This is a genomic window from Streptococcus sp. HMSC072C09, from assembly GCF_001813105.1.
Classification (GTDB): domain Bacteria; phylum Bacillota; class Bacilli; order Lactobacillales; family Streptococcaceae; genus Streptococcus.
On the sequence record NZ_KV811500.1, the window covers coordinates 72,265 to 129,396 of the forward strand.

The 57,132-nt window shown below is 42.9% G+C and carries 55 protein-coding genes, 1 tRNA gene, 1 other RNA gene and 1 pseudogene (1 of these 58 only partly in view); 47 read left to right on the forward strand and 11 right to left on the reverse strand.

Going from position 1 to position 57,132, the window contains the following annotated elements:
* The first annotated feature begins 134 nt into the window (after nt 1-134).
* Both HMPREF2893_RS04800 and HMPREF2893_RS04805 read left to right on the forward strand, forming a co-directional pair.
* On the forward strand, nt 135-815 hold the full coding sequence (locus tag HMPREF2893_RS04800; protein WP_070674680.1) for an ABC transporter ATP-binding protein: 681 nt from the start codon (nt 135-137) through the stop codon (nt 813-815).
* Nucleotides 812-1,519: a hypothetical protein gene (locus tag HMPREF2893_RS04805; protein ID WP_049498090.1), complete on the forward strand. Its 708-nt coding sequence runs from the start codon at nt 812-814 to the stop codon at nt 1,517-1,519. The genes HMPREF2893_RS04800 and HMPREF2893_RS04805 overlap by 4 nt, the downstream gene beginning before the upstream one ends.
* Nucleotides 1,520-1,654: 135 nt before the next feature.
* Here HMPREF2893_RS04805 and HMPREF2893_RS04810 read toward each other — a convergent pair whose 3' ends face one another.
* On the reverse strand, nt 1,655-2,188 hold the full coding sequence (locus HMPREF2893_RS04810; RefSeq protein ID WP_070586327.1) for a hypothetical protein: 534 nt from the start codon (nt 2,186-2,188) through the stop codon (nt 1,655-1,657).
* Nucleotides 2,189-2,404: 216 nt separating this feature from the next.
* Here HMPREF2893_RS04810 and HMPREF2893_RS04815 point away from each other — a divergent pair, with 216 nt between their 5' ends.
* The 3 genes from HMPREF2893_RS04815 (at nt 2,405) to HMPREF2893_RS04825 (ending at nt 4,537) form a co-directional block, all read left to right on the forward strand.
* Complete coding sequence (locus HMPREF2893_RS04815) at nt 2,405-2,926, forward strand: hypothetical protein (protein WP_070586328.1); 522 nt, start codon at nt 2,405-2,407, stop codon at nt 2,924-2,926.
* Nucleotides 2,927-3,135: 209 nt separating this feature from the next.
* Nucleotides 3,136-3,723, forward strand: a complete 588-nt coding sequence (locus HMPREF2893_RS04820; RefSeq protein ID WP_003004721.1) for a type IV toxin-antitoxin system AbiEi family antitoxin domain-containing protein — start codon at nt 3,136-3,138, stop codon at nt 3,721-3,723.
* A complete protein-coding gene (locus tag HMPREF2893_RS04825; RefSeq protein WP_003004480.1) occupies nt 3,716-4,537 on the forward strand; it encodes a nucleotidyl transferase AbiEii/AbiGii toxin family protein in 822 nt (273 codons plus the stop codon). Before HMPREF2893_RS04820 ends, HMPREF2893_RS04825 begins: the two co-directional genes overlap by 8 nt.
* A gap of 183 nt (nt 4,538-4,720) precedes the next feature.
* Here HMPREF2893_RS04825 and HMPREF2893_RS04830 read toward each other — a convergent pair.
* The 3 genes from HMPREF2893_RS04830 to HMPREF2893_RS04840 all read right to left on the reverse strand — a co-directional run bounded on the left by HMPREF2893_RS04830 (nt 4,721) and on the right by HMPREF2893_RS04840 (nt 6,329).
* Nucleotides 4,721-4,793 (reverse strand) — tRNA-Lys (locus HMPREF2893_RS04830).
* 5 nt (nt 4,794-4,798) lie between these two features.
* A non-coding RNA gene (ssrS, locus tag HMPREF2893_RS04835) (6S RNA) lies at nt 4,799-4,991 on the reverse strand.
* Nucleotides 4,992-5,057: 66 nt separating this feature from the next.
* Nucleotides 5,058-6,329: a replication-associated recombination protein A gene (locus HMPREF2893_RS04840; RefSeq protein WP_049473120.1), complete on the reverse strand. Its 1,272-nt coding sequence runs from the start codon at nt 6,327-6,329 to the stop codon at nt 5,058-5,060.
* Between the two features lie 114 nt (nt 6,330-6,443).
* Between HMPREF2893_RS04840 and HMPREF2893_RS04845 the strand changes: the two genes are divergently transcribed.
* From HMPREF2893_RS04845 to dtd, 8 genes are all read left to right on the forward strand, one after another.
* Nucleotides 6,444-6,914 carry a DUF3013 family protein gene (locus HMPREF2893_RS04845; RefSeq protein ID WP_070674683.1) on the forward strand — a complete coding sequence of 157 codons (471 nt, stop codon included), beginning with the start codon at nt 6,444-6,446 and terminating at the stop codon, nt 6,912-6,914.
* A gap of 53 nt (nt 6,915-6,967) precedes the next feature.
* On the forward strand, nt 6,968-7,510 hold the full coding sequence (locus tag HMPREF2893_RS04850; RefSeq protein WP_070674686.1) for a hypothetical protein: 543 nt from the start codon (nt 6,968-6,970) through the stop codon (nt 7,508-7,510).
* A gap of 45 nt (nt 7,511-7,555) precedes the next feature.
* Nucleotides 7,556-7,990, forward strand: coding sequence for an NUDIX hydrolase (locus HMPREF2893_RS04855; protein ID WP_070674689.1), 435 nt, complete (start codon nt 7,556-7,558; stop codon nt 7,988-7,990).
* Nucleotides 7,987-8,460 (forward strand): GNAT family N-acetyltransferase, encoded by a 474-nt coding sequence (locus HMPREF2893_RS04860; protein ID WP_070674693.1) that lies wholly within the window; start codon nt 7,987-7,989, stop codon nt 8,458-8,460. The genes HMPREF2893_RS04855 and HMPREF2893_RS04860 overlap by 4 nt, the downstream gene beginning before the upstream one ends.
* Nucleotides 8,461-8,597: 137 nt before the next feature.
* Complete coding sequence (gene prmA, locus HMPREF2893_RS04865) at nt 8,598-9,548, forward strand: 50S ribosomal protein L11 methyltransferase (RefSeq protein ID WP_148131922.1); 951 nt, start codon at nt 8,598-8,600, stop codon at nt 9,546-9,548.
* Between the two features lies 1 nt (nt 9,549).
* Nucleotides 9,550-10,293: a 16S rRNA (uracil(1498)-N(3))-methyltransferase gene (locus HMPREF2893_RS04870; protein ID WP_070674699.1), complete on the forward strand. Its 744-nt coding sequence runs from the start codon at nt 9,550-9,552 to the stop codon at nt 10,291-10,293.
* A 174-nt stretch (nt 10,294-10,467) separates the two neighbouring features.
* The gene (locus HMPREF2893_RS04875) at nt 10,468-12,687 is read left to right on the forward strand and encodes a RelA/SpoT family protein (RefSeq protein WP_003013723.1); all 2,220 of its coding nucleotides are present in this window, start codon (nt 10,468-10,470) and stop codon (nt 12,685-12,687) included.
* Nucleotides 12,688-12,902: 215 nt separating this feature from the next.
* On the forward strand, nt 12,903-13,346 hold the full coding sequence (gene dtd / locus HMPREF2893_RS04880; RefSeq protein WP_049491048.1) for a D-aminoacyl-tRNA deacylase: 444 nt from the start codon (nt 12,903-12,905) through the stop codon (nt 13,344-13,346).
* A gap of 21 nt (nt 13,347-13,367) precedes the next feature.
* Here dtd and HMPREF2893_RS04885 read toward each other — a convergent pair whose 3' ends face one another.
* Entirely contained in the window at nt 13,368-14,021 is a 654-nt protein-coding gene (locus tag HMPREF2893_RS04885) for a metal-dependent transcriptional regulator (RefSeq protein WP_070674702.1), read from the reverse strand.
* 124 nt (nt 14,022-14,145) lie between these two features.
* Here HMPREF2893_RS04885 and HMPREF2893_RS04890 point away from each other — a divergent pair, with 124 nt between their 5' ends.
* Nucleotides 14,146-15,171: a DUF3114 domain-containing protein gene (locus HMPREF2893_RS04890; RefSeq protein ID WP_049491047.1), complete on the forward strand. Its 1,026-nt coding sequence runs from the start codon at nt 14,146-14,148 to the stop codon at nt 15,169-15,171.
* 34 nt (nt 15,172-15,205) lie between these two features.
* On the opposite strand, the gene tpx is transcribed toward HMPREF2893_RS04890, so the two are convergent.
* The 4 genes from tpx to HMPREF2893_RS04910 form a co-directional block, all read right to left on the reverse strand.
* Nucleotides 15,206-15,700 (reverse strand): thiol peroxidase, encoded by a 495-nt coding sequence (gene tpx / locus HMPREF2893_RS04895; protein WP_049491046.1) that lies wholly within the window; start codon nt 15,698-15,700, stop codon nt 15,206-15,208.
* Between the two features lie 78 nt (nt 15,701-15,778).
* Nucleotides 15,779-16,708 (reverse strand): metal ABC transporter substrate-binding lipoprotein/fibrin-binding adhesin FimA, encoded by a 930-nt coding sequence (gene fimA, locus HMPREF2893_RS04900; RefSeq protein WP_023919586.1) that lies wholly within the window; start codon nt 16,706-16,708, stop codon nt 15,779-15,781.
* A gap of 11 nt (nt 16,709-16,719) precedes the next feature.
* A complete protein-coding gene (locus HMPREF2893_RS04905) occupies nt 16,720-17,562 on the reverse strand; it encodes a metal ABC transporter permease (RefSeq protein ID WP_049491045.1) in 843 nt (280 codons plus the stop codon).
* The gene (locus tag HMPREF2893_RS04910; RefSeq protein ID WP_003009916.1) at nt 17,559-18,281 is read right to left on the reverse strand and encodes a metal ABC transporter ATP-binding protein; all 723 of its coding nucleotides are present in this window, start codon (nt 18,279-18,281) and stop codon (nt 17,559-17,561) included. Before HMPREF2893_RS04910 ends, HMPREF2893_RS04905 begins: the two co-directional genes overlap by 4 nt.
* 148 nt (nt 18,282-18,429) lie before the next feature.
* Here HMPREF2893_RS04910 and HMPREF2893_RS04915 point away from each other — a divergent pair.
* Together HMPREF2893_RS04915 and HMPREF2893_RS04920 are read left to right on the forward strand one after the other, a co-directional pair.
* Nucleotides 18,430-20,325 (forward strand): annotated as a pseudogene (locus tag HMPREF2893_RS04915) (M13 family metallopeptidase).
* A gap of 404 nt (nt 20,326-20,729) precedes the next feature.
* Complete coding sequence (locus HMPREF2893_RS04920) at nt 20,730-21,821, forward strand: glycerol dehydrogenase (RefSeq protein ID WP_070674705.1); 1,092 nt, start codon at nt 20,730-20,732, stop codon at nt 21,819-21,821.
* A gap of 58 nt (nt 21,822-21,879) precedes the next feature.
* On the opposite strand, the gene HMPREF2893_RS04925 is transcribed toward HMPREF2893_RS04920, so the two are convergent.
* Nucleotides 21,880-23,202, reverse strand: a complete 1,323-nt coding sequence (locus HMPREF2893_RS04925; protein ID WP_070674708.1) for a DUF1958 domain-containing protein — start codon at nt 23,200-23,202, stop codon at nt 21,880-21,882.
* Between the two features lie 165 nt (nt 23,203-23,367).
* Between HMPREF2893_RS04925 and HMPREF2893_RS04930 the strand changes: the two genes are divergently transcribed.
* From HMPREF2893_RS04930 to glmS, 12 genes are all read left to right on the forward strand, one after another.
* Complete coding sequence (locus HMPREF2893_RS04930) at nt 23,368-25,347, forward strand: peptide ABC transporter substrate-binding protein (RefSeq protein WP_070674711.1); 1,980 nt, start codon at nt 23,368-23,370, stop codon at nt 25,345-25,347.
* A 123-nt stretch (nt 25,348-25,470) separates the two neighbouring features.
* Nucleotides 25,471-27,972 carry a leucine--tRNA ligase gene (leuS, locus tag HMPREF2893_RS04935; protein ID WP_070674714.1) on the forward strand — a complete coding sequence of 834 codons (2,502 nt, stop codon included), beginning with the start codon at nt 25,471-25,473 and terminating at the stop codon, nt 27,970-27,972.
* Between the two features lie 96 nt (nt 27,973-28,068).
* Entirely contained in the window at nt 28,069-28,524 is a 456-nt protein-coding gene (locus HMPREF2893_RS04940; RefSeq protein ID WP_070674717.1) for a MarR family winged helix-turn-helix transcriptional regulator, read from the forward strand.
* Between the two features lie 56 nt (nt 28,525-28,580).
* Nucleotides 28,581-29,813 (forward strand): acyl-CoA thioesterase/BAAT N-terminal domain-containing protein, encoded by a 1,233-nt coding sequence (locus tag HMPREF2893_RS11080; RefSeq protein WP_070674719.1) that lies wholly within the window; start codon nt 28,581-28,583, stop codon nt 29,811-29,813.
* 141 nt (nt 29,814-29,954) lie between these two features.
* Nucleotides 29,955-30,368 carry a YjdF family protein gene (locus tag HMPREF2893_RS04950; protein WP_070674722.1) on the forward strand — a complete coding sequence of 138 codons (414 nt, stop codon included), beginning with the start codon at nt 29,955-29,957 and terminating at the stop codon, nt 30,366-30,368.
* Between the two features lie 306 nt (nt 30,369-30,674).
* Nucleotides 30,675-31,124 (forward strand): MarR family winged helix-turn-helix transcriptional regulator, encoded by a 450-nt coding sequence (locus HMPREF2893_RS04955; RefSeq protein ID WP_070674725.1) that lies wholly within the window; start codon nt 30,675-30,677, stop codon nt 31,122-31,124.
* Nucleotides 31,125-31,142: 18 nt separating this feature from the next.
* Nucleotides 31,143-31,997 (forward strand): SDR family oxidoreductase, encoded by an 855-nt coding sequence (locus tag HMPREF2893_RS04960; RefSeq protein WP_070674728.1) that lies wholly within the window; start codon nt 31,143-31,145, stop codon nt 31,995-31,997.
* Nucleotides 31,990-32,718 carry an ABC transporter ATP-binding protein gene (locus HMPREF2893_RS04965; RefSeq protein WP_070674731.1) on the forward strand — a complete coding sequence of 243 codons (729 nt, stop codon included), beginning with the start codon at nt 31,990-31,992 and terminating at the stop codon, nt 32,716-32,718. The genes HMPREF2893_RS04960 and HMPREF2893_RS04965 overlap by 8 nt, the downstream gene beginning before the upstream one ends.
* Entirely contained in the window at nt 32,711-34,231 is a 1,521-nt protein-coding gene (locus HMPREF2893_RS04970; RefSeq protein ID WP_070674734.1) for an ABC transporter permease/substrate-binding protein, read from the forward strand. Before HMPREF2893_RS04965 ends, HMPREF2893_RS04970 begins: the two co-directional genes overlap by 8 nt.
* A 177-nt stretch (nt 34,232-34,408) precedes the next feature.
* A complete protein-coding gene (locus tag HMPREF2893_RS04975) occupies nt 34,409-35,104 on the forward strand; it encodes a gamma-glutamyl-gamma-aminobutyrate hydrolase family protein (RefSeq protein WP_070674737.1) in 696 nt (231 codons plus the stop codon).
* Between the two features lie 134 nt (nt 35,105-35,238).
* Complete coding sequence (locus HMPREF2893_RS04980; protein ID WP_070674740.1) at nt 35,239-36,624, forward strand: glycoside hydrolase family 1 protein; 1,386 nt, start codon at nt 35,239-35,241, stop codon at nt 36,622-36,624.
* 347 nt (nt 36,625-36,971) lie between these two features.
* The gene (gene glmS / locus HMPREF2893_RS04985; RefSeq protein ID WP_070674743.1) at nt 36,972-38,780 is read left to right on the forward strand and encodes a glutamine--fructose-6-phosphate transaminase (isomerizing); all 1,809 of its coding nucleotides are present in this window, start codon (nt 36,972-36,974) and stop codon (nt 38,778-38,780) included.
* 57 nt (nt 38,781-38,837) lie between these two features.
* Here glmS and HMPREF2893_RS04990 read toward each other — a convergent pair whose 3' ends face one another.
* Complete coding sequence (locus HMPREF2893_RS04990) at nt 38,838-39,695, reverse strand: 5'-nucleotidase, lipoprotein e(P4) family (RefSeq protein ID WP_070674746.1); 858 nt, start codon at nt 39,693-39,695, stop codon at nt 38,838-38,840.
* A 435-nt stretch (nt 39,696-40,130) separates the two neighbouring features.
* Here HMPREF2893_RS04990 and HMPREF2893_RS04995 point away from each other — a divergent pair, with 435 nt between their 5' ends.
* From HMPREF2893_RS04995 to HMPREF2893_RS05085, 19 genes are all read left to right on the forward strand, one after another.
* Nucleotides 40,131-41,132, forward strand: a complete 1,002-nt coding sequence (locus HMPREF2893_RS04995) for a uroporphyrinogen decarboxylase family protein (RefSeq protein ID WP_049482361.1) — start codon at nt 40,131-40,133, stop codon at nt 41,130-41,132.
* A gap of 17 nt (nt 41,133-41,149) precedes the next feature.
* A complete protein-coding gene (locus HMPREF2893_RS05000) occupies nt 41,150-41,350 on the forward strand; it encodes a hypothetical protein (RefSeq protein ID WP_070674749.1) in 201 nt (66 codons plus the stop codon).
* Nucleotides 41,351-41,448: 98 nt separating this feature from the next.
* Entirely contained in the window at nt 41,449-42,450 is a 1,002-nt protein-coding gene (locus tag HMPREF2893_RS05005; protein WP_070674752.1) for a uroporphyrinogen decarboxylase family protein, read from the forward strand.
* Nucleotides 42,451-42,477: 27 nt separating this feature from the next.
* Nucleotides 42,478-43,356 carry a transporter substrate-binding domain-containing protein gene (locus tag HMPREF2893_RS05010; protein ID WP_003004175.1) on the forward strand — a complete coding sequence of 293 codons (879 nt, stop codon included), beginning with the start codon at nt 42,478-42,480 and terminating at the stop codon, nt 43,354-43,356.
* 66 nt (nt 43,357-43,422) lie between these two features.
* On the forward strand, nt 43,423-44,115 hold the full coding sequence (locus HMPREF2893_RS05015) for an amino acid ABC transporter permease (RefSeq protein ID WP_003004525.1): 693 nt from the start codon (nt 43,423-43,425) through the stop codon (nt 44,113-44,115).
* A 3-nt stretch (nt 44,116-44,118) separates the two neighbouring features.
* The gene (locus HMPREF2893_RS05020; RefSeq protein WP_013904552.1) at nt 44,119-44,805 is read left to right on the forward strand and encodes an amino acid ABC transporter permease; all 687 of its coding nucleotides are present in this window, start codon (nt 44,119-44,121) and stop codon (nt 44,803-44,805) included.
* A gap of 19 nt (nt 44,806-44,824) precedes the next feature.
* Nucleotides 44,825-45,589, forward strand: coding sequence for an amino acid ABC transporter ATP-binding protein (locus HMPREF2893_RS05025; protein WP_003016067.1), 765 nt, complete (start codon nt 44,825-44,827; stop codon nt 45,587-45,589).
* A 107-nt stretch (nt 45,590-45,696) separates the two neighbouring features.
* Entirely contained in the window at nt 45,697-46,095 is a 399-nt protein-coding gene (locus HMPREF2893_RS05030; protein ID WP_070594767.1) for a DUF1310 family protein, read from the forward strand.
* A gap of 186 nt (nt 46,096-46,281) precedes the next feature.
* A complete protein-coding gene (locus HMPREF2893_RS05035; protein ID WP_070594768.1) occupies nt 46,282-46,668 on the forward strand; it encodes a DUF1310 family protein in 387 nt (128 codons plus the stop codon).
* A 2-nt stretch (nt 46,669-46,670) separates the two neighbouring features.
* Entirely contained in the window at nt 46,671-48,272 is a 1,602-nt protein-coding gene (locus HMPREF2893_RS05040; protein ID WP_070674755.1) for a lipase family protein, read from the forward strand.
* The gene (locus HMPREF2893_RS05045) at nt 48,251-48,631 is read left to right on the forward strand and encodes a type III secretion protein (RefSeq protein WP_070674758.1); all 381 of its coding nucleotides are present in this window, start codon (nt 48,251-48,253) and stop codon (nt 48,629-48,631) included. Before HMPREF2893_RS05040 ends, HMPREF2893_RS05045 begins: the two co-directional genes overlap by 22 nt.
* An 18-nt stretch (nt 48,632-48,649) precedes the next feature.
* The gene (locus HMPREF2893_RS05050; RefSeq protein ID WP_049523162.1) at nt 48,650-48,949 is read left to right on the forward strand and encodes a hypothetical protein; all 300 of its coding nucleotides are present in this window, start codon (nt 48,650-48,652) and stop codon (nt 48,947-48,949) included.
* A gap of 355 nt (nt 48,950-49,304) precedes the next feature.
* Nucleotides 49,305-51,434 (forward strand): AAA family ATPase, encoded by a 2,130-nt coding sequence (locus tag HMPREF2893_RS05055; protein ID WP_070674761.1) that lies wholly within the window; start codon nt 49,305-49,307, stop codon nt 51,432-51,434.
* Nucleotides 51,435-51,659: 225 nt separating this feature from the next.
* Nucleotides 51,660-51,905 carry a hypothetical protein gene (locus HMPREF2893_RS05060; protein ID WP_003009969.1) on the forward strand — a complete coding sequence of 82 codons (246 nt, stop codon included), beginning with the start codon at nt 51,660-51,662 and terminating at the stop codon, nt 51,903-51,905.
* Nucleotides 51,906-52,060: 155 nt separating this feature from the next.
* A complete protein-coding gene (yajC, locus tag HMPREF2893_RS05065) occupies nt 52,061-52,387 on the forward strand; it encodes a preprotein translocase subunit YajC (RefSeq protein ID WP_003004444.1) in 327 nt (108 codons plus the stop codon).
* A 154-nt stretch (nt 52,388-52,541) separates the two neighbouring features.
* On the forward strand, nt 52,542-53,291 hold the full coding sequence (locus HMPREF2893_RS05070; RefSeq protein WP_070674764.1) for an isoprenyl transferase: 750 nt from the start codon (nt 52,542-52,544) through the stop codon (nt 53,289-53,291).
* A gap of 9 nt (nt 53,292-53,300) precedes the next feature.
* The gene (locus tag HMPREF2893_RS05075; RefSeq protein ID WP_023919527.1) at nt 53,301-54,104 is read left to right on the forward strand and encodes a phosphatidate cytidylyltransferase; all 804 of its coding nucleotides are present in this window, start codon (nt 53,301-53,303) and stop codon (nt 54,102-54,104) included.
* A 36-nt stretch (nt 54,105-54,140) separates the two neighbouring features.
* Nucleotides 54,141-55,400 carry an RIP metalloprotease RseP gene (gene rseP, locus HMPREF2893_RS05080; RefSeq protein ID WP_021154371.1) on the forward strand — a complete coding sequence of 420 codons (1,260 nt, stop codon included), beginning with the start codon at nt 54,141-54,143 and terminating at the stop codon, nt 55,398-55,400.
* A 15-nt stretch (nt 55,401-55,415) separates the two neighbouring features.
* A protein-coding gene (locus tag HMPREF2893_RS05085; RefSeq protein ID WP_003009975.1) for a proline--tRNA ligase crosses the window boundary here: on the forward strand, nt 55,416-57,132 show its 5' portion. Its footprint extends 134 nt past the window's final position; 1,717 of the gene's 1,851 nt are visible here — the first part of the coding sequence; its start codon is at nt 55,416-55,418; its stop codon lies off the right edge, out of view.

Below are 57,132 nucleotides of genomic sequence, written 5' to 3' on the forward strand. Positions count from 1 at the left end.
AGAGGCTAGGACTTTTGTCCCAGCCTCTTTTTTGACCATTCGCGACGATTTTTTGACCGATTCTGACAGAGAGCCACAAAGCCTGTCCCTTTGAAGTATACTGTACACAAGATCAATAAGAAAAGAGGGATCGTATGTTTCAGGTAGCATCTATTACAAAATCATTTAAGGAGAAAGCTGTATTAAAGGGAGTGTCTTTTTCGATAGAAGAAGGAGACAAAATTGCCTTGCTGGGAAATAATGGAGCAGGAAAAAGCACCCTGTTCAACATTATCGCTGGGCAGCTCCAGGCTGATTCGGGGACGATAAAGACTTCGCTTGATTTTCAAAGAGAAATTGGGATGATGCCTCAGGGGGATCTGCTCATCGAGGATCTAACCGTCGCTGAATTCGTCGAATTAAAAAGCCGGATGAATCAGCTGAAGCAGGCTGATATCAATGGACTCTTAGAGATGGTCGAATTGAGAGAATCAAGAGAGCAGATGGTGGGCAGTCTTTCCGGTGGTCAAAAGAGACGCTTGTCCTTGTTGTTAACCATTTTGAATCATCCAAAGTTGATTTTTTTAGATGAGCCGACGACTGGCATGGACTTGGAAGCAGTGGATAACTTTTGGAAATTACTGGAGCAGCAAGAGTTTACATCTGTTGTGGTGACCCATGATTTTAACCAAATTGATGCCTTTTTTACAAAAGTCTTGATTTTAAAAGAGGGTCGAATTGCTGCCGCAAAAGCTGTTGAGGACATTCACCAGGCTGGTCAAACCATTGAGCAGTATTTCCGGGAAGAGATGAATAAAGGAGGGGAACAAGCATGAAAAAGATTCAATTAAAACAAGTTTTACGAAATAAGCGCTTTGTATTATTCACCATTATTTTACCCATAGGCTGGTATATCTTCTTTTATCAGCTTCAAAAAGGAGTTTCGCCAAGTATTTTATTAGGCATTGCCGTCTTTATCGGCGTCATTGGCAATAGCCTTGCAACTTTTAGTAAGCGTATCGCCTCAGATATCGGGTTTTATTCTTTTGAATCCCGCTTTACAAGCTATAGTGTCAAGAACTATTTATGGGATCAAAGCATCGTACAACTGATTCTGAACAGCTTGATCTTTTTAGCGGTGCTAGTAGTTGCTGTCCTAGGTTTTCACTTTCCAGTGACGACTAGCCTGTTGGTACAATTTTTCCTCTTATCCTTGATGGGGATCTACTTTAGTGTGATTGGCTTTGTACTTGGGGTGAGGGTAGATGCCAAGACGATTGATACCATTGGCTTTCCAGTTATTATTTTAGCAGCCATGACCATTATTCCCTTTGATACGCTTGGCGCAAGTGGAGGATTTATGGACTTAGTTGGCAAGCTACAACGGGCTTTCCCAGGCTATTATTATACAAAGCTAATCCAAGATTTGACTGAGAAACAAACGATTGATGTCACCCAATTAGCGCTCTTTGTTGCCGTATTTGGATTGAATTTGCTATTTTTCTATCTGCTCGTACCCAAAGGGGAAATGGGGAACTAAGAGCAGTTAAAAAAGCCTTGAGAACAACTCAAGGCTTTTTCTTTGCTATAAAATGGTTCTTCTGTACTCTTCCTTCAAGTGCTTGGAAAGATCTTGCTATTCTAAAGTTCTAATGGAGGGCTTTTTTATTACATGCTAATAGAAAAAATCAATGCCGTAGTTTTCTTTTAGATAGGTCGCTAACTCGGCTTTTTCTTCCTCTCTAAATCGACAGAGGCTAAGGGCGAGACGCAATTTCAAGGTGCTTGTATTGATGATGATGTTTGACTTAGAAATATCTTCTAGCTGGGTGACTTCTCTGAGGTTAAAATCTAAATAGCAAGCTTTGCTGTTGACATGATCAGGGTCGCTGACGTCCACTTCAACATACGATGCTCGCAACAATTCTTCTTTGGGAATGAAGATTTCTTTTGAGAAGAAGAGTCCGGGATAGACCTCAATACCTTCAAAGGTGAATTCAAAGGAGACTCTGTGGCTAGTCAGTCTTTTGATGCCTGCAATTGTTGCGTAGATAGCAGCGAAAAAGAGGACGGTTGGAATCACAGTGAGAAGATTTAGTTGAGAAAAGTCGATCAATCCATGTAAGAGAAGAAAGAAAATTTGAATGAATATAGCCGATGCAAAGAGTAGATAGCCACCACCAACAAATTTTGAATAATAGATTTTCATTTTTGACTCCTTACATTTTAAATGCTACGAAAACTCGGAATTTCAAGTACCCTTATCATAGCGGATTCGGTGAAGAGCTGTCAAATGTTTGGTAGGGTTCTTGTGATTAGATCATTTCAAGTTATGGTATACTAGATGGAAAGTGTGGCTAGGAGTGAAATGAAAAGCTGCTGTAGAAATCATAACCGGGTCAATGCTGGTAAGAAAGGAAGACAAATGATAACACCCCTGATATTTATTATTTCTCTCGTCTTACTTTTACATCGTTTTAAAAGCAAACGTTCACGAAGAATCATTGGCTTCTTATATGCTTCATTTGCAGTCTGGTTTGTTTATTCGATCCTTGCTTATGGAAGCTATACCCTCCAGCCTGGTCAAAGTGTTCAATTGAGAGTTTATCCCAATACGGATCAGCTAGAGTATAGTTCGGAATTGATTTTAGAAAAGAAGGATGATCAAAAAATTAAATTATCTGGAATGACTGTTTGGTATGAACAATTTGGTGATGTGTTATTTGAAGTAGATGGACAAAAAGTCGTGAAGATCGGTGATACTGAAAATGGTTCTATGGAGATTCCTAACACTCAACAGGCTATTCAATTGGTAGAAGATGGGATTGTCGTCAACTACCTAGGTGAAAAAGTTTTTGATGTCACGAATAATAAGAAATTTACCATCACCATCACCAATGTAGACGATAAACCAGTCCACTTTAAAGCACAAGTGGTGGATCGGTGAACTGTGAATTGGACCTCCATCTACTCCAGCCGCTTCAGTCCAAAGAATTGGGACGATGTGACCGTCAAGTATATTTGGAGAGAGGATTTTGGAAAGTGATGTCGGAGCTATTTGTCCGGCATCTTTTTATGAATAATCGTTATTGTTACTTTTGTGCGTGTGATATGATATAATAAAAGCACAGAAGTAACAAAAATAGGAATGCTGAAATGATTCAAAAACAAATACAGGAAATGCTAGATCATCAGTCTATTATTAGAACATCTGATGTAGTTAAAAAAGGGATCCCAAAGCCTTACCTAAATCGAATGGTGGAAAATGGTCAACTCATAAAGGTTGCCAGAGGGATTTATATCACCGATTGGTCTCAGTATGATGAGTATGCCATTTTCCAACTCCAACATCAAAAAGTGATTTATTCTTATCTATCAGCATTGTATCTCCATGGGCTGATAGATGTTATCCCTAAATACAAAGAAGTGACGGTCTATACAGGTTATAATCCTCATCGATTTCCTAAGGAGGTAAAAAGGCATTTCATCCAGAAAGAATTGTATGAAGTCGGTGTGACAAAGCTACAAACGTCCTTCGGAAATGAAGTAAGGGTATATGATTTGGAGAGATCGATATGCGATCTCATTCGCGAGCGACAAAAGATAGATGTGGAAATATTTTCGACTTCTTTAAAGAGATATATTCAATCTTCAAAAAAAGATCTACGAAAACTCTACAAATATGCGCGAGAGTTTCATGTGCTCGAAAACGTCCAATCATTGATGGAGGTCTTATATGAATAAAGATAGATTGATTGCTCTGTGCCATAAAATTTCAAACGAAAAACAGGTAGATTTCAATGTTGTGCTAACTTATTATTTTCTAGAAACGATACTTGCAAAGATAGCATCTAGTCCGTATAGTCATAACTTTGTATTCAAGGGAGGATTTCTTTTATCCAATATTATTGGTGTTGAAAGTCGAACAACTTCTGATATGGATTTTATTTTAGAACAATTTAAGATGGACAAATCTCTACTAGAAAGTACTTTAAAGGAAATCCTAACTGATGATTTGGTTCATTATGAAATTACTAAGATAAGTGAAATTAAAGATGAAGATCCTTATGGTGGTTATCGAATCCATATTTTATGTCGGCTTGATAATATACGTCAGACAATTCCTTTAGATATTGCGACTGGTGATCCTATTACTCCCAAATCCGTTTCCTATCGTTATCATAGTCTCTTTCAAGAGATTGACTATGAGATCGTGGCCTATAATTTGGAGACAATATTGGCTGAAAAATTGGAAACGATTTATCGAAGATCTTTCTTTAACACTCGAAGCAAGGATTTTTATGATGTGTATGTAATTTATAGTATGGAAAAAAGCCGATTGGATAGTAAAAAGCTTCGATCAGCTTGCGAGGCAACATTCTCCTATCGTCAGACAACGTTAGATGTAGTAGATTTTCAAAATATGATTGATGAGATGAAGGATGATATAACATTGGCGCGTCATTGGGAAAATTATCAGTCTCATTACCCTTATGCAACTTCTATTTCTTTCAGGGATGTTTTGGAAGTTGTTCAGCAGCTATTGTTAGAATTATGATACATAATATAGACTTTCATTAACAAACTACCTCCGAGGTGGTTTTGAGATTATAACGATGTGTTAGGTAAAAGCGAGCTTTGTCATGAAGCTCGCTTATTTGTATTCATAAAAAAGTGAGCTAAGTACTCTTAAGAAAAGTAAAAAAGCCTTGGTTTTCAAGGCTTTTTGTGCATAAAAAAATGCCCCCTACAGGGCTCGAACCTGTGACCCATAGATTAAGAGTCTACTGCTCTACCAACTGAGCTAAGGAGGCAAATATAAAAAGCTGTATTGGTGCCGAAACTTCACGATTTGTATTGAACCCGCGCAATTAAGCAGGTGGGCAACTCGCTCTGACTTAGCTGCTTCCGCGTGAAACGGCCTGCATACTGCCAGAAGTCTTTTGTTTCCCTAATAATACAAAAAATAGTCGGTCAACACTTAAGTGTGAGTTCGTACACCACAGCGTTTCTATATGTATATGATACCACATTTTGGAAATATTTCAAGAAAAAATCTCATTTTTTTGAAACCGATGTCACTTTTTCTTAAATTGATCAATCTTCTCCTTGGTGGCTCCGAGAGCACGCTCGTACTTGCCATTTTCATTGGGAATAAAGTAGGAAGCGTGTTTGAGCTTTTCTGGCAGGTAGTCTTGCTTGACCCAGTTGCCAGGGTAGTTGTGGGGATATTTATAGTTTTGCGCATTTCCCAGTTCCTTGCTTCCGGAATAATGACCATCGCGGAGGTGGCGAGGAATGGGAAGGTTGCCAGAACTTCTAAGATCAGCTAGCGCCTTGTCCATGGCAACGTAGGCTGAGTTGGACTTAGGCGAAAGGGCTAGATCGATGACGATGTTGGCGATGAGAATGCGGGCCTCAGGAAAGCCGATGCGCTCCGCTGCCTGAAGGGCTGTTACGGTATGGATCTGCGCATCTGGATTGGCCAGGCCGATATCCTCATAGGCGATGACGGTCAAGCGACGAGCTAGGCTGGGTAGATCTCCAGCTTCGATCAAACGAGCGGCGTAGTGAAGACTGGCATCGACATCCGAACCACGGATAGACTTTTGCAGGGCAGAGAGCACATCGTAGTGGCCGTCTCCATCTTTATCCATGGTGATGTAACTGCGCTGGAGGCTGTTTTCCATGATCTCTAGCGTAATATGGCGAATCCCTTCTGCATTTTCAGAAGTTGATAGCACAGCTAGATCGAGAGAATTAAAGGCAGAGCGAAGATCTCCATTGGTTGAGGTAGCGATGAAATCCAAAGCGTCCTCATCAAGCACGACTGGAAAGTCAAAGCCACGCTCGGGATCATCCAGCGCCGTTTTTAGAGCTTGCTTGACCTCCTCCGTCGTCAACGGTTCCAGCTCAAAGATTTGTACGCGGCTACGAATAGCGGGTGTGACAGAGAAAAAGGGATTTTCAGTCGTTGCACCGATCATGATGACCAGACCACTTTCGAGCAAAGGCAGGAGAAAATCTTGCTTGGTTTTATCGAGGCGATGGATTTCGTCCAAAAGAAGGACCAAGCCACCAGAAAATTTGGCTTCCTCTGCGATTTCTTGTAGGCGTTTTTTACTGTCAACCGTTGCATTAAAAGTCCGAAAGGCATACTTAGTCGTTCCTGCGATCGCAGAAGCAATACTGGTCTTTCCGATCCCCGGAGGTCCATAGAGAATCATAGAGGACAGACGATTGGCCTCGACCATGCGACGAATGATTTTGCCTTCTCCGACCAGGTGCTGTTGACCGATGACTTGATCGATCGTTCGTGGTCGCATACGGAGTGCGAGATTGTCGGGCATTTCCTTCTCCTTTCTAGCTTTGTCTCCTTTCAAAGAGGCGGTTTTTATGGTAAGATTGTAGTAACTATTGTATCATATTCCGCTCTAAGAGTGGGAAATTAGAAAGAGGACGCTATGTCTAAATACGGATTTTTGGATGTTTTAGAAGAGGAGATGGACAAGGTTTTTCCTTTTGATTTTGAGATCAATTGGGATAAGAAAAACCATGCGGTAGAAGTGGCTTTTCTCTTGGAAGCACAGAATACGGGAGGGGTTGCACTGGTTGATGAAGCTGGCGAAGAATCTGATGAGGATATATTCTTTGAAGAAGCTGTTATCTTCTACAATCCAGCCAAGTCTCATGTGGAAGAAGATGCCTATTTAACAGCGATTCCTTATGAGCCTAAAAAAGGCTTGTCTCGTGAGTTTCTAGCCTATTTTGCGACTTTCCTTCGAGATACAGCCGAGCTGGCCTTGGATGAGCTCATGGATTTCTTATCAGACGAAGAAGCAGAGAGCTTTGAGATCGTCTGGAACCAAGAAGTTTTTGAAGAAGGCAAAGTTGGCCTAGAAGAAAGCACCTTTTATCCTTATCCGAGATATTAGAAAAGATTCTAAGTGTTTTTTTGAATACTGGATTCAAGGAGAAGGGGAAAACTATGCTAGAAAAAGTCAAACAGTTTTTCAGGAGAAGGTCAGATAAATCTGAGCAATCAGTTTGCCTTCTGCCCCGCAATCGCTTTGCGAATTTAGATTTTGAGCGAGTATTGAAGTCAGGAACTCGTTGTTGTGTTGATGAAGATGGGCACTATGTTGAGGATGGTAAAATCACATTATTTGAATTTTCTATAGACTTTGCAGAATTTGAGTTCATAGGTGATTTCAAAATTGAGGAGGAAGATCAGTTTAAGCAACTATTAGCTCGTTTGAATAGTTTTGACAATGCCATTCAGTCCCATTTGGAAAGCGAGTTGCAACAACCTATCCCTCAGTTTGCTAAGAATCTCGGCTATACTCAGAAGAGGTGGGAGAAAACCTTTTACTTCCACCCTTGGATATTAAGTTTTGATGAAAATCCTCCTAATCTTCGCTATGTTGCCGATTATGTAAATGATGAGTTTACGGTTTATTTTGCTAAAAAACATGGTAGATGGCGGGCTTATTGGGATTCAGAGTGCCAAAAGGAAATCGAAGAAAGCTAGCTCGTATTTTCATAGAGCGCAGTTGTTATGGTAAAAAGAGTCATCATGGAATTATTGGATAGCAGAATAGATTTTACGGGTTGTAAGATTGCCTTGATTTGTGATGGGCAAATTTTGACCATCTTGCGTGATGATAAAGAGACTATTCCCTGGCCTAATCTGTGGGAGTTACCGGGCGGTGGCCGTGAAGAGGATGAGACCCCCTTTGAGTGCGTAGCGCGTGAAGTCTATGAAGAATTAAATATCCAACTGTCGAAAGATGACGTAATCTGGTCTCGGGTCTACCCCAGTATGCTAGATGAGAACAAGAAATCTGTCTTTTTAGTTGGGAAGTTGACGCAGGAACAGTTCGAAAGTATCATCTTTGGAGACGAGGGCCAGGGCTATAAGTTAGTGAGCTTTGAAGAGTTTTTAACTTCGGATCGGGTAGTTCCCCAATTGCAAGAACGAGTGAGAGATTATGTGGAGAAAAGTTTATGATAACACTTGAGAAAGCAGGAGCAGAGGATTTAGAAACCATTATTGCCATTCAAAGAGCCAGTTTTAAGGCAGTCTATGAGAAATACCAAGACGAATACGATCCTTATCTGGAGGACCGTGAACGAATTAAGTGGAAACTAGTCGAGCGTCCCAATAGCTATTACTACTTTGTAAAAAAAGATGAAGAAAACATCGGATTTTTACGAGTTCAGACCAATGAAGAGTTAACGAAAGCTTGGTTGGGGACCGCAGCGATTTTGCCCCAGTATCAAGGAAAAGGGTATGGTTCTGAAGGATTGCGCTTGCTAGAAGAGGAATTTTCCACCGTTTCACAATGGGATTTGTGTACGGTATTACAGGATGCAGGCATGGTTGCTTTTTACGAGAAAAACGGCTATCGTCAAACCCATATCGAGCCTGAAAAAGAAGGCATGGATATGGTCTACATGAAAAAATTGATAGAGAAATAGAAAGGATGGTTCGGTTAAATTTCTAAACTGAACCCGCCCTAAACACTGTGCCCAAAAGATAAACTTCTCTTAGACACAAGCGTCTTCAGAGAATTTCCTATTTTGGCTTTGTGTTTTACGGGCTTGGTATCTTAATGATGGAAACATGGCAAGAGTTAAAAGTTACAGTGAAGCGTGAAGGCGAGGAGCTAGTCTCCAACCTCTTGATTGAGCTAGGAGCGCAGGGTGTTGCGATTGAAGACAGCATGGACTATGTGGGGAATGTGGATCGTTTTGGTGAAATTTTCCCAGAGGTTGAGCAACAGGAAGATATCGTGGTGACGGCCTACTACCCGGAAACGGTTGATGTAGCAACGGTTGAAGCGGATTTGCAGGCTCGTCTGGCAGAATTGACCGACTTTATGGATCTAGGAGAGGTCAAGATGGGCACGACTGCCTTGGCTGAGGAAGATTGGGCGGACAACTGGAAGAAATACTATGAACCAGCTCGCATCACTCATGACTTGACCATCGTGCCGTCATGGACAGACTATGAGGCAACGGCGGGAGAAAAGATTATCAAGCTGGATCCTGGTATGGCCTTTGGAACAGGAACCCATCCGACAACCAAGATGAGCCTCTTTGCCTTAGAGCAGGTTCTCCGTGGTGGCGAAACGGTGCTAGATGTAGGGACAGGTTCAGGTGTCCTTTCCATTGCTAGCTCCCTTCTCGGTGCTAAGGAAATCTTTGCCTATGACTTGGATGACGTAGCGGTTCGCGTCGCTCAGGAAAATATTGAGCTCAACCCGGACATGGAAAACATCCATGTAGCTCCAGGCGATTTGCTGAAAGGCGTGGAGATTGAGGCAGATGTTATCGTGGCCAACATCTTGGCGGATATCCTAATTCATTTGACAGACGATGCTTATCGTTTGGTCAAGGATGAAGGTTACCTGATCATGAGTGGCATTATCAAGGACAAGTGGGACATGGTGCGTGAGTCGGCTGAGTCAGCTGGATTTTTCCTTGAAACCCACATGATCCAAGGGGAATGGAATGCCTGCGTCTTCAAGAAGACCAAGGATGTCTCCGGTGTGATTGGAGGCTAGCATGCAGCAGTATTTTGTAAAAGGTTTGGCTAGCTCACCTATCACTATCGAGGACAAGGAAACCAGCAAGCACATGTTTCAGGTCATGCGCGTGAAAGAAGAGGATGAAGTGACCTTGGTCTTTGATGATGGGATTAAGCGATTGGCGCGCGTGGTCAATGTGGAAAGCCGTCAGTTAGAGTTAGTTGAGGAATTGGATGACAATGTGGAACTGCCAGTCCAAGTGACCATCGCATCAGGCTTTCCTAAGGGAGACAAGCTGGAGTTTATCACTCAGAAAGTAACAGAACTCGGTGCTAGCCATATCTGGGCCTTCCCCGCAGACTGGTCAGTCGCTAAGTGGGATGGCAAAAAATTAGGCAAGAAGGTCGAAAAGTTAGAAAAAATCGCCCTTGGAGCAGCCGAGCAAAGCAAGCGGAATCTGGTACCAAGCATCAGTCTCTTTGAGAAAAAGGCAGACTTTCTGGCTCAGTTCGACCAGTTTGACCAGATTGTGGTGGCCTATGAAGAGTCTGCTAAAGAAGGAGAGGCAGCCACTCTGATTCAGTCGCTGACCGGATTAGAAGCTGGAAGCAAATTGCTCTTTATCTTTGGGCCAGAGGGAGGCCTCTCCCCTGCAGAAATTGAAAGCTTTACAGCTAAAGGAGCAGTGTTAGCAGGACTTGGACCTCGCATCCTGCGAGCAGAAACAGCCCCACTCTACGCTCTTAGCGCAGTGAGTGTTGTTACAGAATTAATGAACTAACGAAGTGAAGGAATCGCTTCGTTAATTTTTTTACAAAAGACTTTTACGAATGATGAAAAGCAAGGTGGATCCCAGAATGATCTTCGAGAAGTATCCGTATATTAAAGTAGCTTCATTGGTTCCCATCTGCTTCTAAAAGTGTTAAAATAGTATCCAAGAAACTGGAGAAAATACATGCCGAAAGAAGAGAATTTAACAGGGGACCAAGTCGTTGCCCTTACAAAAAAATATTTATCACCTGAAGATGTTGCTTTTGTGCAAAAGGCTTTGGTCTATGCGGTTGATTGCCATAATGGGCAATTCCGTCAGTCTGGCGAGCCTTATATCATCCACCCAATTCAAGTAGCAGGAATCCTTGCCAAGCTGAAACTGGATGCTGTGACGGTCGCCTGTGGCTTTTTGCATGATGTCGTGGAAGATACGGATGCGACTTTAGATGATTTAGAGCGCGAATTTGGTCATGATGTGCGCGTGATTGTCGATGGGGTGACCAAGCTCGGGAAGGTCAAGTACAAGTCCCATGAAGAGCAGTTGGCGGAAAACCATCGCAAGATGCTCATGGCCATGTCTCAAGATATTCGTGTCATTTTGGTCAAATTAGCAGACCGTTTGCATAATATGCGTACCCTCAAGCATTTGCGCAAAGATAAGCAAGAACGCATTTCGCGTGAGACCATGGAGATCTATGCACCACTGGCCCATCGTCTCGGGATTTCCAGCGTTAAGTGGGAACTTGAGGATCTATCCTTCCGTTATCTCAATGAAGTCGAATTCTACAAGATTTCTCATATGATGAAGGAAAAACGTCGCGAGCGAGAAGAGTTGGTCGAAGAGGTTGTCCACAAGATTGAGACCTATGCTGGGGAACGCCATCTGCATGGGAAAATTTATGGTCGACCAAAGCATATCTATTCGATCTATCGCAAAATGCAGGATAAAAAGAAACGATTTGATGAAATCTATGACTTGATCGCCATTCGCTGTATCCTGGATACTCCAAGTGATGTTTATGCCATGCTAGGCTACATTCATGAGCTCTGGAAGCCAATGCCGGGGCGTTTTAAGGACTATATTGCCAACCGGAAGGCCAATGGTTATCAGTCCATCCATACGACTGTATATGGCCCTAAAGGGCCGATTGAATTCCAGATCCGAACCAAGGAAATGCACGAGGTTGCCGAATACGGGGTTGCGGCTCACTGGGCCTATAAAAAAGGGATCAAGGGTCAGGTCAACAGCAAGGAATCGGCTATTGGGATGAACTGGATCAAGGAGATGATGGAACTCCAAGACCAGTCAGGCGATGCCAAAGAATTTGTTGAAAATGTAAAAGAAGACATCCTGGCAGAAGAGATTTACGTCTTCACACCAGATGGAACCGTACGCTCGCTTCCGAAAGATTCCGGACCGATCGATTTTGCCTATGAAATCCACACCAAGGTTGGGGAAAAAGCGATTGGTGCCAAGGTCAACGGCCGGATGGTGCCCCTCAATACCAAACTTCGGACGGGAGATCAGGTGGAGATTATCACCAATGCCAACTCCTTTGGTCCGAGCCGTGACTGGCTGACCCTTGTTAAAACTAGCAAGGCGCGCAACAAGATCCGTCAGTTCTTTAAAAATCAAGACAAGGAATTGTCGATTAACCGTGGTCGGGACCTCTTGATGGCCCAATTCCACGAGCATGACTTGGTAGCCAATAAGTTCATGGACAAAAAACACATGGACAAAGTGCTACAAAAATCAAGTTACAAGACAGAAGAAGCCTTGTTTGCAGCGATTGGTTTTGGAGAGATCGGAGCTATTACCATCTTTAACCGCTTGACGGAGGATGAACGCCGGGAAGAAGAACGGGCTAAAGCACGCGCAGAAGCAGAAGAGCTAGTCAAAGGTGGCGAGGTCAAGGTTGAGAATAAAAAAGACACCTTGAAGGTCCGTCACGAAGGTGGCGTGGTCATCCAAGGCGCTTCTGGGCTCTTGATTCGGATTGCTAAGTGTTGTAATCCAGTTCCAGGTGATGAAATCGTCGGCTATATCACCAAAGGACGTGGTGTTGCGATTCACCGTCAGGACTGTATGAACCTACGTGCCCAAGACAACTACGAGCAACGTTTGATTGATGTGGAATGGGAAGATAACAACACGACCAAGGACTACATCGCTCACATCGATATTTACGGACTCAACCGTGCCGGACTTCTGAACGATGTACTACAAGTCCTCTCCAATACAGCTAAGATGGTCTCAACCGTCAATGCCCAACCAACCAAAGACATGAAATTTGCCAATATCCACATTTCCTTTGGAATTCCAAACCTGTCTATGTTGACAACAGTTGTGGATAAGATTAAGAGTGTACCGGAGGTGTACTCTGTTAAGCGTACCAACGGCTAATCGGCTGCTCAGTTATCTTTTATTGCTTCGTTAGCTCGCCTCGCCGTACTTAAGTACTGTCTTCGTCTCGCTGCCTTGTCTGATGTCGATTTTCTTTGAAGAAGCTAGGATATGTTCAGAACTCTTTTATTGCTTGGTTAGCTCGTCGTCTGTGGTTGACGTTCTTTCAAGGGTAGCAGTGAATGCTCAATAGATTTATAAAATAGGATAATAAAATGAAATTAGTAATTCAACGGGTCAAGAGTGCCTCGGTTTCCATTGATGGTCAAGTCTACAATGCGATCCAGCAAGGCTTGCTGCTCCTAGTAGGTGTCGGTCCAGATGACGATCAGAAAGATTTAGATTATGCGGTCCGCAAGGTATTGCAGATGCGTATTTTCTCAGATGAGGAAGATAAGATGAATCTTTCGGTCAAAGATATTCAAGGAGAAATCTTGTCGATCTCTCAATTTACCCTCTTTGCGGAGACAAAAAAAGGCAACCGTCCTGCTTTTATAGGGGCTGCCAAGCCAGATATGGCCAGTCAGTTATATGATGCCTTTAATGATCAATTAGAAAAAGAAGTCCCTGTCAAACGAGGGATCTTTGGAGCCGATATGGCGATTGAATTGATCAATGATGGTCCAGTGACGATTTTGCTAGATACAAAAAATCCATAAATAAGAAAACATGCAGTCGGATTAGACTGCATGTTTTTCGATATAGAGTTGTTGGGCGATCACTTGGTTGATAGAAATTTCTTGTCCATGGATAACGAAGTGATAGAGCCCTGTGTAGTCATCGTACCGTTGAAACGCGATGGTATCGCCGATTTGGAGATGAATCTGGTCTAAGAATTTTAACAATTCATAGGTGTCATAGACCCTTTGCAGAATATACAGACCAGGCTCAGTTGTTTCGCTGAGACGGTCTTGGTAGGCTTCTACAAGCCTTTCGCCTTTCTTTGGAATTGTCCCACCGTGAGGGCAAGTTTTAGGGTTTCCAAGCATGTGATCCAGCCGGTCGATGAAATGTTCAGAAACAGTATGCTCGAGAACTTCTGCCTCTTCATGGACTTCTTCAGTTGTGTAGCCAAGTTTTTCCAGCAGAAATACTTCGATCAAGCGGTGCTTGCGGTAGAGATCAGAGACCAATTGCGAGCCCAGATCTGTTAGTAGATAGCCATGGGTTTTATCTTTCACTAGGAGACCCTCATAGACCATCCGCTTAATCATCTCGGTCACAGCGGGTGGAGAGACCTGCATGCGACTCGAGATTTCCTTGTTGCTAATTTTTTCTACTTCTGTGCCAATTTCATAAATGCACTTGAGGTAATCTTCTTTGTTTGGTGTCATGCTTTCCTCTTTTCTTCGCTCACTTCTAGTATATCAAAAATATCCTCAAAAACGCTAGTGGAGTAATGAGAATTGTCTCAAGCTCCAAAAGATGGTAGTATAGTAGCATAGAAAGGACGGCACTATGAACAGACGGGAATTAGTGAGATTAGGCTGGAGAGAGAGTAGTTTAGCCTATCTAGAGAAGCACTTGCAGGGATTGAAAGATCCACAAGCCTACCAAGAACAATACCAGTCTGTCTTTTTCTTTGCCAGTCCTCTGTTTCAAAACATGTGGTTTCAAGAGATCAAAGATCTAACGGAAACGGCTGCCCAAGACTTGCTGAGGGGAGTCATGAAAATTCTTCTTATGCCAAGTGACCTGTCCGGAACTTGTGAAGAAACAGCCTTTCTTCTGAGTAGGATGTCTCCAGATTGTCCGCCAGGTTCCGACTTTTGGAAGGCTTTTTCACACGTCGTGCAAATCGCCTTTGAAAAGGATCCCTTAGCAGATCAGTCGGGAGATCAGCTCTTGAAACGCCAGGTTCACCAGTTACGCTACCTACTTTCAAGTTACCAAGCCCAATGGATTCGGACGCATAAGGCCAGAGCTGGACAGACTGACGAGGAGGCCTTACAAGCTTACATACAAAAGGCTAGAGCGGTCACGGTGGATGCTTATGCGGCTGCCCGCCTTCACAATAAGGTCTCCCTAGGGCCAGATGGTCACCTTCATTATCCATCAGGGGCCTCCCAACAAGTCAATTTCAAGGTCTTGTTAAATTTTCATACGGAGTATATTCTCGATCAAGCCGGGCGTTTTCTCAATGAAGTCGATCCAGTAGAAGTTTCTGAAAATGGCATTGTCAATGGGGCTAGTTTTAACTACGGGCTGGCTAGGGGACGGACCCATAAGGACTTAGATATTGACCCCGTCAAAGCTTGGGACCCAGCCTTTCGGAAGCAGGTCCTTTATCGTCAAGGTGTTCGCTATCTAGCCCCTAAAAATGATCGCAGTGTCGAAGGCTACTGGAGTCGAAAAGGGGTCTTTGCACAAGGAGGCAAGAGCTACAAGCAACAAGTGGCACAGCGCGTGCGGAGTTTCCTCAGAGGCATCCCTCGCTTACGCTGGCGCGTCCTCCTACAGAATGGACTTCATCGGATTTTATAGCAATGGAAAAGAGGTCGCAGACCTCTTTTTTCATTTATCCAAGCGCATTGACGGCTTCGATTGCAGCGTCGTAATTTGGTTCGCTGTTGATATTTTCTAGGTATTCAACGTAAGTAACCTTGTTATCCGCATCTAAGACCAAGACAGCACGCGCAAGTAGGTGCCATTCATTGATCAAGAGGCCGTATGCTTTCCCGAAGGAATGGTCGTAGTAGTCTGAGAGCATGATGGCATTGTCGAGCCCTTCAGCAGCGCACCATTTACCTTGAGCAAAAGGAAGGTCGACAGAGACCGTCAAGACGACAGTGTCTTCCATATCTGATAAGGTTTGATTGAAGTGACGTGTTTGAGTGGAACAGATACCAGTGTCAATAGATGGGATGATGCTGAGGACTTTTTTCTTGCCAGCGAAATCAGCTAAAGATTTCTTCTCAAGAGCTGGAGTGATCAATGAAAAATCATGGGCCATTTCCCCTACTTGAAGTTGAGATCCGGTAAAGGTCACAGGGTTTCCTAAAAATGTTGCCATAAAAAGACTCCTTTTTTGTTTTTATTGTACCGCAATACCGGTGGAGGGACCACTGATTTGTTTAGAAATCTGAATGGTCTACTGACTCAATCCTTCTGCGATCTTGTCTAAGTTCCACTTCATCATGCTGTAGTAGCTATCGCCCTTTTCTCCTTCTTTGGCAATCGAGTCAGTGAAGATCTTTGCATAGATCGGGATATTGGTATCCTTAGACACAGTTTTCATAGGACGCTCATCGACACTGGATTCGACAAAGAGGGCCGGTACTTTGGTTTGCCGGAGCTTTTCTACCAGCGTTTTGATTTGGTCAGGTGTCCCTTCTTCTTCCGTATTGATTTCCCAGATATAGGCAGATGGGACGCCGTAGGCTTTGGAGAAGTACTTGAAGCAGCCTTCACTGGTTACAATCATCTTCTTCTCTTCTGGGATATTGTTGAATTTTTGTTTGGCTTCTTGGTCGAGCTTACTAAGTTTTTCAGTATAGGCTGCTAGATTTTTTTCGTAGAAGTCCTTATTTTTGGGATCTTTTGCGATCAATTGTTTGGCAATGTTTTTAGCGTAGAGGATCCCGTTTTCGAGATTGAGCCAAGCGTGAGGGTCTTCTTTTCCAGCTTGGTTTTGGCCTTCCAAGTAGATGACGTCGACTCCGTCGCTAGCTGCGAAATAGTCTTTGTTTTCAACTTTATTGGCATTTTTGACCAATTTAGTAAACCAAGCATTGCCACCGGTTTCGAGGTTGATCCCGTTGTAGAAGATGAGGTCTGCTTGCGAAGTCTTTTTGACATCTTCTGGAAGCGGTTCGTACTCGTGAGGATCTTTGCCGACAGGAACGATACTGTGCAGATCGATCTTATCCTCAGCAATATTTTTAGTTATATCTGCAAGGATTGAATTGGTGGTGACCACTTTCAATTTACCAGAAGCTCCAGAAGAAGAGCCTTTGCTACAGGCCAACAGACCAAATAAGAGCGCCACAAAGAGGGCGAGGATAGAAGCGGTTTTTTTCATGTGTTTCTCCTTTAATGAGATGAAAGAGCGTGCTTATTCTTTCTCTGCTTAGGAGCGATAAAGAAGCTGATGAGAAAGAAGACAGCAGAAGTGAGGACAATACAAGACCCGACGGCGATGTTTAAGCTATAGCCAATAAAGAGTCCCAGGATGGATGCAAGAGCACCTAATCCGGATGAAAGGAGCATCATGGACCAGAGACTATTGGTATAGAGATAAGCTGTCGCAGCGGGTGTAATGAGCATGGCGACGATGAGAATGGTTCCGACACTCTGCATAGCAGTGACAGAAACCAAGGTCAAGAGCACCATAAGGAGGTAGTGATAGACCTTGACCCGGACGCCCATGGATTGAGCCAGAACAGGATCAAAAGATGTGAGCAGTAAGGGTCGAAAGAGTAGGACAATCACCAGCAAGACCGCAGCACCAACACCGATGGTTATCCACATATCCCGGTCTTGGACGGCCAAGATATTCCCAAAGAGGATGTGGAAAAGGTCGGTGGAACTTTTAGCGACTCCAATCAGGATGACTCCTAAGGCGAGGAAAGAAGAAAAGGTAATCCCAATTGCAGTGTCGCTCTTGATGATGGAGTTACTCTTGATATAGGTGATAAGGATGGAAGCTAGAAGCCCAAAGACAATGGCGCCAATAAAGAAATTGATGCCAAGGATAAAGGACAGGGCCACCCCTGGAAGGACTGCGTGCGAGATAGCATCTCCCATGAGAGACATGCCTCGCAAAATAATGAAGCATCCGACAGCTCCAGCGACAATACCAATGGCAATGGCTGTGATCAGGGCATTCTGTAAGAAGTGGAATTGCTGTAATCCATCGATAAATTCTGTAATCATCCGACTCCACCTCCTATAAAGAGTTCATGCCCATAGGCTGCATGCAGATTCTCCTTGGTAAAGGTTTCCTCTGTTTTTCCAAAAGCGATCAGCTTGCGGTGAAGGAGGAGGACCTGGTCGAAATAAGCTGGGACCTTGCTGAGATCGTGATGGACGATCAGAATGGTCTTGCCTTCTTGTTTCAAGGTCTGAAGGGTCTGCATGATAATGTCTTCGCTGACGGAGTCAATCCCTGCGAAGGGCTCATCCAAAAAGATGACCTCTGCTTCTTGGACCAAGCAGCGGGCGATTAGCACCCGTTGGAATTGCCCTCCCGAAAGCTGGCCGATCTGGCGATCTGCTAGATCAAGAAGATTGACAAGTTTCAAGGCATTTTCCACTTTTTGGAGATCTTCTTTACTTTTTCGCTTGAAGATAGAAAGATGGGGGTAGAGGCCCAGTGAGACACACTCCCGCACCGTGATGGGGAAGTGGAAATCAATAGCGGATTTCTGTTCGACGTAGGCCACTCGTTGAAGAGCTTGGCCGAGATCTTTTTGATCGAGCAGGACCTTTCCCGAATGAGGGAGAAGTCCTAGCATGGCCTTGATCAGGGTTGATTTTCCAGCTCCGTTGGGTCCAAGAATGCCTAGGATGGTTGGACCCTGGATGGTGAGGGAAAGATCCTCCAAGGCCAGTGTTTGCTGGTAAGCAACACTTAGATGTTCAATTTGAATCATGATTTTTCTCCTTTACTATTAATATACATAAATAAAAAAATTAAGTCAAGTTAATTTTTAAAATGATTTAGATTAACTTACTTGTAATCATTGAAAAAAGTTCCTATTTTTGATAAGGTTATTAGAAAAGAATGAAAGCGAGAAGATCATGGTACGTTTACAAGATGATTTTTATGATTACGTCAATGGGGAATGGGCTGAGACAGCTGTGATTCCTGATGACAAACCGTCAACTGGTGGTTTTATGGACTTGATCCAAGATATCGAAAACTTGATGTTGGATATCACTGGAAAATGGCAACGGGGAGATGAGCTGCCTGAAGACAGCATTCTGCAAAACTTTGTCAAATACCATAAAATGGTGGCAGATTTTGATGCGCGAGAAGCAGCTGGTGTGGCACCAGTCATGCCTTTGATCAATGAAATCAAGGCTCTGTCTTCTTTTGAAGACTATACCAGCAAGTTAGGCACCTATGAACTAGCTGGCAAACCGAATCTCATGCCATTTAGCGTGTCACCAGACTTTATGAATGCCCAAATGAATGTCTTGTGGTGAGAGTCTCTTGCTCTCATCTTGCCAGATACGACCTACTATGAAGAAGGTAACGAAAAAGGCCCAGAATTACTGGCTATCTGGCGCCAAATGATGGAAAAACTCTTACCTAAATTTGAATTCTCAGAGGAAGAAATCAAGGATATCCTGGATAAGGTCATTGCGGCGGATGCAGAATTGGCCAAATATGTTTTGTCAAATGAAGAAAGATCAGAGTACAACAAACTCTATCATCCTTATGAGTGGGCAGATTTCAAGGCCTTGGTCCCAGAATTGCCACTCGATGCCTTCTTTACTGAAGTGATCGGACAAACACCAGATAAAATCATCGTGCCAGAAGAGCGTTTCTGGAAGGAATTCGCACCAAAATACTACTCGGCAGCCAACTGGGAAACCATTCATGCCAAATTGAAACTTGGTGCAGCTTTAGATTGGACGTCTTTCTTGACGGAAGAAATCCGTGTCTTGTCTGGTGAATATGGACGGATCATCACGGGGATTCCAGAACCTCGTCCAAAAGAAAAAGCCGCTCTGGCCTTGGCAGAAGGACCTTATAGCCAAGCACTTGGACTCTGGTATGCGGGAGAAAAATTCTCACCAGAAGCAAAAGCAGACGTAGAGCATAAAGTAGCGACCATGATTGACGTCTATAAGGAGCGCTTAGAAAAAGCAGACTGGCTCGCTCCTGAAACTCGTGAAAAAGCCATTGTCAAACTCAATGTCATCACACCACATATCGGCTACCCTGAAAAATTACCAGAAACATACGCCAAAAAGATCATCGACGAAAGCAAGACCTTGGTTGAAAATGCTCAAGCCCTTTACGAAATTTCCATTGCCCATACTTGGAGCAAGTGGAACCAACCGGTTGATCGAAGCGAATGGCACATGCCAGCCCATCTGGTCAATGCCTACTATGATCCGCAACAGAACCAAATCGTCTTCCCAGCAGCGATTTTACAAGCACCTTTCTATGACCTTCACCAATCATCATCAGCCAACTACGGCGGAATCGGTGCAGTCATTGCCCATGAAATCTCCCACGCCTTTGACACCAATGGTGCTTCCTTTGATGAGCACGGTAGCTTGAAAGACTGGTGGAAGCCAGAAGATTACGAAGCCTTTACCGCTCGGACTCAAAAAGTCATCGATCAGTTTGAAGGACAAGACTCTTACGGTGCCAAGATCAACGGGAAATTGACCGTTTCTGAAAACGTAGCAGACCTCGGTGGTATCGCTGCAGCCCTTGAAGCCGCTAAGAAAGAGGAAGATTTCTCAGCAGAAGAATTCTTCACCAACTTTGCTCGCATCTGGCGCATGAAAGCTCGGACAGAGTACATGCAACTCCTCGCAAGTGTCGATGTCCATGCACCAGGAAAACTTCGCACCAATGTCCAATTACCAAACTTTGACGAATTCTTTGAAACCTTTGATGTCAAAGAAGGCGACGGCATGTGGCGCGCACCAGAAGATCGTGTGATCATTTGGTAAATCAAGATACTAAGCCCGTAAAAAAAGCGAGAAGAAAATAGGAGATTGACCATGTGGGCCATGCCCACCAGGCAATCTCTCTTTTTCTCGACGCTTTTAGGGCGAGTTCAATTTCGCGATACTAGTTTTGTTGATCAAAGGAAGTAGTCTCGACTTCAGTTAAGCCATTGATTGATTTTCTCAATGCTTGTAAAAAAATAAAAATCCCAAAAGCCAAGTTTCAATCTACTGAAACTAGCTTTGGGGATTTTTGATAATAAGATTCATCAAATGAAAATGAAACGCTTCCAATGACTGCGTGAACAGATAAATTTAATTGATTGGAGCCTTGTATAATTCTTTGAATTTCATAGAAATAAATGCTACTATGGGTGTGAACTAAATAAATTTTAAAGGAGCAGACTATGAGAAATTTTGCAAGTCCGTCACGTTACATTCAAGGGGAAAATGCCTTGTTTGAAAATGCGCAATCTATTTCAGAATTAGGGACTCACCCTGTTTTACTATGTGATTCAGTGGTTTATGATATCGTAGGGAAACGTTTTGAAGAATACCTTGGTCAAAATGGGCTTACGGTTTTGCCAGTCTTCTTTAATGGAGAAGCTTCTGATAACGAAATCAATCGTGTGGTTAGTTTGGCAGAAGAAAATGGCTGTGATTTGGTCATTGGACTTGGTGGAGGAAAGACCATTGATAGTGCTAAAGCTATTGCTGATCTTTTAAAATCACCAGTTGTGATTGCCCCTACCATTGCCTCTACAGATGCTCCTGTTTCCGCCTTATCTGTTATCTATACAGATGAGGGTGCCTTTGAGCGCTATATTTTCTACTCTAAAAACCCAGAATTAGTCTTGGTGGATAGTAAAGTGATCTCTCAAGCACCAAAACGCTTGCTCGCTTCTGGTATCGCAGATGGTCTAGCAACTTGGGTCGAAGCGCGTGCGGTGATGCAAGCGAATGGAAAAACCATGTTGGGTCAACGACAAACCTTAGCGGGTGTCGCCATTGCACAACGTTGTGAAGAAACCTTATTTGCAGACGGTCTTCAAGCCATGGCTGCTTGTGAAGCCAAAGTTGTAACCCCTGCTCTTGAAAACATTATTGAAGCTAATACCCTTCTCAGTGGTATTGGATTTGAAAGTGGGGGATTAGCTGCTGCCCATGCCATCCATAATGGCTTTACAGCCCTTACTGGGGACATCCACCATTTAACTCACGGTGAAAAAGTAGCCTACGGAACGCTCGTTCAATTGTTCTTGGAAAACCGTCCGAAGGAAGAATTGAATAAATACATTCGTTTCTATCAACAAATCGGTATGCCAACTACTCTGAAAGAAATGCATCTTGAAACTGCAAGTTATGAAGATCTTCTCAAGGTTGGCCAACAGGCCACCATCGAAGGAGAAACCATCCATCAAATGCCATTTGAAGTGAAGGCTTCTGATATTGCCCAAGCCATCGTAGCAGTAGATGCCTACGTTCAAGGTTTGGCCTAAGATGACTTTGTCGACAAACCAAGAACTCCCATACCTTATGGTAATGGGAGTTCTTTTTCTATTTTCTTCTTTTTGGATCGGTTTGTTTAAAGATCAGGTATAAAATTCCGGCAGGCAAGAAGCAGAAGAGCCACATAACATCTAGTCCCTTGCTTTTACTGCTAGAGGTCGTCGTTTTAGACTCACTTACGGCCACGCCCGGTTTAATGCTTGGAGATACCTGTTGCAAGCCGTTTTGGACGACTAGGCGGTTATTTTCGAGTTTTAGCGCTGGCTTCGTCCCCTTCTTAACAGTCGCATAGAAGTCTTGCTTCAAGTGAATTGTCTTCCCGTCGATGGTATGATCGCCTGCAGAAAGGATTTTTTTATACTGGTAGTCTGCGAACATTTTCTCAGCCAAGGTATTCCCGATTTGATTGCGGTAACTTTCGGCGATCTCGACATCGTAGTTTCCAACCCCCAAAATGACTTCGATAATCCGCTGTTTACCCCGCTTGGTTGTCGCGGTGTAGTTGTAGTCAGCAGTCGGGCTGGATCCAGTTTTGAGTCCATCTGTTCCTTTAAGGGCGAATTTTCCACCTTCGAGGGAAGTATTGTAGTTATCGTAGCTTTGCTCGTAGGGTGTTCCTTCCATGATCGTAGTGTGAGCTTGCTTGGTGTATTCCAACATTTCTGGCAGGTCGTTTACGATGTGATAAGCCAGAATAGACATGTCCCGCGCTGTGATTTCGTTATTCGCATTGACATCGTAGCGCTGAGGATTGTAGTAGCCCTGAAGGACTGAAATCATTGCCCCATTTGGATTGTGCCATTTGGTATGGCTCATCCCCATTTCTTGTGCGTACTGATTCATTAAGTCCAAAAACTTATCGGGATCATTGTCAGTGACGGCGTTGGCGAGCATAATCACGGCCGCACTGGAAGATGGAACAAAGAGCATCTTGATCAATTCAGATACTTTGTAGTCAACACCAGCTACAATAGGTGAGTTACTTAAAAGATTGTTTTCCGAGATGGCTTGGTCTGCCTCTGTTGCTGTGACCACGGTATCGTACTTGATCTTGCCTTCCTTGAGGGCCCGAAAGACCACATAGGCACTCATGAGCTTGGCCATGCTTCCTGAGTCCCGGACCGTGTCGATATTGTCTCCGTACAATATAGCTCCAGTATTGGCGTCGATGACGATGTCAGCCTTAGGCTTGTAAAAATCGTCCAATACCAGTCCAGCATCAGCTGCGATTTTCATGACATCTTCTTGCTGGTAGATGTCGTCCGCAAAGGCAGTGGAAATAGGGCCTAATGTCAAGACTCCTACAAGGAGGGACAAGAGGCTGTGTTTTAGTCGTTTGTGTAAATGTCTCCCATAATTCATAGATTCCATTATATCATACAGGCCAGAGATTCAACTTGAAAAAATTCTAGAAAAAGTAGAAATTGAAAAAATAAAGAAAAAATAGAATAATTTCGCAGTAAAAGCGTTTACATTTCCCTAGAAAGTGCTATAATTTAAATTGAGTATAACATTTTTTACAATGAGGTGATTTATATGAACAAAGGGAAGGTACTCTTAGCTACCAGCGCTCTGCTTTTATCAGCTGGTGTACTGGCAGCCTGCTCAGGAGGAAAATCTGGAAGTTCCGGCGGACAGACGTTTAGCTATGTCTATACCCAGGATCCAGATACACTCGACTATTCGATTTCCAATAAAAAATCGACTTCCGAGTTTACAGGAAATGCGGTAGATGGCTTATTGGAAGTAGACAAGTATGGGAACTTAATCCCATCACTTGCTAAAGACTGGACTGTTTCCAAGGACGGCTTGACTTATACTTATAAACTCCGCAAAGGGGTCAAATGGATGACTGCTGAAGGGGAAGAATATGGAGGAGAGGTTAAGGCCCAAGACTTTGTGACAGGTCTCAAGCACGCAGCAGATAAGAAATCACAAGCGATTTACTTGGTCCAAAAATCTGTCAAAGGCTTGGATGACTATGTTTCAGGGAAAACATCTGATTTCTCAACCGTTGGTGTGAAAGCGATTGACGATTACACGGTTCAATATACCTTGAGCCAGCCAGAAAGCTTCTGGAATTCCAAGACTACGATGGGGATCCTGATGCCAGTCAATGAAGAATTCCTGAAATCTAAAGGGGATGACTATGGTCAAGGAACTTCTCCGTCTAGTATCCTTTACTGCGGTCCTTATTTGATCAAATCCATTACTTCGAAATCTTCTGCGATATTAGAAAAAAATCCAACCTACTGGGATGCGGAAAATGTCAAGATCAGTAAAGTCAAACTGACCTATTATGATGGTCAAGACTCCGAGTCTCTGATCCGTGGATTTGATAACGGTGACTATACAGTTGCCCGTGTTTTCCCAAATGGTTCCAACTATAAGAGTGTAGAGAAGAAGCATAAGGACGACATCGTCTATACTGACCAAGGTTCCTCAACCTATAACCTTTCCTTCAACATTGACCGTCAGGCCTATGAAATCACAAAGAAGACCACGGATGCTCAAAAGGCCTCTACCAAGAAAGCAATCTTGAACAAGGACTTCCGTCAAGCTATTATGTTTGCCTTCAACCGCAAGGCTTATGTAGCGCAAACTAACGGGGAAGCGGGTGCCAATAAGGTGATCCGTAATACCTTTACGCCACCAAACTTTGTCCAAATCGATGGCAAACAATTTGGTGATGCAGTAGAAAAAGACTTAGAAGCTTATGGGGATGAATGGAAAGGGGTCTCTGTCGCAGATGGAAAAGACACCCTCTACAATCCAAGCAAGGCCAAAGAAGAGTTTGCCAAAGCTAAGGCAGACTTGCAGGCTCAAGGAGTTGAATTCCCAATTCATTTAGACCTTCCAACTTCTTCGACTTATACGGAAGGAATCAAACAAGCCCAATCCTTCAAACAGTCGATTGAATCTACATTGGGAGCAGAAAATATTGTCATCGATCTGAATATGGTTTCTGAGGATGATCTTCAACGAGTGACTTACTTTGCTGAAAATGCTTCCCAACAAGACTGGGATCTAAACAATAACTTGGGCTGGGGACCAGACTATACGGACCCATCTTCTTACATCGACATCACCAGTGGTAAATCTGGTGAAAATGCCAATTCTTACTTTGGATTCGATGCTGGTACGGATAATGCGGCGGCAAAAGCAGCTGGCTTTGATGAGTACAATCAATTAATTGAAGACGCTCAAAAAGAAACCACAGATGTGAACAAGCGTTACGAAAAATACGCTGCCGCTCAAGCTTGGTTGACCGATAGTGCCCTCTTGATTCCGATCCATTCAGATGGAGCTTCTCCAGTCGTTCGTAAGACTGTGCCATACTCTGCAGCCTTTGCTTGGACAGGCCACAAGGGTCAATCCTTCAACTATAAGTATTTAGAAGTTCAAGACAAGGTCGTATCGGCTAAAGACTACGACAAAGCGCGTGATCAATGGAAGAAAGAAAAAGAAAAATCCAATAAAAAAGCGCAAGAAGAACTTGAAAAGCATGTGAAATAGACTTTTCTTGAAGAAAACAGGAGAGACAGGTCCCGTATGGGACCTGTCTTTTTCTTTGTCTGAACCTTTAAAAATCGCCTAAAAATGGTATAATAGGAGCATCACGAAAATTGGAGAGACGCTATGAGTTTTTACAATCATAAAGAAATCGAGCCTAAGTGGCAAAAATACTGGGCTGACCATCACACCTTTAAGACAGGAACAGATGCTTCAAAACCTAAGTTTTATGCATTGGACATGTTCCCTTATCCATCTGGAGCGGGTCTTCACGTAGGACACCCAGAAGGCTACACAGCAACAGATATCCTTAGCCGTTTCAAACGCGCCCAAGGCTACAACGTCCTTCACCCAATGGGCTGGGATGCTTTTGGTTTGCCTGCAGAGCAATATGCGATGGATACAGGGAATGACCCAGCGGAATTCACAGCAGAAAACATTGCCAACTTCAAACGTCAAATCAATGCGCTTGGCTTCTCTTACGACTGGGACCGTGAAGTCAATACGACAGATCCGAACTACTACAAGTGGACTCAATGGATTTTCACTAAGCTTTACGAAAAAGGCTTAGCTTATGAAGCGGAAGTGCCAGTCAACTGGGTTGAAGAATTGGGTACAGCTATTGCCAACGAAGAAGTTCTTCCAGATGGAACATCTGAGCGTGGGGGCTATCCAGTTGTCCGCAAACCAATGCGCCAATGGATGCTCAAAATTACTGCCTATGCAGAGCGCTTGCTGGCTGACTTGGATGACCTTGACTGGCCAGAGTCTATCAAGGACATGCAACGCAACTGGATTGGTAAATCAACTGGTGCCAATGTCACCTTCAAAGTAAAAGGGACTGACAAGGAATTCACAGTCTTTACGACTCGTCCAGATACTCTTTTCGGTGCGACCTTCACTGTTTTGGCGCCTGAACATGAACTAGTAGATGACATCACGACACCTGAACAAGCTGAAGTTGTAGCGGACTACAAACACCAAGCTAGCCTTAAATCAGACTTAGCTCGTACTGACCTTGCCAAGGAAAAAACAGGGGTTTGGACTGGTGCTTATGCCATCAACCCTGTCAATGGTAAAGAAATCCCAATCTGGATTGCCGACTATGTTCTTTCTAGTTATGGAACAGGTGCCGTTATGGCCGTACCTGCCCACGATGAGCGTGACTGGGAATTTGCTAACCAGTTTGGTCTTCCAATCGTAGAAGTGCTGGAAGGTGGCAATGTTGAAGAAGCTGCCTATACTGAAGATGGACTTCACGTCAACTCTGACTTCCTAGATGGACTTAACAAAGAAGAAGCGATTGCTAAAATCGTGTCTTGGCTAGAAGAAAAAGGCTTTGGTCAAGAAAAGGTTACCTACCGTCTCCGCGACTGGCTCTTTAGCCGTCAACGTTACTGGGGTGAACCAATCCCAATCATTCATTGGGAAGATGGAACTTCAACAGCTGTTCCAGAAAGTGAACTCCCACTTGTCTTGCCAGTAACCAAGGACATTCGCCCTTCAGGTACTGGTGAAAGCCCATTGGCTAACTTGACAGACTGGCTGGAAGTCACCCGCGAAGATGGTGTCAAAGGTCGTCGTGAGACGAATACGATGCCACAATGGGCTGGTTCAAGCTGGTACTACCTCCGCTATATCGATCCACACAACACTGAGAAATTGGCTGACGAGGACCTCCTCAAACAATGGTTGCCAGTCGATATCTACGTAGGTGGTGCAGAACACGCTGTTCTTCACTTGCTTTACGCTCGTTTCTGGCATAAATTCCTCTATGACCTTGGTGTTGTACCGACTAAAGAGCCATTCCAAAAACTCTTTAACCAAGGAATGATCTTGGGAACTAGCTACCGTGACCACCGTGGAGCTCTTGTAGCGACTGACAAGGTTGAAAAACGTGATGGTTCCTTCTTCCATGTGGAAACAGGAGAAGAGTTGGAGCAAGCACCAGCTAAGATGTCTAAATCCCTCAAGAATGTGGTCAACCCAGACGATGTGGTGGAACAATACGGTGCCGATACCCTTCGTGTCTATGAAATGTTCATGGGACCACTTGACGCTTCGATCGCTTGGTCTGAAGAAGGATTGGAAGGAAGCCGTAAATTCCTCGACCGTGTTTACCGTTTGATTACAAGTAAAGAAATCGTTGCGGAAAACAATGGCGCTCTAGACAAGGTTTACAACGAAACTGTTAAAGCTGTTACAGAGCAAATCGAGTCTATGAAGTTCAACACAGCTATTGCCCAACTCATGGTCTTTGTCAATGCTGCCAACAAGGAAGACAAACTTTATGTAGACTACGCCAAAGGCTTTATCCAATTGATTGCCCCATTTGCGCCTCACTTAGCAGAAGAACTCTGGCAAACAGTCGCAGCAACCGGTGAGTCAATCTCTTACGTAGCTTGGCCAACATGGGACGAAAGCAAATTGATTGAAGACGAAATCGAAATCGTCGTTCAAATCAAAGGAAAAGTCCGTGCTAAACTCATGGTCGCAAAAGACCTGTCACGCGAAGAATTGCAAGAAGTCGCTCTAGCTGACGACAAAGTCAAGGCAGAGATTGATGGCAAAGAAATCGTGAAAGTAATTGCGGTACCGAACAAGCTTGTAAATATTGTTGTGAAATAAAAATGAATCCTTCAGAGTTCAGCTCTGGAGGATTTTTGACTCTTCTTGACAAGAAATTGGTATTTTGTTAATATGGTTAACAAAAAGAAGGAAACCATGAATAAGAAAGAACTGCATAAGTTTAATAATCGTTTTAACAGCTTTGCTTTAGCTTTTGAACAGTTGAAAAAAGCTCAGCATAGGAACAGTATTGATAAATCAATCACTATTAATGAAGTCCATTTGATCGACCTGATAGGCCGCAATCAGCCTGTGAATCTAGTGAAATTATCTGAGTTACTTGAAGTGTCTAGGAGTGCCATTACTCAGAGTGTTAGACGTTTAACCAAGAAAGACCTCGTTGCTTTTGAATTTGCACCGGATAATGAAAAAAATAAATATCTGATATTATCCAAAAAAGGGGTTGAAGTTTTTAACATTCATAAAGAGCAGCAAGAACATATTGAGACAGCCATTTTTTCAGTTTTAAAAAACTATAATGAGGAGGATCTTCAAATGATTATGAAATTGATGGATGATGTTGAACAGGTTTGGCAAGAATTACCGTGGTAAAAATCACGGTAATTTTATGACTATATTGTTAATTGTATTAACAAAAAGAGGAAGATATGAATATACAAATTGAACTGATCTCAGAGTATGATTTAGCAGACGCATCTTTTAATATTGTCATCGATGGCTTAAAACCAAGAGAAACATATCGAGTCGAAATGTTTCTATCTGATTATTATTGTATCAATGCTCCCATGCTTTTAACTCATGATGTTTTATGGAGATCAACAGGGACTTTTGTATCAGATAAGAATGGTATTATTGATATTTCACAAACTCCATCTTGTTCTGGCTCTTATGAAGGCATTTCAACAATGGGACTATTTTTTAATGCCAAGCCCTTGACCAATCAGAGAAAGAAACTTCCAAACTCTCTTTCTGAAATTCCCATATTAGATCATTTTTTTGTGGATATCAAAATTATGCAAGGAAATACTGTCATTGCAGAGAGAACTTTCACAAGACATTACATGAGTTCGCAAATTAGTCATCAAGATATTTACGGGGAACATTTTCAAGGGAGACTTTTTTATGATCAAAAGGCAATAAAAACACCAGCATTGATTATTGTGAGCGGCAGTGAAGGAAGGATTGAAAAGGCACAGAATATAGCTCAGCTTCTATCTTCTAGAGGTTATATTTGCCTAGCAGTTGCCTACTTTGGTTTAGAGGGGTTGCCAAAATATTTGGAACGTATTCCTTTAGAGTGCCTTGTGGAAGCAAAGGATTATCTACGTCAGCATCCTCAAGTAGATAGTGAAAGAATTGGAATCTATGGACGGTCTAAGGGAGCAGAATTAGTTTTAGCTGAGGAGAGCCTTTTTAATGACGTTCAATGTTTGGTACTAAATTCACCCTCTGATGTGGTATATGAAGGGATAAAAGGGAAATGGAACTCTCACACTTCTTCTTGGACAAATTTGAAAAAAGAACTTCCCTATCAAAAGTTTCGACTTGGAGATTATCTGTTCAGCAAACTTTTTAGAAAAAGCTTCCCTAAAGATCGTTCTGCTAAGATAGATATCGGTCAAATGCATTCACCAATCTTATTGCTCGGAAGTACTGTTGATGAAATATGGGATGCCTCGTCAGCAATTGATGATATTGTCTCAGATTATAAAGGACGCCACATTACATTTAAAAAATATCATGAAACAGGTCACATGTTGACAGTGGCTTATCAACCAAATCACCGTTATCGAAAAGATTGGCGTTTATTGATGAGAGAGAGTAAGGATTTTTGGCTAGCTACGATTCATTTTTTTGATAGGCATTTGAAGAAGAAATAAAAATAGATTATAAATATGCTATAATAGTTCCAACTAAGATAAAAACACAGTTCTGGTTGGTAGTCCAGACGTAGGCAAGCCTATCAGTAACCTTCCTCCTTGGTTGTCCATTCTTAGGGATAGATTTAAGGAGGTGCTGTCGTGGAAACAATTTCAATTGGATTGACAGTTTATTTTGAAGATGGATTTTGGCATGGTTTGTTCGAACAAGTGTATCGAGAAACTTATCAAGTTTGTCGTGTGACATTTGGTAAGGAGCCAAAAGATGATGAAATTCTAGAGATTTTACAGACTCAGTTTACTCAATTATCTTTTAGTCCAGAAACTACAGTTAAGCAACATGTAAAAATCAAGAATCCTAAACGATTACAGCGAATGGTGAGGAAACAAGTAAAACAAAAAGTTTCTTCCAAGTCGAAAGAACTATTGCAGTTGCAGTATGAGGAAAGGAAAAAGATTTCAAAACATCAATCTAGTGTCCAAAAGCAATTGCTCAAACAAGAGAAATTTGAACGCAAACAGCAAAAACGAAGAGACAAGCATAAAGGACATTAACCCTTATCTCTTTCATCAAAAAAGCTTCGGTAGGAAGAACCCTACCGAGGCTTTTTAACAAATTTCATTCTGCATGATAGTGAAGAAATGTAAAACTCAGTGTCGTTCAAAAAGGAGTATAAATGTTGCTTTTCTTCCAAGGAAGATGGTGTAAAAGGATTAAAAAATCTGGTATTTTGAAGTTCCTCAAGGATTCTGTGGACATATTCTTAGATTTTTTATTTCGATATCGAAATAGTTGACAGATGTAACGAACGGTGATACAATGACTGTGATATTTCGGTATAGAAATAAAAAGGAGACAAAATGGACAAGATGCAAGGGGGCTACCAAGCTTTACAGATACGCTTGTTGAACGGGCGACTTTTTCAAAAACTCTTGAGCAAGGAACCAGATGCCCAATACCGAAGTGAACAGGGGAAAATTTTAACGATTTTGTGGAAGCAAGAGTTGGGGTGCGCTACTGCGACCGATATCGCTCTTGCGACGGGTCTAGCCAATAATACATTGACCAGCATGGTTAAGAAATTGGAAGAACAAGGCTTGGTTACGATTCAACCTTGTACGCAGGATAAAAGGAAAAAATATATTTCTTTGACAGACCTCGGTTGGGCACAAAAGGAAATTGGGGATCGTGTTAGTAAGGAACTGGGTGAGATTTTCTATCAAGGATTTTCGGATCAAGAAATCCGAGAATTTGAGGAGTATCAAGAGCGCATTATCTCAAATCTAAAAGCTAAAGAGAATGACATCTAAGGAAAGGAAGTAACAGTTATGATTGGTATTACAGGGGTAACAGGGAAATTAGGTTCTTATGTGGCTAATCTTGCCTATAAGAAGGGAATCGCTTCAGTCCATCTAGCACGAAGCCCAGAGCGTGCAAAGATCAATGCGTCAGCGGAAATTCGTAAAATAGTGTATGCCAATACACCAGAGGTGGTTGAGGCCTTAAAGGGTATTGATATCTTGTTGATGGTTTCTGCTCGGGAAAATCCAGAGCGTGTCAAGGAACACAAGGACTTTTTAGATGCTGCAAAGCTAGCAGGAGTAGAGCATATCGTCTATACCTCCTTTTATGGGGCAGATGAGAAGGCAACTTTCACCTTGTCTCGAGATCATGCCCAGACGGAAGCCTATATCAAGGAGTTAGGGTTCACCTACACTTTTTTGAGAGATAATTTTTACTTGGACTTCCTGATTGATATGGCGCTTGAAAATGGAGAGATTCGTGGTCCTGCAGGCAGTGGTCTTGTGTCAGCTGTTGCCCGTAAGGACACATCTAGGGTTGCAGCAGAAATTCTTTTAAATCCTAAGGAGTGGGAAAATCAAACCTTGAATCTGACAGGGCCAGAGGATCTTTCCATGGAAGAAATCGTAGCGCTTCTCTCAAAAGAGACCGGTGACACCATCGCGTATGTGGATGAAACAGTAGAAGAAGCTTATGAGTCACGGAAAAAATGGCCAGCACAAACTTGGGAGTACGATGCCTGGGTCAGCACCTATACAGCGATTAAAGCTGGGGAACAAGCTGGGGTTTCAACAGATATCGAAAAAATTCTAGGACATCCGGCAAGTAGCCTATTGGATACTCTTAGAGACAGAAAACTTATTGAGGAAGAATATGATTGAATATAAAAATGTAGCCTTGCGCTACACGGATAAGGACATTTTAAAAGATGTCAATCTCCGTATTGAAGCTGGAGAATTTATGGTCCTCGTAGGCCCTTCAGGATCTGGAAAAACCACCATGATCAAGATGATTAACCGTCTTTTGGAGCCAACTGATGGCAATATCTATATGGATGGAAAACGCATCAAGGACTATGATGAACGCGAATTACGTCTTTCTACTGGTTATGTGCTTCAAGCCATTGCTCTATTTCCTAATTTGACAGTTGCGGAAAATATCGCTCTCATTCCTGAGATGAAGGGCTGGGGCAAGGAGCGAGTGGCTTCCAAAACAGTCGAACTTTTAGAAAAAGTAGGCCTTCCAGCTTCTGATTACGCTGATCGCAAACCCCATGAGCTGTCTGGTGGGGAGCAACAACGGATTGGGATTGTGCGGGCTATCATTGCAGAGCCGAGAATCTTACTCATGGACGAACCTTTTTCAGCCTTGGATGCCATCTCTCGCAAGCAGTTGCAGGCTCTTACCAAAGAATTGCACAAAGAATTCGGTATGACCACTATTTTTGTGACCCATGACACAGACGAGGCCTTGAAATTAGGCGATCGGATTGCGGTGCTACAAGAAGGAGAAATTGTGCAGGTGGCAGATTCTGAGACCATTCTAGCCCAGCCAGCTAACGACTTTGTGGCAGATTTATTTGGAGGTGCTCACCATGTCTAAACTACTTGCAACCTTTCAAGAACGTTTTGGAGACTGGCTCACTGCACTGGGGCAACATTTGCAACTGTCATTACTGACCTTACTCCTTGCGATTTTTCTGGCTGTCCCTCTGGCTATTTATTTAAGTACACGCAAGAGAGCCAGCAACTGGGTTTTACAGGTGGCTGGGATCTTCCAGACCATTCCTTCCATGGCCCTTTTGGGGCTCTTCATTCCCATCATGGGAATTGGAACACTTCCGGCCTTGACAGCTCTCGTCATCTATGCCATTTTCCCCATCCTCCAAAATACCATCACCGGTTTGCAGGGGATTGACCCAAGTCTTGAAGAAGCGGGAATCGCCTTTGGGATGACCAAGTGGGAGCGACTCAAGAAGTTTGAGATTCCCTTGGCCATGCCCGTCATCATGTCTGGGATTCGGACAGCAGCTGTGATGATTATCGGGACGGCTACCCTAGCTGCCTTGATTGGAGCAGGGGGACTCGGTTCCTTTATCCTTCTAGGGATTGACCGCAATAATGCCAGTCTGATTTTAATCGGTGCCCTGTCTTCTGCCTTCTTGGCCATCGCCTTTAACCTTCTTCTCAAATGGATGGAAAAGGCCAAATTGCGGACCATCTTTGCGGCTTTTGCGGTAATGGTTATCGGATTGGGAGCTAGCTATACACCAAGTCTTCTTCCCAAACCGGAAAAAGAAAACCTGGTCATTGCTGGGAAGTTGGGTCCTGAACCGGAAATTCTAGCCAATATGTACAAGATTTTGATCGAAGAAAACACGGACATGACAGTGACTGTTAAACCAAATTTTGGAAAAACCACCTTCCTCTTTGAAGCTCTGAAAAAAGGGGATATTGCTATCTATCCAGAGTTTACAGGGACCGTGACCGAAAGTCTCCTCAAGCCGGCGCCGCAAGTCGGCCATGATCCAGAAGCAGTCTATCGAGCGGCTCGAGATGGGATCAAGAAACAAGACGACCTGGCCTTGCTCAAACCCATGGCTTATCAGAATACCTATGCTGTCGCGGTGCCTAAGAAAATTGCCCAAGAGTATGGCCTCAAGACCATTTCAGATTTGAAAAAGGTGGAAGGACAACTCAAGGCAGGCTTTACCTTGGAGTTTAATGACCGAGAGGACGGGAACAAGGGCTTGCAGAAGGTTTACGGACTCCATCTACAAGTCTCCACCATGGAGCCAGCCCTTCGCTACCAGGCGATCCAGTCCGGTGACATCCAGATCACAGATGCTTACTCAACGGATGCCGAGCTGGCTCGCTATGACCTGGTGGTCCTTGAAGATGATAAGCAACTCTTCCCACCTTATCAAGGGGCGCCCCTCATGAAAGAAGCTCTTCTTAAGAAACATCCAGAATTGGAAGGCATTCTAAACAAGTTAGCTGGTAAAATCACAGCAGAGCAAATGAGCCAGATGAACTACCAAGTCGGAGTAGAAGGCAAGTCAGCTAATCAAGTGGCACGTGACTTTTTGGTAAAAGAAAGGGTTATTAAAAATTAACAAATAATTCTCAAGTCTTCGCACTTGAGGATTTTTTAATAGAAAGCAATTTTAACCCTTTCAGCAAGCTTTTGTTATAGAGGGGGAGACCTTCTCTTAAAAAACTCTCCATTGAGTCTAGCTTAAAATTGTGTTACAATAAGCCTTGAAAACGAATGAAAGTATATGGAAACAAGTATGAAAATAAGACCAGTGATTGGAATTACAGGAAATGAAAGACCCTTCCCAGATGATCCAGACGCGAACATGAGTTATGCGGCGACTGGTTTTGTCGAAGCGGTCAAAGAGGCGGGAGGAATTCCCTTGATCTTGCCAATTGGAGATGCGGATATGGCCAAACACTACATGTCGCTGATTGATAAGCTCATCATTACTGGTGGTCAAAATGTCTTGCCCAAGTTTTATGGAGAAGAAATCACCATTGATAGCGATGACTACCTCTTAAAACGTGATCTTTTTGAGTTGGCCTTGATTGAGGAAGCGCGTGCGGCTAAAAAAGCTATCTTTACAGTCTGTCGTGGGACCCAACTCTACAATGTTGCATTGGGTGGAACGTTGCATCAAGATATTGAGGATCATTGGCAGGACAATCCAGGTCAGTACACCAGTCAAGAGCTGGTGACTAAGGATCAGACGGTTTTACAAGAGATCTATGGTAAGACCAGTCGCATCAATTCTTTCCATCATCAAAGTATTAAAGACTTGGCAGATGGCTTAGAAGTGATCGCGCGGGATCCTAAAGATGACATCATAGAAGCCGTTCAATCCACAGATGAGAGTCGTTTCCTCGGCGTTCAGTGGCATCCAGAACTACGTTTTGACAAGAGCCCAGCAGATCGTAAGCTCTTTGAATATGTCGTGAATGACTTATAATGAGGACCAGCTTCCTTAGGAATTTTTCCTAAGGGGCTTTTTCTTTAATCTGCGTAAGAAAGACTGTAAATTGTGCCTAGGTTTTGGAGGAGGATTCGCTACAATAGAGCTAGTAGAATGAGGAGGATTAGGACATGTATCAATTTCCAAAGGATTTTTTATGGGGGAGTTCGACCTCGGGCCCTCAAACAGAAGGGCGTTTCGCCCAGGATGGAAAAGGAGACAATCTCTGGGATTACTGGTATAGGATCGAGCCCAACCGCTTTTATCAAGGGCAAGGACCAGAGAAAACATCGACTTTTTATGAACACTGGGAAGAAGATCTGGACCTATTGTTAGAAACTGGGCACACCGCCTTTCGGACCTCTATCCAGTGGTCCCGTATTTTCCCAGAAGGACGAGGGGAGATCAATCAAGCAGGCGCTGATTTCTACCGTCGTGTCTTTGAAAAGATAAAGGAAAAAGGGATTCACCTCTTGGTCAACCTCTATCATTTTGATTTACCGATGGCTCTTCAAGAGCAAGGGGATGGTTGGGAAAATAAAGAAACCGCCTATGCTTACCAAGAATATACGCGTTTTTGTTTCAAGACCTATGGAGATCTGGTCGATCAGTGGATCACCTTTAATGAACCCATTGTCCCTGTGGAGTTTGGTTATTTTTATGATGCCCATTTTCCTCATAAGGTAGATGCAGCAGCAGCAGTAAAAGTAGCCTACCACACCCAGTTAGCAAGCTCTCTAGCAGTGAAGGCCTGTCACGAGGTGGATCCTAATTTCCGTATCGGAATTGTGCTCAATTTGACACCAGCCTATCCTCGGAGCCAGCATCCAGAAGATGTGAAAGCCGCGCGCATTGCCGAGCTCTTTCAAGCCAAATCCTTCTTAGATCCATCTGTTCTTGGTCATTATCCTGAAGAATTAGTGGAGATCCTACGAGAGCGTGATCTCTTACCGGATTATGATCCCTTTGAATTGCGCTTGATCGAGGAAAATACGGTGGATTACCTAGGAGTTAACTATTACCAACCACTCCGTGTGGCGGCTCCTCGTTATGCTCCAAATCCAGCATCTCCCCTACTCTTTGAACAATTTTATGAACCTTATGTTATGCCAGGCCGCAAGATCAATCCCCACCGTGGTTGGGAAATCTATGAGCAAGGTTTGTATGACATTGCCCAAAATATCAAGGAAAACTATGGCAATATCGAGTGGATCCTGACAGAAAATGGAATGGGGGTTGAAGGAGAGGAAAAATTCCGCAAGGACGGAGTGATCCAAGACGACTACCGGATTGACTTTGTCAAAGACCATCTTCGTGAGCTCCACCGGGCTATTCAAGATGGTGCCAACTGTAAAGGCTATTTGATCTGGACCTTTATTGACTGCTGGTCATGGCTCAATGGTTACAAGAACCGCTATGGTTTAGTTGAGTTGGACCTCGAAAGTCAAAAACGAACCCTCAAAAAATCCGGTCATTGGTTTAAAGAACTAAGCCAAGCCAATGGATTTGAGAAGTAGACAAACTGCTCTTTTATAAGAATCAATCAACTTCTATAAAAATAAAAAATTTTATTCGTTAGAGTTATTCAACAGTGAGAAAAATGCCTAAAATATTCAGTTTCAGGCACTTTTTTCACGGCAGAAAGTTTTTAAGATGATTTTTACTTCAATCTTAACTCTGACTTAACTAGACCAATTTTCTTGAATTTCCTAGTTGACAAACTGGAAGAAGCATTGTATACTGACTCTGCTGGTTGCTTTTTAGGTAAATTAGACTAGACCAATTTTAAAGTAACTGAGAAATCGACCATGGGTCGTTTGACTAAGTAAAGGGGAAAGTATAGCAAGGCTATATCGTAAAGACTATGTGCGGAATCGTTGGTGTTGTAGGAAATACAAATGCTACTGATATTTTGATTCAAGGACTTGAAAAACTCGAATACCGAGGCTATGACTCTGCGGGTGTTTTTCTGGCTAGTGAAGGCAAGAGCCAATTGGTAAAGGCAGTTGGCCGCATTGCAGAATTGTCAACTAAGGCAGAAGGTGTCGAAGGAACAGCTGGGATCGGACATACCCGCTGGGCCACTCACGGAAAACCAACTGAGGACAATGCTCACCCACACCGCTCTGAAACAGGTCGCTTTGTATTAGTCCACAATGGGGTCATTGAAAACTACCTTGAAATCAAGGAAGAATACCTAGCAGGTCACCATTTCAAGGGGCAAACAGATACAGAAATCGCAGCCCACTTGATCGGAAAATTTGCTGAAGAAGATGGCTTATCTACGCTTGAAGCCTTCAAAAAAGCCCTCCACATCATCCGTGGGGCCTATGCTTTTGCTTTGATGGATGCGGAAGATCCAAGCACCATCTATGTCGCAAAAAATAAATCACCACTCTTGATCGGTCTTGGCGATGGCTACAATATGGTCTGCTCTGATGCCATGGCCATGATTCGCGAAACCAACCAATACATGGAAATCCATGACCAAGAGTTGGTCATTGTCAAGGCTGACAGCGTTGAAGTGCAAGACTATGATGGAAACGTCAAAGAACGGGATAGCTACACGGCTGAACTCGACCTTTCTGATATTGGAAAAGGGACTTACCCATACTACATGCTTAAAGAAATCGATGAGCAACCAACTGTCATGCGTAAGTTGATCCAAGCCTATACAGATGAATCTGGTCAAGTAGTGGTAGACCCAGCTATTATCAAGGCTGTTCAAGAAGCAGACCGGATCTATATCCTTGCGGCTGGTACCTCTTACCATGCTGGATTTGCTTCTAAAAAAATGTTGGAAGAGTTGACGGATACCCCAGTAGAACTCGGTATTTCATCTGAGTGGGGGTATGGTATGCCGCTTCTCAGCAAGAAACCACTCTTCATCTTTATCAGCCAATCTGGTGAAACAGCCGATAGCCGCCAAGTATTGGTCAAAGCCAATGAAATGGGTATTCCAAGCTTGACAGTGACCAATGTTCCAGGTTCAACTCTTTCACGTGAAGCAGACATGACCATGTTGCTCCATGCTGGTCCTGAAATTGCGGTAGCTTCTACTAAGGCTTATACGGCTCAAATCGCGGCTCTTGCCTTTCTGGCTAAAGCTGTTGGGGAAGCCAATGGCAATGAGAAGGCCAAAGCCTTTGATTTGGTGCACGAATTGTCTATCGTTGCCCAATCGATCGAATCAACCCTTTCAGAAAAAGAAGTGATCGACGAAAAAGTCCGTGGCTTGTTGGAAACAACCCGCAATGCTTTCTATATCGGACGTGGACAAGATTACTATGTTGCCATGGAAGCCAGTCTGAAACTAAAAGAAATTTCTTACATCCAATGTGAAGGCTTCGCTGCGGGTGAGTTGAAACACGGTACCATCTCTCTGATCGAAGACGGTACACCGGTCATTGCCCTCTTGTCTGATCCAGTCCTAGCCAGCCACACACGTGGAAACATCCAAGAAGTGGCAGCACGTGGGGCTCATGTTTTAACCATTGCAGAAGAAAATGTCGCTAAAGAGACAGATGATTTGGTCTTGACAGCAGTTCACCCTTACCTCTCTCCAATCTCAATGGTGGTACCAACCCAATTGATTGCCTACTTTGCAACCCTTCATCGTGGGCTCGATGTTGATAAACCACGGAACCTTGCTAAGTCTGTAACCGTTGAATAAATTTGTTTATATAGAAAAAACATCCTCGTTAGGTTTTTCCTAGCGAGGATGTTTGCTTTATTTGTCAAAACCTTGCAAGGCTTTGAGGCGTTCTTCTGTTTGTCCCTTGGCATCTAGTTTTTTACCTTGGTAAACAGCAGATTCCCATGATCCATACATTGGATTTGGGAAGATGATGAATTTTTCACCAAATTCTTTTTGCAATTCGTCCAATTTCTTGTCGCGATCAGCTTCAGAGGTCTTAGAAAAATCTGCAAAGTCGACCAGGTTGTCCCCGAATAGCAAGACAAGATTGGTCTTTTCTTGTACAGCTTGGCGACGGCCTTCTTTTGATTTGACACCATCTTCTAAGAACATGAGGTGGTCACGTCCTTGAACAGGAATGCCTTCTTTTTCAAGGTTCTTGATGGTATCATCTACTTGAGAGGTTGTACGGTCAGAAATGTAGTAGATTTGAACCCCGTTTTGATCCGCGAATTGAAGGAAATCTTTGGCACCTGGCACCGCTTTTGCGGCTGCTTTTTTCACCCAAACATCCCAATCTTTAGGATTGAAGGCCGTACCATCTTTGACGTTTTGAACTTGGTAAGGGCTGTTGTCTAAAACAGTTTCGTCCAAATCCAAGACGATTGAGTAAGGCTTATCAGAAGGAGTTTGGAGGATCTCTTTCAAACGGTCAGTAGCGACATTGTAGCCTTGTAAATACAAAGCCTTGGTTTCTGCTGCCTTTTGGTACCAGAGAACAGACATGGTATTTTCTTGTGAGCGCTGTTGATCATAGGTCATCGTTACCTGATTTTTAGTGCTGCTTGCTTTTGTCTCTTGCGTTTTAGTGGTGTTGCTTCCACAACTTGTCAGTAAAATGACAGAAGCAAGAGCAGAAACGATGGTAAAGGTGGTTTTTGTTGTTTTCATAAACCGTACACTCCTTAAAATTATTCTAAAAAAATTATACTCTTTTCAATCTTGCATGACAAGAAAGAGGAGAAGGTGTCTAGAAATCGGTGAAAAGAAAAAAGAAGGAAAAATGCTGCTATGAAAGGTTTCTTCGCATCAATATATGCTATTTTTTCCTTTAAAAGAATGGGTATAGTTTTATGCTATAACCGGATCAAGAAAACATCAAAGCATCCCTTTTCTTCTAAAATGAAACAATCGAGAAAGATACTCGCAAGTCCCTATTTTCAAGGACTTGCGTTTTTTTGATACCTTTTTTAATAAAGAAATTTTAAGGCCTTGATAGGGAAAATATATTAGTCAGCTACTTTTCGAGGTGATATCATGGTTACAAATTCCAGAAGGAAAGCAGTTAGCCTTTCTATTGGAGAAATATTGAGGAGGATTCACAGTATGAGTAAAAAAGAATTGGTTCTTCGTGCCATTCGAGGCGAAACAGTAGAACGAATCCCTGTAGGATTTTGGCTCCATTATGTGACCCAAGAAGAAAAAGAATTGGGTCTAGACAATCCGGCTGTAGTAGCAAAAAGTATTAAGGGCCACCAACACTATGTAGAAGAAATTTCACCTGATTTTGTCAAGATCATGAGTGATGGCTTCTTCCGCTATCCGAGTGCTCTTTATTCGAGAGAGATCAGATCGATCCGAGAATTGAAGGATATTCAACCGATTGGAGAGCATCATCCATGGATTGAAAAACAAATCGAGGTGGTCAAGGAAATTTGTTCTCATTTCCATGAAGAGATTGCTTCTTTCTACAATATCTTCTCGCCCATTTCTTATTTGAAACGCTGGTTCCGTACGGATCAATCTCGTGGAGACCAAGTGATTGCAGACTTTATCAAGGAAGATCCAGAAACTTTAGCTCATGTCCTTGACGTGATTGCAGGAGACATCGCTACTTTAAGTCGTCGCTTGATCCAAGAAGCAGGTATTGAAGGTATTTACTTTTCAACCCAGCAGATCCAAGATGAGCGTGTGACAGATGAAGAATACCGCAAGTTCATTGAGCCTAGCAGCATCGCTGTCCTAGAAGCAGCCAATGAAGCTGGAGGCATCAATATCCTTCATATCTGTGGTTTTGAAGGGGCCAGCAATGAAGTGGAGCTCTTCAAGGATTATCCAGCTCAAGTCATTAACTGGGCGACCCATCATGAAGGCCTTAGCCTAGCCGCAGGTCGTAAACTTTTCGGCGATCGTGCCGTTTTGGGTGGCTTTGTCAATGGCAAAAAAGGCTTGCTCTATCAAGGGGAACGAGAAGCTATTGAGCAAGAAACGCGTCGCTTGGTGGCTGAAGCCGGAAGTCGTGGTTTGATCCTTGGAGCAGACTGTACCGTACCAGATGATTTCCAATTGGAACGCTTAGATTGGGTGCGTCAAGCAGCTGTATTGTAAGAAGAAAGGAGAGGGAGATGAAAAAGATCAGTGGATGGTGCATCCTGGTAACCGTTTTGTTTTTGCTTTTAGGGCTTAGTAAAGTCGCTCTTGCAAGTAGTCAGGGGAAAGCAAAGAAAGATCCAGATATGGCAAGACTGGAGAAAATTCCAGCCCATAGTCTCTCCCTCCTTCGCCCGTCTGATCTAGCAGGAATTCTTCTTCTCGAAGATCAGTGATAAAAAAAGATGAAGAGCTTGATAAAAAATATATATTAGTCAAAGCATCATTGAAGTGATAAGATAACAAACAAGAAAAGATAGAACGAGGTAAGAACATGTCATCAAAAAGAGAATTAGTGTTAAAAGCTTTCAAAGGAGAAGCAGTTGACCGTGTGCCAGTTGGATTTTGGCATCATTTTACAACAGAAGAAGAATGGTTGAAAGGATTTTCTAATCCGGAAATTATTGAAAAAAACCTCAATGGCCATAAAAACTTCCTTCACAAGGTCAAACCAGACTTTGTCAAACTCATGAGTGATGGTTACTTTGCTTATCCAAACCCAGCCATTCACAAAGGCCTTGAAAATATCTCTGACTTAGCAGGGATTGAACCACTCGGAGCAGATCATCCATGGATCACAGAGCAAGTAGAGCTGGTTAAAAAAATCCGTGCCGGTTTTGAAGAAGACATTGTGGCTATCTACAATATCTTTGCTCCGGTGACCTACTTCAAATGGTTGGTCGGAGAAGTTTCAGGAGGAGATGACTTGATCGCAAACTTCATCGATCAAGATGCAGCAACTCTTAAAAAAGTATTGGATACAATTGGCCAAGACATTGCAAGTTTGAGCCAACGAATTATTAAAGAAGCAGGAGCAGACGGGATCTACCTCAGTGTTCAAAGTATCCAAGATGCGCGAGTTACACAAGAAGTTTATAAAAACATTATTGCACCGAGTGAACTCCATGTCTTAGAGGCAGCCAATGAAGCCGGTGGCGTAAATATTCTTCATATCTGTGGCTACGAAGGAGCCCGCAATGATATCCATCTCTTCACAGACTACCCAGCCCAAGTCATTAACTGGGCAGTCGGACCAGAAGGCATCAGCCTAGCAGAAGGACGCGAAATCTTCGGTGGACGCACGGTTCTTGGTGGTTTTGAAAATGGCAAAAATGGTCTTCTCTACACAGGAGACAAGGTTGCGATCCAAGCAGAAACCAAACGCATCATCGCAGAAACAGGAACCACAGGCTTGGTCATTGGTGCCGATTGTACGATTCCAAGTGACATTGATGAAGAACGAATCGAATGGGTTCGTGAAGCTACAGCAGAATAAGGAAAATAGAAAAAGGGAGAACAAAGTATGAGTAAAAAAACATGGATTATCGGTGGGGTGGCAGTTCTTGCCATTGCAGGTGCAACCATTCTTGGACGGAGCTTGAACCATGCAAACGACAGCAAAGGCTCAACAGGATCTAACAAGGTAACAACCTTGAAAGTAGCCCACACTCAAAACTATGTACCGTATGATTTCGTTGATGAAAAAGGAGAATCAGATGGCTATGAAGTAGCCGTTCTCAAAGCCATTGACGAAAAACTACCAGACTACAAGTTTGAGTACACTGGAACAAGTGATGACGATCTCTTGATCGGTCTAGAATCTGGTAAATACGATATCGGAACCAAAGGAGCTTGGTATACCGAAGAACGTGCCAAGAAATTTATCATTCCAAAAGAACCAATCGGTGCAAGTATCATCGGATTTACCGTCCGGAAAGAAGATGCGAATAAATACAAGAACATCGATGACTTCGCTAAAGAAAAAGGAAAATTGGTTCCAATTTCACCACAAAATGCACAATGGAATGTTATTAAAGAATACAATGAAAAGCATAAGGACCAACAAATCGAATTAACAGCTGCGGAATCTTTCAAAGTCGCAGATGCTTATGCTTGGGTTCTTGAAGGACGTTACGATGCCTTCTTTGACATCAAACTTTCCTTTGAAAAAGCTGTCACAGATAAAGATGGTTCTTACCACCAATATGCGGACAAACTTAGCTGGTTTGCCTACAAAGGAATTCCAACTTACCCATTGATCCATAAGGATAAGAAAAACGAAAAATTTGCGGAAGCATACAGCAAGGCTATCAAAGAATTGGAAAAAGATGGGACACTTGCTAAATTGTCGAAAAAATATTTCGGTGAAGATGTCTTCAGTTATGTAGATAAAGAGAAATAAGATGGAACTGGGTGCGCATAGCCCCAGCTTCCTTATTTCTATACGGATACAGAAAGGAAAAGAAACATGGTCTCATACGACATTTCCAAGGTTTGGTCATTTCTTCCAACCTTGGTCCAAGCTCTACCAGCGACCCTAGCTTTGATGGTTTTAACGACGGTTCTCGGTTCTGCATTTGGCTTGGTTTTGACCTGGGCACAAGTATCAGAAGATAAGGTAGGAGCAGGTCTGGCAAAAGGTTATGTCTTTACCTTGCGTTGTACCCCTCCGATTGTCTTGCTCTTTTTGGTCTTTTATGGACTGCCCCAATTTTTGAACTGGTGGTTGGGCATTGACATTGACCACTGGTCCAAGTTTGTCTTTGTCCTTGTTGCCATGTTTCTTCTCTTTGCTGCGATGATCTCTGAGGTCTTCAAGGCAGCCTATTTGGCCATTCCAAAAGGTCAGATGGAAGCGGGCTTGAGTATTGGCTTGACGCCGGCTCAAACCATTTGGCGGATTGTCCTTCCTCAAGCCTTTCGCGTGGCTCTTCCAAATATGACAACTGCCATCTTGAACCTCATGCGCGATGCCGCTTTGGCTTATACCATTGGCTTTATCGATATCATGGGAGCAGGCAACAACTTGATCAGCCGCAATCTTGGGAATTATTCCCTCGAAACATATACAGCTGTCGCAGTGATCTACTGGGGAATTGCCCTTGTGATCTCCTTCTCCGCTCAACTCCTTGAGAAACGACTCAGTGTAACAGAAAGGTAGCTTATGGATTTCAATTTTATTAGTAAAGCATTTCTAGCCACCTTGGGTGGTGTTCCAGTGACCCTTCTGATCATGGTCGTATCAATTCTTTTGAGTTTCTTTCCAGCCCTCTTTTTGGCACTCGGTCAGATTTATAAGGTCAAAGGTGTTCGCAGTTTCTCAGTGATTTACTTAGCTTTTATCCGCGCGACACCTCCGATTCTCTTGATTCTCTTCTTTTATAGTCTCTTTCCCAGTCTCTTAAATAGCTTTTTTAAGAGTATTGGTAGTCACTTTAATGTCTTTGAGATCAATCCCATTTACTATGCCTTTATCATCTTTAGCTTGATGACAACGGGGAGTCTTGCTGAAATTCTACGGTCAGCCATTCTGACTGTGGATAAGGGCCAGCTAGAAGCAGCGCAAGCCATTGGTTTGACTAATCGCCAAGCCTACATCCGCATTGTTTTTCCACAAGCCTTGCGTTCAGCCCTTCCCAATTTGTGTAACTTGGTTATCAACTTGGTCAAAGGAACCTCCCTTGTCTTTGTCATGACCATCAAGGATATCACCGCCATTGCCAAGGTCGAAGCCTCTTATGGCTATCAATATTTTGAATCCTATCTAGTGATTTTTATTCTTTATATTGTCATTTGTGGGGTGATTCAATGGGGATTCAATCGCTTAGAAAAACGCCTGACACTCGCATAGAAGAAGGAGAAATGAAAAGATGTTAGAAGTAGAACACGTATCGAAAAAATTTAAGGACCACCAGGTCCTGGTAGATGTCAATCTCAAGGTCAACCAAGGGGATGTCGTCGTTATTTTGGGTCCATCTGGATCAGGAAAAACAACCTTCCTTCGCTGCCTTAACCACTTGGAAAAGGCAGATACAGGGCACCTCACCCTAGGTGGAAAAGAGTACGACCTCTCAAAACTCAGCAAAAAAGAGATTCTAGAAATCCGCCAAAAGACAGCCTTTGTCTTCCAGCATTATAATCTCTTTGCCAACAAAACAGCGCTTGAAAATATCTTAGAAGGACTGGTTGTAGCTCGTAAGATTCCAAAAGAAGAAGCCATCCAACGGGCAGAATCAGCCCTTGAAAAAGTTGGTCTTCTTGCTTATAAGGATTACTATCCTTCTCAATTGTCAGGTGGCCAGCAGCAACGGATCGGAATCGCGCGTGCCATCGCAGTGAAACCAGACGTGATCTTGCTGGACGAGCCGACTTCAGCGCTAGACCCAGAGTTGGTCGGTGACGTCTTAGATGTCATGAAGCAATTGGCCCAAGAAGGAGTGACCATGGTTGTCGTAACCCATGAGATGGGCTTTGCGCGTGATGTGGCCAACCACGTCATCTTTATGGATGGCGGACACATCATCGAAGAAAACGAACCCCATGAATTCTTCAACAGTCCAAAAGAAGAGCGAACCAAACAATTCCTTTCACGGATTTTATCCGACGCCACTTATAGCGTTGAATACATGATTTAACAGGAGACACACCCAGTAAGGGTGTGTTTTTTAGGATCTGGAAAAAATTTTTAAAAATTGGGTCATTTTTTAAAAATCATTACGAATAATATAAGTGAGAGGGAAATATGACTGATAAAAAACAACGATTTGTACTACTATTCTTACTGACTTTGTTTCTAGGAGGTTGCAGTCTTTTTACGGATAAAGCTGCTGAGAGAAGGGAAATGATTCAGATTGCAGAAAGCACGAAAATGGAGCGAGCGATAAAACACTTGTTAATCAGTATCGATCCTAAAGCTTTCACTTCAGAAGGAGTCATTCACTCCTATACCCTGATAAAAGGTGAATTGGAATACAATCCAATGGGAGGGATGAATGTCTATCTTGTGATCAATGGCGATAAAAAGTTAACGATCGATACGACTGTTCAAATGGAAGATTCAGGACAGTTCGGAGCAGGTAGTTACGGTATTTCAGCAAAATTAGATGATCTGTTAAGTAAAGCAGAAGAGACTGGAAAATAGACTCAATTAGGTAAATACCCCTAATATAGGTAAATAGAAACATTTCTGTATCAAAACCAATATGTTACATTAATAGCTAGTGCTTGTAACGATTTGGCAACATTTTTTAACAAAAGTAACATTTCAGGTATGAATAGAATTTTGTATAATAAATTCTAAGAAACCTGAAGAAAGAATGGGAAGAAGATGAAAAAAAGTAAATTTATTGTATTAGTTATGATACTATTTGGTTTAAGTTTGGGAGGTTGTAGCTTTTTTAATGGACAATCTGCCAAGAAACAAGAAATGATTCAAATCGCAGAGAGTAAGAAGATGAAAGTGGCGATTGAAAATATGTTGAAAAAATTAGATCCTAAAGCTCTTACTCCAGAAGGAAAAATAAAATCATATAAAATCTCTAAAGATGATTTAGATTATAATCCGATGGGAGGGCTATTAGTAAAAATAGTTATAAATAATGATGAAAAATTAGTTTTAAGCACAACTATACAAGAGGACGCTACAACAGGGAAATATGAAGAGACCTATTTTGGGGAAACAGAGGAGTTAAGTGATTTATTAGATAAGGAGTGATAATGGCTAATAATTTAAATTTCAATGATCAACAAAATGTTAAAGCTGCTCTACTTGAATACGAAAAAGATGTCAAAATAAATGGAAAGTTTAAAATTGGGACGAAGAAAGACGAATACATTGGTAATGTTGCCCATATTTATGATAACGTAAATGACAATGAGGAGCAGGTCTTCGTTCTTACTAATAATGGCCAAGGCGCGCAACAAAATGCAGTCCCCTATACTGCTTCTGATGAAGCGCGTGCCCAAATCCATGACGTGACTGTCTTGATGAAGGGATCTGAAACTGAAATAAGTACACAAAAATTACTCCATGATACATATACGGATTGGGTAAAGACAGATTTGCCAGCAGCTTCCAATATTTTGAACCCTGGTGGTGCAAGCGAGTATGCAACAGAATATGCGAAGAATTATGCGCGAGATAAGGCTAAAGATGGTTTTAACAATGCTGTAGAAGCTTTTGAAGATGCAATTATTCCTACATCTGTTAATCTTCCACCGGAGGCCACACCCTTAGGTAGGTTTATGAAAAAAGCGCTGGATAATCCTGTCAGCAATTTCGTACAGGAAAAAGCATCAGATGTGGTCGGCTTTTTTGCAGAAAGAACAGCCGAAGAACAAGTTAAATTTCCTGCTTTAGTGGGAGCTGCTTTTTTAAAAAAATACAATGATGAAAACGGGACTTTCCCGCCTCCGCAGTTTAAAGATGCTGCAGCTCATTTGAAAGAGGTGATTCGAAAATATCCCAATGCCAAGATTGATCTATACGGTCACTCTCTGGGTTCTATGAATATTCAGTATGCGCTTGCCTGTTTGACGGAAGAGGAAGCTTCTCATATTGGGACCGTACACCTATATAATGGCCCTAATGCCTATCCTATCCTAACACCCGAGCAAAAAGCGCGTATAGATGCGCTGAAGTACAAAATCTACAACCACATTGACCATAAAGATTTGGTTAGCTTGGGCTATCAGGATTCTGGAAGCAAGGAATCCAGTGGGATTGTCAAGCACCTCAAAACTAATGATTTAAAAAATACTGGCCTGCAACATATGATGCATGGTTATATCTATGATAAGAATGGAAATTTGGTTCTTGAAAAGGGAACGGAAGCCATCACTCGCAAGGAAATCATTGAAGAGCGGATGAAGGTTTACTATCGCCTAAAAGATAAATTACAAAAAACAGGTGGTGGACTGAGCTCAAGTGAACGGATTTATCTTGATGCTTTGCAGGCGCGCTTGGCTTCTGATGAGCTGATTCGAGTAGTGGATGAAGGGCTGGAGCAAGCTCAGAAATCTAAGGCACAACTGGATACAGATTTAGAAGCTTTGGAGAAAGTATTACATACCGTTCCGAAAGGCTTCATTCTCAATCTTGCGGAAGTAGAAGAGGCCTATGCACAGGCTGGTGCAACAAAGCAAACAGTTGTCACTGAAGTAAGAGAAAGATTCGACAACCGTTTGGCTGCATATCAGTCCTTATCAAATGAATTTCATGCTTTAAACGAGCAAGTGAATGCAGGAATTGAGCTCTTAAAAGCAAAAGACCAAAAAATAGCAGGAGAAATGAACCAGTGGGAACAACTAGCTTATTAATTTCATCTACTCTTTCGAAAAAGGAAAAGAAACTAGATCACTTGGAAAGAGAGTTTCACAAAGCGCGCTTGAAGCTAGATGAAAAGCGTTGCCTAGTGGAAAGAAAACAGCAGCTCTTCACCCAGATGCTGGAAGAAGAGTATGCGATGGCAGCTTCCTTCTTACAAGAGCAGGAGGTTGATGTCAGTTGTGAATGGGAGTCCCTCCATCGCTGTATCGAAGAGTATGATCTCGAAGCTAGAGAAGCTGCACATGTAGTCTTAAAACAGATCGAAATCGAGGAAGAGAATTTATGGCAATCCTACCGGAAAGATAGATACCAACTGGAAGAGGAGTTTGCACAAGATAAAGTTTCATAGTATAGAAGAGGAGGAAGTATGGGTGATAGTCCAGTCAAAGATTTCTTTGATTTAGATATGAAAGATAAGATGAGGATCATCGAAAGCCGAAAGAAACTTGAAAAAGATTTAATCCGTGTTGTCTATGCGCCCGTTTTATTGACCTGCAAGGCAGGAGTTGAGAAACGTTACAATGATGGCTTGACTGCGATTACAACAGTAGCCGAAGAAGACGTCCAGGTAGTTGGAAAACAACTGGATCAGTCCATGGTGGGGCAATTTGCTAAAAATGTACAGACAGTTATTCAAGAAAAAGCTGGGAAATTTAAATCTATCTAGCCAAGAACTTCTATTTAAAATGGAATCTGGAGTGACTCCAGATTTTTTTAATAAATTTTAAAAATTATGTAAAAAAGTGTTGACAAAGAAATCAGTCTGCGTTATAATAATTTATGTAAACAAAAAGAGGTTGGGAAAACCTACTGGTTTACAAGATCAATAGTGGAAAGGAGATGGTGATATGCTATTTCCAGAATTAAGACAACTAATTGATAAAAGGAAAAATAGAAACTGTTAGCCTGTAGGGCTATTATTAAACAAATGAATTAAAATTATGTAAACAATTAAACAGCAGCCAATTGGTCTGCTAATTTTCAAGAATGAATTAAAATTATGTAAATTAGAGGTATACAATATGAATAACAACTTTAACAATATGGATGATCTTTTCAATCAACTAATGGGAAACATGGGTGGTTTTCGTTCTGAAAGCCGTCGCTACATGATCAACGGTCGTGAAGTGACACCTGAAGAATTTGCAATTTACCGCCAAACTGGTCAACTTCCAAATGAAGGAAGCGAGCAAGTGCAACACCATCAAGGTAAAGGAATGAAACAAGATGGGATCCTTGCGAAGCTCGGCCGCAACTTGACTGAAGAAGCCCGTGAAGGAAAATTGGATCCGGTCATCGGACGTAATAAAGAAATTCAAGAAACGGCTGAAATCTTGTCTCGTCGTACCAAGAACAACCCGGTCCTTGTAGGGGATGCCGGTGTTGGTAAAACAGCAGTTGTAGAAGGTTTGGCACAAGCTATTGTGAACGGGGATGTTCCAGCTGCTATCAAGAACAAAGAAATCATCTCGATTGATATTTCTGGTCTAGAAGCTGGTACGCAATACCGTGGTAGCTTTGAAGAAAATATTCAAAATCTGATCCAAGAAGTCAAAGCTATGGGAAATGTCATTCTCTTCTTTGATGAAATCCATCAAATCCTTGGTGCAGGTAGCACAGGTGATGGTCAAGGCTCTAAAGGTCTTGCGGATATCATCAAACCTGCTCTTTCACGTGGGGAATTGACAGTCATTGGGGCAACTACTCAAGATGAATACCGTAACACCATCTTGAAGAATGCAGCTCTTGCTCGTCGTTTCAACGAAGTGAAAGTCAATGCTCCATCAGCTGAAGATACTTTCAAGATTCTTCAAGGGATCCGTGATCTTTATGAAAAACACCACAATGTCATCTTGCCAGATGAAGTTTTGAAAGCAGCGGTTGATTATTCGATCCAATACATTCCACAACGTAGCTTGCCTGATAAGGCTATTGACTTGGTCGATGTGACAGCTGCTCACTTGGCAGCCCAACATCCAGTAACAGATGTCCATGCTGTGGAACATGAAATTGAAGAAGAAAAAACCAAACAAGAAGAAGCTGCGGCTAAAGAAGATTACGAAGCAGCTTTGAAAGCAAAAGTTCGTATCGAAGAACTTGAAAAGAAAATTGAAAACCATACGGAAGATCATAAAGTAACAGCAACAATCAACGATGTGGCTGAATCAGTAGAACGGATGACGGGTATTCCAGTGTCTCAAATGGGTGCAACTGATATTGAACGTTTGAAAGATATGGGTCACCGTTTGCAAACTAAGGTTATCGGTCAAGATAAAGCTGTTGAAGCAGTGGCACGTGCTATCCGTCGGAACCGTGCAGGATTTGACGAAGGGAACCGTCCAATCGGTAGCTTCCTCTTTGTAGGTCCTACTGGTGTCGGTAAGACTGAGTTGGCTAAACAATTGGCTCTTGATATGTTCGGAACCAAAGATGCCATCATCCGTTTGGATATGTCAGAATACAGCGACCGCACAGCCGTTTCTAAATTGATTGGTACAACAGCTGGTTATGTTGGTTACGATGATAACAGCAATACCTTGACAGAACGTGTTCGCCGTAACCCTTACTCAATCGTCCTTCTTGACGAAATTGAAAAGGCAGATCCTCAAGTGATCACCCTTCTCCTTCAAGTCTTGGATGATGGTCGTTTGACAGATGGTCAAGGGAACACGGTCAACTTCAAGAACACTGTGATTATCGCCACTTCAAACGCTGGCTTTGGTTACGAAGCCAACTTGACAGAAGATGCGGATAAACCAGAACTCATGGATCGTTTGAAACCTTACTTCCGTCCAGAATTCTTGAACCGTTTCAACGCTGTCATTGAATTCTCACACTTGAGCAAGGCAGATCTTTCTAAGATTGTTGATTTGATGTTGGTAGATGTCAATAAGACCCTTTCTAAGAAAGAAATCGACTTGGCAGTGAGCGATGCAGCTAAAGAATACATGACTGAAGAAGGTTATGATGAAGTGATGGGTGTTCGTCCACTCCGTCGGGTAGTTGAACAACAAATCCGTGACAAAGTCACAGACTTCCACTTGGATAACTTGGATGCCAAACATCTCGAAGCAGACATGGAAGATGGTGTCCTTGTGATCAGAGAAAAAGACACAAAGAAGGAAGAAAACGCTGATAAACAAGCAGATTAAGGCGAATTAGTTTGTGAAAAATAGAGACTGCTATCATATAGCAGTCTTTATTTTTTCTTCCCACCTGGGGGAAATTATTCGCCGTATAAGGCCAAAATCCTCCTATTTGGGGTAAAAAAACATCAATAATTAGTGAAATTAATCCAATTTGAGCAAAATTATTAATAAATAAAGAAAATAAGTATATAATCTATACAAGAATAAAATTTGAGGAATGGAAGTAAGATGAGCAATACAATTGATATCTACTCAACTCCCGAATACAGAAAAGTGGAAGCCGTTGTTCAACTGATGGTTGACGGTCGCTTGACGAGCTATCGTGTCGCAACTGAAACAAACATCAGCAAAATGAGCTTGGCGACTTTGACGAAGGGAACGAGTAAAATCAAAAATATTACCTATCAAACGGCTTTGGCCTTGATTGATTGGTATGATGAGAATCATGAAAAGTATGGCATTACGATTGACTAGTCAGTAGCCCACTTTTCGTGGTTTTTTCTTTTTCATCAAAACTTGCCTCCTCTATGAGACTGGACTCTGATTTTGCTTGAAGAGGATGGGAAAACTTGAAAAGACGGGCGAAATTTGATATAGTATAGCATATATGAAAATTAAAGGAGAAACATATGCAAGGCGGAAGTTTGCTAATTATGCTCGTTCTTATGGTCGGTTTGATGTACTTCATGAGCCGTAGCCAAAAGAAACAGTATCAAAAACGGATGGAAAGTTTGAATAAACTTCAAAAAGGAAATGAAGTCATCACGATTGGTGGCTTGTACGGAACCATCGATGAAGTCGATACAGATCGCAAGACCGTTGTCTTGGATGTTGATGGTGTCTACCTGACCTTTGAATTGGGAGCGATCAAAACAGTTCTTCCTGTATCAGAAGGAATCTCAGCTACTGCTACAGAAGGCGCTAGCTCAGATGCCGATTCAGCCATCGAAGAATAATCATCAAAGAAGAGGCAAAGGCCTCTTTTTTGCTGGGCAAATAGGACGACGTGATGAAGGAAAGTCCTGCTGGTTCAAAAAAGAGGCCAGAGTCCCTATTTTATGGGGATTTATGGTATAATGAAGCGATAAATATTGAAATAGGTAGAAAAACATGTTTCGTTTTAAGAAAAAAGAAAAAATCGAGATACCTTTAGAAGTCCCGAAACACATTGGGATCATTATGGATGGCAATGGTCGATGGGCGAAAAAGCGGATGCAACCGCGCGTCTTCGGTCATAAGGCAGGGATGGAAGCTCTCCAAGAAGTGACGATTGCAGCAAAAAATATGGGGGTTCAGGTCCTGACTGTCTATGCCTTTTCGACCGAAAACTGGACACGCCCTGAAGATGAAGTCAAGTTCATCATGCACTTGCCGGTTGAGTTTTATGGTCGTTTCGTCCCCGAATTGCATCGCAATAATGTCAAGATTCAAATGATCGGTGATACCAAGAAATTACCAAAAGAAACGCTGGAGGCTTTGGAAAGAGCAGAAGCGATGACCCATCTCAATACAGGTTTGATCCTGAATTTCGCGCTCAATTATGGTGGACGTGCTGAGATCACCCAGGCCGTGAAGCAGATCGCTCATGAAGTCTTGGATGCGAAGTTCAGTCCAGAAGATATCACAGAAGAGATGATCGCAGATTATCTCTATACCGAGAGTTTGCCACGTGTCCTAAGGGATCCGGATTTGATTATCCGTACCAGCGGAGAAATCCGTTTGAGTAATTTCCTTCCTTGGCAGGCCGCCTACAGTGAGTTGTATTTCACAGATGTCATGTGGCCAGATTTTGGAGAAGAGGCACTAAGAAGTGCCATAGTAGAATATAGCCATCGCCATCGGAGATTTGGTGGTGTTTAGGAGAAGATGATGACGAAAGATTTACAAAAACGTGTGATTTTTGGAGGAATTGCCCTGCTCTTTTTCATTCCAACAGTAATGGTTGGAGGGGTGTTCTTCCAGATTGTGATTGGCTTGATCGCCATGCTAGGGGTTCATGAATTGCTCAAGATGAAGGGGCTTGAGACAGCGACCTTTGAAGGAGCGCTGGCCATGTTGGCGGCCTTCGTCTTGACTTTGCCGATTGAGGACTACCTCCCTTACCTTCCAGCAGATGGCAATATGATTGCCTATGGTTTGGTTGTCTTGATTCTCATGGGGACAACTGTTCTTGCTCAGAATTACAATTATGAAGATGTGGTCTACCCCATTGCGTCTAGCTTTTATGTTGGACTTGGTTTCCATTCCTTAGTAGATGCGCGAATCGCTGGTATTGATAAGGTCTTATTGGCACTCTTTATTGTCTGGGCTACAGATTCAGGTGCTTATCTGGTAGGAAGTCGGTTTGGGAAACGCAAGCTTATGCCTGCGGTTTCTCCTAATAAAACGATTGAAGGCAGTCTTGGGGGAATCTTGTCTGCAGTTGCGGTAACTGTGATCTATATGATCGTGGATCGTTCTGTGGCGGGTGGACATGGTTTTCTTGCGATGATCTTCTTTACCATCCTCTTTAGTATTGCAGGTCAGTTTGGAGATCTGGTAGAGAGTGCGATTAAACGCCACTTCGGTGTGAAAGATTCTGGGAAATTTATTCCAGGACATGGTGGTGTTCTAGACCGCTTTGATAGTTTGATTTTTGTCTTTCCCTTGATGCATTTCTTGGGCTTGTTCTAAGACAGAAGAGATAGAAAGGAAACCACGTATAGAACGATGCAGTTTATTGCCTTTATTGTTATTTTTGGAGTGATCGTTCTCGTTCACGAGTTTGGTCATTTCTATTTTGCAAAAAAATCGGGCATCCTGGTGCGAGAATTCTCGATCGGGATGGGTCCAAAGATCTTTGCCCATATTGGTCAAGATGGAACAGCCTATACGATTCGCATTCTACCTTTAGGTGGCTATGTGCGTATGGCTGGCTGGGGTGAGGACACAACTGAGATTAAAACCGGAACGCCTGTCAGCTTGACGCTAAATGAGGCTGGTAAGGTCGTCCGGATCAATCTTTCAGGAAAGAATCTGGATCAGACAGCCCTTCCCATGAATGTTACCCAGTTTGACTTTGAAGATAAATTAGAAATCACGGGCTTGGTTCTCGATGAGACCAAGACTTATGATGTCGATCATGATGCGACTATTGTTGAGGAAGATGGGACAGAAGTGCGGATTGCGCCGAGAGATGTTCAGTATCAGAATGCCAGCATTTGGGGACGGTTGATCACCAACTTTGCGGGTCCTATGAACAACTTTATCCTCAGTATTGTCGTCTACTCACTTTTAGCCTTTATGCGCGGTGGTGCGATTGACTACTACAGCAACAATGTTCAGGTGGCACCTGATGGGGCGCTGGCTAAGGTCGGTGTCAAAAGCAATGTTCAGATCCTTCAAGTCAACAACGATACCGTTAGCAACTGGGATGAGCTGACAGATGCTGTCGAGAAAGCAACCAAGGACAGCAAGACGGCTCCTGAATTGACCCTGAAAGTCAAAACAGACGGCCAAGAAAAAGAAGTCAAAGTGAAGCCAACCAAGTCAGGGAATCGTTACTATCTGGGTGTGACAAATGGCCTCAAGACAGGATTTGTGGATAAACTGTTGTCTGGTTTTACAGATACCTGGAATACAGCGACACGGATTTTGGGAGCTTTGAAAGATATCATTTTCCACTTTAGTCTCAATAAACTGGGTGGACCGGTTGCTATCTACAATGCCAGCTCACAAGCTGCTCAATTAGGGATTCCGGCAGTCTTATCTCTTATGGCCATGCTCTCTATTAATATTGGGATCTTCAATCTAATCCCGATTCCCGCTTTGGATGGTGGGAAAATCTTGATCAATTTGATCGAGGTCGTCCGGAGAAAGCCACTGAAACAGGAAGTGGAAACCTATATGACGCTTGCAGGTGTAGCTGTAATGGTTATTTTGATGATTGCTGTCACCTGGAATGATATTATGAAATTATTTTTGAAATAGAAAAGGATATTGTCCATGAAACAAAGTAAAATGTTGATTCCAACGCTTCGCGAAATGCCAAGCGATGCCCAAGTCATTAGCCATGCTTTGATGTTGCGTGCAGGCTATGTTCGCCAAGTCTCAGCTGGTGTCTATTCTTATCTGCCACTAGCCAATCGAGTCATTGAAAAAGCAAAAGGCATCATGCGCCAAGAATTCGAAAAAATTGGAGCAGTAGAAATGCTTGCTCCAGCACTTTTGAGTGCGGATCTCTGGCGTGAATCTGGTCGTTACGAAACTTACGGGGAAGACCTCTATAAGTTGAAAAACCGTGAAGGCTCTGACTTTATCTTAGGTCCAACTCACGAAGAAACCTTTACCGCTATTGTGCGCGACTCAGTAAAATCTTACAAACAATTGCCGTTGAATCTCTACCAAATTCAACCAAAATACCGCGATGAAAAACGCCCACGGAACGGTCTTCTGCGGACCCGTGAGTTCATCATGAAAGACGGTTATAGCTTCCATGCTAACTACGATAGCTTGGATGTCACTTATGATGAATACAAGGCAGCTTATGAGCGGATCTTCACCCGCAGTGGCATCGACTACAAAGCCATCATCGGTGATGGTGGTGCCATGGGCGGAAAAGATAGCCAAGAGTTTATGGCTGTTACACCTGCTCGTACAGACTTGGACCGTTGGGTTGTTTTAGACAAATCAGTGGCTTCCTTTGATGAAATTCCAGCAGAAGTCCAAGAAGAAATCAAAGCAGAATTGCTCAAATGGATGGTCTCTGGTGAAGATACCATTGCCTATTCAAGTGAATCAACCTATGCTGCGAACTTAGAAATGGCTACTAACGAATACAAGCCAAGTAACCGTGTTGTAGCAGAAGAAGAAGTGAAACGCGTGGAAACACCAGGTGTCAAATCGATTGATGAAGTAGCTGCATTCTTGAATGTTCCAGAAGAAGCTACTATCAAGACTTTGGTTTACATCGCAGATGGTGAGCCTGTTGTTGCCCTTCTCGTAGGTAATGATCAGCTCAATGAAGTGAAGTTGAAAAACCACCTCGGCGCAGACTTCTTTGAACCTGCAACCGAAGTGGAAGTGAAAGAATTATTAGGAGCTGATTTTGGCTCTCTCGGTCCAGTTGATCTTCCTGAAAATGTTAAGATTATCGCAGACCGCAAGGTCCAAGACAGCCGTAATGCAGTAGTCGGTGCCAATGAAACAGGCTACCACTTGACTGGTGTCAACCCAGGACGTGACTTTACTGCAGAATACGTCGATATCCGTGAAGTTCGTGAAGGCGAAATCTCACCAGATGGGAAAGGGGTCTTGAACTTTGCACGTGGGATCGAAATCGGTCACATTTTCAAACTCGGTACACGCTACTCCGCTAGCATGGGAGCAGATGTCTTGGACGAAAACGGTCGTGCAGTTCCGATCATCATGGGCTGCTACGGAATCGGTGTCAGCCGTCTTCTTTCAGCTGTTATGGAGCAACATGCACGCCTCTTTGTCAATAAGACTCCAAAAGGGGAATACCGTTACGCTTGGGGGATTAACTTCCCTAAAGAATTGGCGCCATTTGATGTGCATTTGATTCCAGTCAATGTCAAGGATGAAGCAAGCCTTGCTTTGACCGATCGGATCGAAGAAGCTTTGGTGAATAAAGGCTACGAAGTCTTGGTGGATGACCGAAATGAACGCGCTGGTGTCAAATTCAGCGATAGTGATTTGATTG

Coding starts and splice junctions, on each gene's coding strand:
- HMPREF2893_RS04890 (WP_049491047.1), top strand. CDS start 14,146: ATGAACAGACGGGAATTAGTGAGATTAGGCTGGAGAGAGAGTAGTTTA.
- HMPREF2893_RS05010 (WP_003004175.1), top strand. CDS start 42,478: ATGAGTAAAAAAACATGGATTATCGGTGGGGTGGCAGTTCTTGCCATT.
- HMPREF2893_RS04840 (WP_049473120.1), bottom strand. CDS start 6,329: ATGCCCGACAATCTCGCACTCCGTATGCGACCACGAACGATCGATCAA.
- HMPREF2893_RS05070 (WP_070674764.1), top strand. CDS start 52,542: ATGTTTCGTTTTAAGAAAAAAGAAAAAATCGAGATACCTTTAGAAGTC.
- glmS (WP_070674743.1), top strand. CDS start 36,972: ATGTGCGGAATCGTTGGTGTTGTAGGAAATACAAATGCTACTGATATT.
- HMPREF2893_RS05035 (WP_070594768.1), top strand. CDS start 46,282: ATGAAAAAAAGTAAATTTATTGTATTAGTTATGATACTATTTGGTTTA.
- HMPREF2893_RS04855 (WP_070674689.1), top strand. CDS start 7,556: ATGGAATTATTGGATAGCAGAATAGATTTTACGGGTTGTAAGATTGCC.
- HMPREF2893_RS04940 (WP_070674717.1), top strand. CDS start 28,069: ATGAATAAGAAAGAACTGCATAAGTTTAATAATCGTTTTAACAGCTTT.
- HMPREF2893_RS05005 (WP_070674752.1), top strand. CDS start 41,449: ATGTCATCAAAAAGAGAATTAGTGTTAAAAGCTTTCAAAGGAGAAGCA.
- HMPREF2893_RS05030 (WP_070594767.1), top strand. CDS start 45,697: ATGACTGATAAAAAACAACGATTTGTACTACTATTCTTACTGACTTTG.
- HMPREF2893_RS04825 (WP_003004480.1), top strand. CDS start 3,716: ATGAATAAAGATAGATTGATTGCTCTGTGCCATAAAATTTCAAACGAA.
- HMPREF2893_RS04960 (WP_070674728.1), top strand. CDS start 31,143: ATGATTGGTATTACAGGGGTAACAGGGAAATTAGGTTCTTATGTGGCT.
- HMPREF2893_RS05000 (WP_070674749.1), top strand. CDS start 41,150: ATGAAAAAGATCAGTGGATGGTGCATCCTGGTAACCGTTTTGTTTTTG.
- HMPREF2893_RS04860 (WP_070674693.1), top strand. CDS start 7,987: ATGATAACACTTGAGAAAGCAGGAGCAGAGGATTTAGAAACCATTATT.
- HMPREF2893_RS04920 (WP_070674705.1), top strand. CDS start 20,730: ATGAGAAATTTTGCAAGTCCGTCACGTTACATTCAAGGGGAAAATGCC.
- HMPREF2893_RS04925 (WP_070674708.1), bottom strand. CDS start 23,202: ATGGAATCTATGAATTATGGGAGACATTTACACAAACGACTAAAACAC.
- HMPREF2893_RS04970 (WP_070674734.1), top strand. CDS start 32,711: ATGTCTAAACTACTTGCAACCTTTCAAGAACGTTTTGGAGACTGGCTC.
- yajC (WP_003004444.1), top strand. CDS start 52,061: ATGCAAGGCGGAAGTTTGCTAATTATGCTCGTTCTTATGGTCGGTTTG.
- HMPREF2893_RS04810 (WP_070586327.1), bottom strand. CDS start 2,188: ATGAAAATCTATTATTCAAAATTTGTTGGTGGTGGCTATCTACTCTTT.
- HMPREF2893_RS05040 (WP_070674755.1), top strand. CDS start 46,671: ATGGCTAATAATTTAAATTTCAATGATCAACAAAATGTTAAAGCTGCT.
- HMPREF2893_RS05075 (WP_023919527.1), top strand. CDS start 53,301: ATGACGAAAGATTTACAAAAACGTGTGATTTTTGGAGGAATTGCCCTG.
- HMPREF2893_RS11080 (WP_070674719.1), top strand. CDS start 28,581: ATGAATATACAAATTGAACTGATCTCAGAGTATGATTTAGCAGACGCA.
- HMPREF2893_RS04910 (WP_003009916.1), bottom strand. CDS start 18,281: ATGATTCAAATTGAACATCTAAGTGTTGCTTACCAGCAAACACTGGCC.
- tpx (WP_049491046.1), bottom strand. CDS start 15,700: ATGGCAACATTTTTAGGAAACCCTGTGACCTTTACCGGATCTCAACTT.
- HMPREF2893_RS04965 (WP_070674731.1), top strand. CDS start 31,990: ATGATTGAATATAAAAATGTAGCCTTGCGCTACACGGATAAGGACATT.
- HMPREF2893_RS05060 (WP_003009969.1), top strand. CDS start 51,660: ATGAGCAATACAATTGATATCTACTCAACTCCCGAATACAGAAAAGTG.
- HMPREF2893_RS04955 (WP_070674725.1), top strand. CDS start 30,675: ATGGACAAGATGCAAGGGGGCTACCAAGCTTTACAGATACGCTTGTTG.
- HMPREF2893_RS04820 (WP_003004721.1), top strand. CDS start 3,136: ATGATTCAAAAACAAATACAGGAAATGCTAGATCATCAGTCTATTATT.
- HMPREF2893_RS04845 (WP_070674683.1), top strand. CDS start 6,444: ATGTCTAAATACGGATTTTTGGATGTTTTAGAAGAGGAGATGGACAAG.
- HMPREF2893_RS04870 (WP_070674699.1), top strand. CDS start 9,550: ATGCAGCAGTATTTTGTAAAAGGTTTGGCTAGCTCACCTATCACTATC.
- HMPREF2893_RS04805 (WP_049498090.1), top strand. CDS start 812: ATGAAAAAGATTCAATTAAAACAAGTTTTACGAAATAAGCGCTTTGTA.
- HMPREF2893_RS05020 (WP_013904552.1), top strand. CDS start 44,119: ATGGATTTCAATTTTATTAGTAAAGCATTTCTAGCCACCTTGGGTGGT.
- HMPREF2893_RS04875 (WP_003013723.1), top strand. CDS start 10,468: ATGCCGAAAGAAGAGAATTTAACAGGGGACCAAGTCGTTGCCCTTACA.
- dtd (WP_049491048.1), top strand. CDS start 12,903: ATGAAATTAGTAATTCAACGGGTCAAGAGTGCCTCGGTTTCCATTGAT.
- HMPREF2893_RS04930 (WP_070674711.1), top strand. CDS start 23,368: ATGAACAAAGGGAAGGTACTCTTAGCTACCAGCGCTCTGCTTTTATCA.
- HMPREF2893_RS05055 (WP_070674761.1), top strand. CDS start 49,305: ATGAATAACAACTTTAACAATATGGATGATCTTTTCAATCAACTAATG.
- HMPREF2893_RS04850 (WP_070674686.1), top strand. CDS start 6,968: ATGCTAGAAAAAGTCAAACAGTTTTTCAGGAGAAGGTCAGATAAATCT.
- HMPREF2893_RS04800 (WP_070674680.1), top strand. CDS start 135: ATGTTTCAGGTAGCATCTATTACAAAATCATTTAAGGAGAAAGCTGTA.
- HMPREF2893_RS04975 (WP_070674737.1), top strand. CDS start 34,409: ATGAAAATAAGACCAGTGATTGGAATTACAGGAAATGAAAGACCCTTC.
- prmA (WP_148131922.1), top strand. CDS start 8,598: ATGGAAACATGGCAAGAGTTAAAAGTTACAGTGAAGCGTGAAGGCGAG.
- HMPREF2893_RS05015 (WP_003004525.1), top strand. CDS start 43,423: ATGGTCTCATACGACATTTCCAAGGTTTGGTCATTTCTTCCAACCTTG.
- HMPREF2893_RS05050 (WP_049523162.1), top strand. CDS start 48,650: ATGGGTGATAGTCCAGTCAAAGATTTCTTTGATTTAGATATGAAAGAT.
- fimA (WP_023919586.1), bottom strand. CDS start 16,708: ATGAAAAAAACCGCTTCTATCCTCGCCCTCTTTGTGGCGCTCTTATTT.
- HMPREF2893_RS04995 (WP_049482361.1), top strand. CDS start 40,131: ATGAGTAAAAAAGAATTGGTTCTTCGTGCCATTCGAGGCGAAACAGTA.
- HMPREF2893_RS04905 (WP_049491045.1), bottom strand. CDS start 17,562: ATGATTACAGAATTTATCGATGGATTACAGCAATTCCACTTCTTACAG.
- HMPREF2893_RS04815 (WP_070586328.1), top strand. CDS start 2,405: ATGATAACACCCCTGATATTTATTATTTCTCTCGTCTTACTTTTACAT.
- leuS (WP_070674714.1), top strand. CDS start 25,471: ATGAGTTTTTACAATCATAAAGAAATCGAGCCTAAGTGGCAAAAATAC.
- HMPREF2893_RS04885 (WP_070674702.1), bottom strand. CDS start 14,021: ATGACACCAAACAAAGAAGATTACCTCAAGTGCATTTATGAAATTGGC.
- HMPREF2893_RS04990 (WP_070674746.1), bottom strand. CDS start 39,695: ATGAAAACAACAAAAACCACCTTTACCATCGTTTCTGCTCTTGCTTCT.
- HMPREF2893_RS05025 (WP_003016067.1), top strand. CDS start 44,825: ATGTTAGAAGTAGAACACGTATCGAAAAAATTTAAGGACCACCAGGTC.
- rseP (WP_021154371.1), top strand. CDS start 54,141: ATGCAGTTTATTGCCTTTATTGTTATTTTTGGAGTGATCGTTCTCGTT.
- HMPREF2893_RS04980 (WP_070674740.1), top strand. CDS start 35,239: ATGTATCAATTTCCAAAGGATTTTTTATGGGGGAGTTCGACCTCGGGC.